General features: G+C 45.1%; 43 protein-coding genes, 1 pseudogene and 1 riboswitch (1 of these 45 cut by a window edge). Of the genes and pseudogenes, 25 read left to right on the top strand and 19 right to left on the bottom strand.

The annotated features are described in order from the left end of the window. Window positions 1-248: 248 nt before the first annotated feature. The 3 genes from H5073_RS05755 to H5073_RS05745 all read right to left on the bottom strand — a co-directional run bounded on the left by H5073_RS05755 (window position 249) and on the right by H5073_RS05745 (window position 3,050). Window positions 249-713 carry a hypothetical protein gene (locus tag H5073_RS05755; protein WP_182677843.1) on the bottom strand — a complete coding sequence of 155 codons (465 nt, stop codon included), beginning with the start codon at window positions 711-713 and terminating at the stop codon, window positions 249-251. Between the two features lie 150 nt (window positions 714-863). Beyond that, a complete protein-coding gene (locus tag H5073_RS05750; RefSeq protein ID WP_182677841.1) occupies window positions 864-1,529 on the bottom strand; it encodes a response regulator in 666 nt (221 codons plus the stop codon). Between the two features lie 33 nt (window positions 1,530-1,562). Further along, a complete protein-coding gene (locus tag H5073_RS05745) occupies window positions 1,563-3,050 on the bottom strand; it encodes an ATP-binding protein (RefSeq protein ID WP_182677838.1) in 1,488 nt (495 codons plus the stop codon). 282 nt (window positions 3,051-3,332) lie between these two features. Here H5073_RS05745 and H5073_RS05740 point away from each other — a divergent pair, with 282 nt between their 5' ends. Both H5073_RS05740 and H5073_RS05735 read left to right on the top strand, forming a co-directional pair. Beyond that, window positions 3,333-4,319, top strand: a complete 987-nt coding sequence (locus H5073_RS05740; protein WP_182677853.1) for a YHYH protein — start codon at window positions 3,333-3,335, stop codon at window positions 4,317-4,319. A gap of 2 nt (window positions 4,320-4,321) precedes the next feature. Beyond that, window positions 4,322-4,852 (top strand): hypothetical protein, encoded by a 531-nt coding sequence (locus H5073_RS05735; protein ID WP_182677836.1) that lies wholly within the window; start codon window positions 4,322-4,324, stop codon window positions 4,850-4,852. 82 nt (window positions 4,853-4,934) lie between these two features. Here H5073_RS05735 and H5073_RS05730 read toward each other — a convergent pair whose 3' ends face one another. The 3 genes from H5073_RS05730 to H5073_RS05720 all read right to left on the bottom strand — a co-directional run bounded on the left by H5073_RS05730 (window position 4,935) and on the right by H5073_RS05720 (window position 7,184). Continuing rightward, window positions 4,935-5,255 carry a hypothetical protein gene (locus H5073_RS05730; protein WP_182677834.1) on the bottom strand — a complete coding sequence of 107 codons (321 nt, stop codon included), beginning with the start codon at window positions 5,253-5,255 and terminating at the stop codon, window positions 4,935-4,937. A gap of 24 nt (window positions 5,256-5,279) precedes the next feature. Then, window positions 5,280-5,684, bottom strand: a complete 405-nt coding sequence (locus H5073_RS05725) for a DUF1801 domain-containing protein (protein WP_182677832.1) — start codon at window positions 5,682-5,684, stop codon at window positions 5,280-5,282. A 753-nt stretch (window positions 5,685-6,437) separates the two neighbouring features. Next, on the bottom strand, window positions 6,438-7,184 hold the full coding sequence (locus H5073_RS05720) for a class I SAM-dependent methyltransferase (RefSeq protein ID WP_182677830.1): 747 nt from the start codon (window positions 7,182-7,184) through the stop codon (window positions 6,438-6,440). Between the two features lie 184 nt (window positions 7,185-7,368). Between H5073_RS05720 and H5073_RS05715 the strand changes: the two genes are divergently transcribed. Then, window positions 7,369-8,211 (top strand): 23S rRNA (adenine(2030)-N(6))-methyltransferase RlmJ, encoded by an 843-nt coding sequence (locus H5073_RS05715; protein ID WP_182677828.1) that lies wholly within the window; start codon window positions 7,369-7,371, stop codon window positions 8,209-8,211. A gap of 88 nt (window positions 8,212-8,299) precedes the next feature. On the opposite strand, the gene H5073_RS05710 is transcribed toward H5073_RS05715, so the two are convergent. The 6 genes from H5073_RS05710 to H5073_RS05685 all read right to left on the bottom strand — a co-directional run bounded on the left by H5073_RS05710 (window position 8,300) and on the right by H5073_RS05685 (window position 16,923). Continuing rightward, entirely contained in the window at window positions 8,300-9,685 is a 1,386-nt protein-coding gene (locus tag H5073_RS05710; RefSeq protein WP_259394829.1) for a M28 family metallopeptidase, read from the bottom strand. Between the two features lie 16 nt (window positions 9,686-9,701). After that, entirely contained in the window at window positions 9,702-10,358 is a 657-nt protein-coding gene (locus H5073_RS05705; RefSeq protein ID WP_404948377.1) for a lytic transglycosylase domain-containing protein, read from the bottom strand. 366 nt (window positions 10,359-10,724) lie between these two features. Beyond that, on the bottom strand, window positions 10,725-11,255 hold the full coding sequence (locus H5073_RS05700) for a LemA family protein (RefSeq protein WP_182677824.1): 531 nt from the start codon (window positions 11,253-11,255) through the stop codon (window positions 10,725-10,727). Between the two features lie 437 nt (window positions 11,256-11,692). Continuing rightward, entirely contained in the window at window positions 11,693-14,824 is a 3,132-nt protein-coding gene (locus H5073_RS05695; protein WP_182677821.1) for an efflux RND transporter permease subunit, read from the bottom strand. 103 nt (window positions 14,825-14,927) lie between these two features. Beyond that, window positions 14,928-16,088 carry an efflux RND transporter periplasmic adaptor subunit gene (locus tag H5073_RS05690; RefSeq protein WP_182677819.1) on the bottom strand — a complete coding sequence of 387 codons (1,161 nt, stop codon included), beginning with the start codon at window positions 16,086-16,088 and terminating at the stop codon, window positions 14,928-14,930. A gap of 304 nt (window positions 16,089-16,392) precedes the next feature. After that, entirely contained in the window at window positions 16,393-16,923 is a 531-nt protein-coding gene (locus H5073_RS05685) for a thioesterase family protein (RefSeq protein WP_182677817.1), read from the bottom strand. A gap of 179 nt (window positions 16,924-17,102) precedes the next feature. After that, window positions 17,103-17,243, top strand: a riboswitch (FMN riboswitch). Window positions 17,244-17,353: 110 nt separating this feature from the next. On the opposite strand from H5073_RS05685, the gene ribB reads away from it, so the two are divergent. Beyond that, on the top strand, window positions 17,354-18,010 hold the full coding sequence (gene ribB, locus H5073_RS05680) for a 3,4-dihydroxy-2-butanone-4-phosphate synthase (RefSeq protein ID WP_182677815.1): 657 nt from the start codon (window positions 17,354-17,356) through the stop codon (window positions 18,008-18,010). A 70-nt stretch (window positions 18,011-18,080) separates the two neighbouring features. On the opposite strand, the gene H5073_RS05675 is transcribed toward ribB, so the two are convergent. Together H5073_RS05675 and prlC are read right to left on the bottom strand one after the other, a co-directional pair. Beyond that, window positions 18,081-18,743: a PilZ domain-containing protein gene (locus H5073_RS05675; protein WP_182677813.1), complete on the bottom strand. Its 663-nt coding sequence runs from the start codon at window positions 18,741-18,743 to the stop codon at window positions 18,081-18,083. A gap of 267 nt (window positions 18,744-19,010) precedes the next feature. Continuing rightward, a complete protein-coding gene (gene prlC, locus H5073_RS05670; protein ID WP_182677811.1) occupies window positions 19,011-21,050 on the bottom strand; it encodes an oligopeptidase A in 2,040 nt (679 codons plus the stop codon). A gap of 408 nt (window positions 21,051-21,458) precedes the next feature. On the opposite strand from prlC, the gene H5073_RS05665 reads away from it, so the two are divergent. The 15 genes and pseudogenes from H5073_RS05665 to H5073_RS05595 all read left to right on the top strand — a co-directional run bounded on the left by H5073_RS05665 (window position 21,459) and on the right by H5073_RS05595 (window position 38,401). Beyond that, window positions 21,459-22,199, top strand: a complete 741-nt coding sequence (locus H5073_RS05665) for a hypothetical protein (RefSeq protein WP_182677809.1) — start codon at window positions 21,459-21,461, stop codon at window positions 22,197-22,199. Between the two features lie 140 nt (window positions 22,200-22,339). Continuing rightward, complete coding sequence (locus H5073_RS05660) at window positions 22,340-22,984, top strand: hypothetical protein (RefSeq protein WP_182677808.1); 645 nt, start codon at window positions 22,340-22,342, stop codon at window positions 22,982-22,984. Window positions 22,985-23,180: 196 nt separating this feature from the next. Beyond that, a complete protein-coding gene (gene gorA, locus H5073_RS05655; protein ID WP_182677806.1) occupies window positions 23,181-24,536 on the top strand; it encodes a glutathione-disulfide reductase in 1,356 nt (451 codons plus the stop codon). Between the two features lie 389 nt (window positions 24,537-24,925). Next, window positions 24,926-25,618, top strand: coding sequence for a HupE/UreJ family protein (locus H5073_RS05650; protein ID WP_182677804.1), 693 nt, complete (start codon window positions 24,926-24,928; stop codon window positions 25,616-25,618). A 37-nt stretch (window positions 25,619-25,655) separates the two neighbouring features. Next, window positions 25,656-26,271: pseudogene (locus tag H5073_RS05645) on the top strand (hypothetical protein). A 144-nt stretch (window positions 26,272-26,415) separates the two neighbouring features. Beyond that, complete coding sequence (locus tag H5073_RS05640; RefSeq protein ID WP_182677802.1) at window positions 26,416-26,631, top strand: TIGR02450 family Trp-rich protein; 216 nt, start codon at window positions 26,416-26,418, stop codon at window positions 26,629-26,631. 1,062 nt (window positions 26,632-27,693) lie between these two features. Next, window positions 27,694-28,353: a hypothetical protein gene (locus H5073_RS05635; protein ID WP_182677800.1), complete on the top strand. Its 660-nt coding sequence runs from the start codon at window positions 27,694-27,696 to the stop codon at window positions 28,351-28,353. Window positions 28,354-28,572: 219 nt separating this feature from the next. Further along, window positions 28,573-31,641, top strand: coding sequence for an AAA domain-containing protein (locus H5073_RS05630; RefSeq protein WP_182677798.1), 3,069 nt, complete (start codon window positions 28,573-28,575; stop codon window positions 31,639-31,641). A gap of 430 nt (window positions 31,642-32,071) precedes the next feature. After that, window positions 32,072-32,497, top strand: coding sequence for a hypothetical protein (locus tag H5073_RS18340; protein ID WP_259394828.1), 426 nt, complete (start codon window positions 32,072-32,074; stop codon window positions 32,495-32,497). Window positions 32,498-33,020: 523 nt separating this feature from the next. Further along, complete coding sequence (locus tag H5073_RS05620; protein WP_182677796.1) at window positions 33,021-33,962, top strand: metalloregulator ArsR/SmtB family transcription factor; 942 nt, start codon at window positions 33,021-33,023, stop codon at window positions 33,960-33,962. 25 nt (window positions 33,963-33,987) lie between these two features. Then, on the top strand, window positions 33,988-35,004 hold the full coding sequence (arsB, locus tag H5073_RS05615; RefSeq protein WP_182677794.1) for an ACR3 family arsenite efflux transporter: 1,017 nt from the start codon (window positions 33,988-33,990) through the stop codon (window positions 35,002-35,004). A 35-nt stretch (window positions 35,005-35,039) separates the two neighbouring features. Continuing rightward, window positions 35,040-35,531, top strand: a complete 492-nt coding sequence (locus H5073_RS05610; RefSeq protein ID WP_182677792.1) for a tyrosine-protein phosphatase — start codon at window positions 35,040-35,042, stop codon at window positions 35,529-35,531. Between the two features lie 26 nt (window positions 35,532-35,557). Further along, a complete protein-coding gene (locus tag H5073_RS05605; RefSeq protein WP_182677790.1) occupies window positions 35,558-36,568 on the top strand; it encodes an ArsJ-associated glyceraldehyde-3-phosphate dehydrogenase in 1,011 nt (336 codons plus the stop codon). Between the two features lie 5 nt (window positions 36,569-36,573). Further along, window positions 36,574-37,776 carry an organoarsenical effux MFS transporter ArsJ gene (gene arsJ / locus H5073_RS05600; RefSeq protein ID WP_182677788.1) on the top strand — a complete coding sequence of 401 codons (1,203 nt, stop codon included), beginning with the start codon at window positions 36,574-36,576 and terminating at the stop codon, window positions 37,774-37,776. A 151-nt stretch (window positions 37,777-37,927) separates the two neighbouring features. Further along, entirely contained in the window at window positions 37,928-38,401 is a 474-nt protein-coding gene (locus tag H5073_RS05595; RefSeq protein ID WP_182677786.1) for a peroxiredoxin, read from the top strand. Between the two features lie 136 nt (window positions 38,402-38,537). On the opposite strand, the gene H5073_RS05590 is transcribed toward H5073_RS05595, so the two are convergent. From H5073_RS05590 to ompR, 3 genes are read right to left on the bottom strand one after another with little or no spacing between them, the layout of a single operon-like run. Next, the gene (locus tag H5073_RS05590; RefSeq protein WP_182677784.1) at window positions 38,538-39,419 is read right to left on the bottom strand and encodes a hypothetical protein; all 882 of its coding nucleotides are present in this window, start codon (window positions 39,417-39,419) and stop codon (window positions 38,538-38,540) included. A 51-nt stretch (window positions 39,420-39,470) separates the two neighbouring features. Continuing rightward, window positions 39,471-40,787 carry a two-component system sensor histidine kinase EnvZ gene (gene envZ / locus H5073_RS05585; RefSeq protein ID WP_182677783.1) on the bottom strand — a complete coding sequence of 439 codons (1,317 nt, stop codon included), beginning with the start codon at window positions 40,785-40,787 and terminating at the stop codon, window positions 39,471-39,473. Between the two features lie 29 nt (window positions 40,788-40,816). Beyond that, on the bottom strand, window positions 40,817-41,539 hold the full coding sequence (gene ompR / locus H5073_RS05580) for a two-component system response regulator OmpR (RefSeq protein WP_182677781.1): 723 nt from the start codon (window positions 41,537-41,539) through the stop codon (window positions 40,817-40,819). Between the two features lie 359 nt (window positions 41,540-41,898). Here ompR and H5073_RS05575 point away from each other — a divergent pair, with 359 nt between their 5' ends. Both H5073_RS05575 and H5073_RS05570 read left to right on the top strand, forming a co-directional pair. Further along, entirely contained in the window at window positions 41,899-42,369 is a 471-nt protein-coding gene (locus H5073_RS05575) for a nuclear transport factor 2 family protein (RefSeq protein ID WP_182677779.1), read from the top strand. A 318-nt stretch (window positions 42,370-42,687) separates the two neighbouring features. After that, a complete protein-coding gene (locus H5073_RS05570; protein WP_182677777.1) occupies window positions 42,688-43,923 on the top strand; it encodes an alginate export family protein in 1,236 nt (411 codons plus the stop codon). Window positions 43,924-44,118: 195 nt separating this feature from the next. Here H5073_RS05570 and greB read toward each other — a convergent pair whose 3' ends face one another. Continuing rightward, the gene (gene greB, locus H5073_RS05565) at window positions 44,119-44,601 is read right to left on the bottom strand and encodes a transcription elongation factor GreB (RefSeq protein WP_182677774.1); all 483 of its coding nucleotides are present in this window, start codon (window positions 44,599-44,601) and stop codon (window positions 44,119-44,121) included. Window positions 44,602-44,752: 151 nt separating this feature from the next. On the opposite strand from greB, the gene H5073_RS05560 reads away from it, so the two are divergent. The 4 genes from H5073_RS05560 to H5073_RS05545 all read left to right on the top strand — a co-directional run bounded on the left by H5073_RS05560 (window position 44,753) and on the right by H5073_RS05545 (window position 49,768). After that, window positions 44,753-45,502 carry a CPBP family intramembrane glutamic endopeptidase gene (locus H5073_RS05560; RefSeq protein ID WP_182677772.1) on the top strand — a complete coding sequence of 250 codons (750 nt, stop codon included), beginning with the start codon at window positions 44,753-44,755 and terminating at the stop codon, window positions 45,500-45,502. A gap of 339 nt (window positions 45,503-45,841) precedes the next feature. Continuing rightward, a complete protein-coding gene (locus H5073_RS05555) occupies window positions 45,842-46,039 on the top strand; it encodes a hypothetical protein (RefSeq protein ID WP_182677770.1) in 198 nt (65 codons plus the stop codon). Between the two features lie 431 nt (window positions 46,040-46,470). After that, window positions 46,471-48,861, top strand: a complete 2,391-nt coding sequence (locus H5073_RS05550; RefSeq protein WP_182677768.1) for a Tex family protein — start codon at window positions 46,471-46,473, stop codon at window positions 48,859-48,861. A gap of 112 nt (window positions 48,862-48,973) precedes the next feature. Then, a complete protein-coding gene (locus H5073_RS05545; protein ID WP_182677766.1) occupies window positions 48,974-49,768 on the top strand; it encodes an AAA family ATPase in 795 nt (264 codons plus the stop codon). Between the two features lie 21 nt (window positions 49,769-49,789). Here the strand turns inward: H5073_RS05545 and H5073_RS05540 are convergent, their stop codons facing one another. Next, a protein-coding gene (locus H5073_RS05540) for an extracellular solute-binding protein (RefSeq protein ID WP_182677764.1) crosses the window boundary here: on the bottom strand, window positions 49,790-50,675 show its 3' portion. 236 nt of this gene lie beyond the right edge of the window; only the last 886 of its 1,122 coding nucleotides appear in the window; its start codon lies off the right edge, out of view — the gene reads right to left on this strand; the stop codon is at window positions 49,790-49,792.

The raw sequence follows: 50,675 nt of genomic DNA, 5'->3' as shown, positions 1-50,675 counted from the left end.
GTTATGGCGGAAATGACCACTCGAGCATGGAAAATTAAGAGCACATGCGCGGCATGCAGCCATACCATGCGCTAGGCCAAAATTGTTCCCAACAATTTAAGGCACTTCCCACATCCATGTGGGTCAACGCGGAGAGCTTGCTCGAAGCTGGCCATGACAGGCGCTAAATGCGTAAAAAAGCCCGTAGCTAATGCTATGGGCTTTTTTCGTGGTGATTGAAATGCTCACTCGAACATGGAGTATGTCAGTTAAGCGCTGACATCAATCAATGATGACTGGCCTTCCATACCAAATTTTTCAAATGTTTGGTTAATTATCGATTGTTTATCTTCATCGCTAAGGGTTTTGTTGTCGTTGGCTGCAAGTTTCTCCTCCATTAGGGTGGCGAGAAAGTCGAGTATTGGACTTAAATCTTGGCTCTCTTGCTGAGGTGGTGGCGGTGGTGGTTTTCGCCCTGTTTTTTCTACGCCGGCCAAGTCACCGATATTTTTTGCATCAAACCCGAGCTCTGATATGGCAGAGCCTAGGGCTTTTCCTGGCTGGATCCCCGCTTGTGAGAAGGCCTCTGTAATGCTAATTGCATCCGATTCTGTTAGGTTTTCAGGATCAAACTGCGACAGAGTCTCTGTGATTAACGTTTGCTGTTCCTGTGTCAGGCTTTTTTCTGATCTTGGTGGCGGCATTGCTGTGGCTGAACTTATTGAACTAATCATGGCTTCACTCCATTGGATTGATGCCTTAAGTGAAATCCGTGAAATTGCATTACACGGCACTAATGGCACGACAAGGAGATACTAATAAGAGAGTGTGCAAAGAATGTGCAAAAAAATGCAATGTTTACATAAAACTCTAGCTAACAGCACTTATAGCAACAGGCGATACCCAGTGCCATATACCGATTGGATCCAGTCTTTACCTTCACTGATATCGGCAAGCTTCTTACGCAGTTTTTTAATGTGACTGTCTATGGTTCTGTAATTCACAATACGATGATCTGAATACATGTTTTGCATCAGTTGTTCTCGGGTGAAAATACGTTCAGGTTTGGCAGCCAAAGGTTTAAGCAGCTGAAACTCAACTGCGGTCAGGCCCACTTCTTGTTGATGAAAACTGACTATAAACCTATGTTCATCCAGTTGCAGAGTATCGTCTTTATTTTCAATGATCTGTCCTCTTCGCAATACGGCTTTGACTCTGGCCACGACTTCGCGTGGGCTAAATGGTTTGCAAATGTAATCATCAGCCCCGAGTTCGAGTCCAAGTAAGCGGTCTATTTCTTCCACCTTAGCCGTGACCATTAATATTGGTATGTTGGAAAACTGACGGATCTCTTTGCATAAATCGATACCATTTTTACCGGGCAGCATGATGTCGAGCAAAATAGCTTGGGGTTGGTGAGCTTTAATCCAGGAGATCACCTCATCGCCATGATGAATGAGGTGCGGCTGGTAATCTGTCTGTTTAAAATAGTCGGCCAATAAATTAGCCAGTTTGATTTCATCTTCTACTATCAAAATTGATTGCGACATAGGCTGCTCTTTTTAATGTACCGGTGTTCGGGTTTAAATGATCTTAAGGCGGATGTGAATGGCCAGTCCGCCTAAAGAAGCCTTTTCAGCCCAAATTTCGCCTTGATGTGCAGCGACAATATGACGACAAATAGATAGCCCTAATCCCGATCCGCCTGTCTGACGATTGCGTGAATCATCGACGCGATACAGATGCTCAAATAAGTGCGCTAAGTGCTTGTCGTCTACGCCAATACCATTATCTTCAAAGCTGATTAACACTGTGTCGTGAGGGCTTACTTCTCGTTTTATAGTAAGTGTAAGCTCAGTGGCTGAAGAGTACTTAATTGCATTATTAATAATATTTTCAAATAGTTGATGCAGGCGAGTGATATCAGCATAGATAAGTATAGGATGCTGGCTTACTTCTGATTCAATGGCAGGCTGTACATTTAGTGTTATGCCAGCACTGGCTAAATAACTGCGATATTTATCCAGCTCACTAGCTAAAACTTGAGTTAGCTCTTCCTCTTGCTTGCGGTAATGCATGGCACCAATATCGGCACTGGTGAGTAAGTGTAGATCTTCGATAAGCCGTTGCAAATGTTTTACTTCGTCATGGGCTGAGGCCACATTAACCATAGTCAAAGGGCGCACCTCATCGATCATAGCTTCTAGTTCACCGCGCAAAATGGCCACTGGCGTACGCAGTTCATGAGAAATATTGGCTAACCAGCGTTTTCTGGTCGTTTCATTTGCTGCTAAGGTGATCGCCAGCTCATTGTAATCTCGACTTAATTGGCCAAATTCATCTTGGCGTTTCAAATCGACACTGTGTTGATAATCCCCTTGGGTTAATTTGTGCATTCCACGGGTGATGACCTTGATAGGCTCGACTAAGTGGCGAGCCAAGGGGCGGGTGATAAGCAGCACTAAGGCAATGGCTAACAATCCGATAAGCCAGAGATACTGCTGTTGTTGCTCAATAAATTCGACTTCATACCCTTGGGTTAAGCTATCCCGTTTTGATACAGCAAAATAACCTACAGTGATGCCATTAACATCGATAGCGCTCTTGCTGTAATTCAAATGATCAAGGTATTTACCGACAACTAATTCGCCATTTGCATCGAGGAGCGCATAGCGTGCTTGATGTTCTGGTGGCGGTAATCTTGCTGCTGGAGGCTTATCTCTTGGACCTTGCTGTAAAGCATGTGGCCCGTCTTTTGGTGGCCGCTCTCGAAGAGGTCTGCGCGGGGGCGGAAAATTGTGACGTCTAGGGGCAAACTCATCACCCTGCAATTGGGTTTCAATGAGTTGGCGAAATCTAGGATGGTGACCTGTCATCGCTTGCCAGCCGTGATCTTCTTTATATATCTGAGCAAGCTTTGTGACCACAGGTTTTAACGCTTCGACTTCTTTGGTGTTTACATAGTCAACCATGCCTTTACCTATGCTCCATTGCATAAGTAGCACTAACATAATCACTAGGATTAGGCTGAAACTAAATAGAATTAAAAACAGTTTATTATGAATTTTCATTTTTAAATCAATGGCTCCAAAGGCGAGATTGTCCAAATTAGTTGTGGGCTGAATTAATCTAATTCAGCATAGCAATACATTGTGTAAACAGTGTGCACAGTGCAACAGAAAGTGCTGCCTGACATTGATTTGGCGGGGCTGCAGTCCAAAAGGTAGCCAATAGGCATATTTCTTAATTGCTGCACAATTGTTGCACATTCTATGGGTAAGCTATATTTAGCAACGGGTCATAAGACCTTTTTTGTTATTCAGATGGCCCATACTGCACAGGAATAAAACATGATGAAACGCATACATGCATCTAATTATTCAACCCGCCAGCTTCTTCTTTGTCTATTAGTGACAGGTGCATTAGCAGGATGTGGTGGCGGAGGTGATAGCGCTGAGACCTCAGTTGAGGCGCCGGTAGGAACCGGGGCTGGTACGGGGGAAACGACAACTGCAGGCACCACAGCAGGGGTATTGTGTGACTACTTTAATGATACCTACAATAACTCAGCTTCGGTAGATGCATACAGTACCGCCCAGTGGAGTTGTACCGATACGAGCCGCGAACTCAGTGCAAATGGATTACCTGATCATGAGGTGGGCACATTTCCCAATGCCCATAACCCTAATGCTATTTCAGGTCAGTCTGTATCGGCAAGTTTAGCCCTTGCTCCTACGCAAACGTCGACGGTTAGATCTTTAGGTGGGCCAAGGGGCGCCACTGGCTATGTGCTCAATGGTGTCAAAATTGATGCCGATACTGCCGGCAGCTGTGATGATTCAGGTGCAGTTTGCAGCTTGAGTGATAACAGTGGTGGTTGGAGCATAGAGGCCCTAGGGCAGACCAGTTTTAACTTCGGCACTGATGATAATAACGCCCATGTTCAACCTGGCGGCAGTTATCATTATCACGGCATGCCAGAGGGTTTTATCACGAAACGGGGCGGTAGCAGTACCACCATGACGCTGATTGGCTGGGCGGCAGATGGCTTTCCTATTTATGCTCGTTACGGTTATAGCCAAGCCGATGATGCAAGCTCAGCATTAAAATCCATGACAGGTAGCTATCAGCTTGTTAGCGCTATCAGTGCCTCAAGACCTTCAACGGATACCTATCCTTTAGGCACCTTTAAGCAAGATTGGGTCTATGTGGCGAGTTCTGGTGATTTAGATGAGTGTAACGGCAGAATAGGCGTCACTCCTGAGTTTCCACAAGGGATATATCATTATTATGCGACAGACAGCTACCCATTTTTCCAGCGCTGCGTTAAAGGGGAATAAGCATGTCGTCACGCTATAAAACCTTGTCAACGGCACTATTGGTCAGCTTCTTGAGCCTATTTGTACCATCCACAGCCACTGCGCACCTAATGGTAGCTCAGCATGGCACCCTTAACATCGTCAATAATGATGTATTTATGGTGCTATCCCTTCCCTTGAGTGCCTTCGAGGGGCTAGACACCAATTTAGATGGCGAAGTATCAATGATTGAGTTTAATCATCAGCGAGCTGGCATCATTCAAACGATTAGGCAGCAGATCAGCTTAATGGATCAGGATGGCAAGCGAGAACTACAGGGGCTAATTATGTCGCCGCAGCTCTATGACGGCCATCATGGTAGTGAAGGACTGCCTCAACTGACTGTAATGGGGAAATTCACTTTACAGGGGATAAAAGGCACGCTGGATTTTCATCTTGGCTTATACGGCAGTAGCCCAGAGGAGCAACAGATGCAGATAACTGTCACTTCAGGCACTAAAAAGCAGCAGGTAGAATTAACGGCTCTTTCACCTAAGATGTCGATATTGCTTTAATTTTTGAGTCACTGGCGGTTAATGTGGCATTAGCCGCCAGCTTGTACGATTCAGGGATAGAGTGTCATCATTCTACGTGAGTTTAGATAACCCAAGCGGCAATCATTCCTAGGGTAAAGATGGTAAAGCCGACCGTGACTAAAATTTTTTCTACTTTTAATAAACGCGCTAAATAGGGATCATTTTGCTTTGACAAAAAGCCAAACTTTAACGAATCGTTCAGATACACCCTGCGAACTTGTTTCAAATCCCTCATGCTCATCTTCATTCTATTACTCGATGCCTTGTGCCATTCCAATGGATAAGTATCTTGAATATACAGCACTAAACTAAGCGTGTTTCTATTTAAAAAGTAATAGATTGGCAAAGATAACAGCAGTGAAATTATTATCGGGTCGTTCATGTTTTATATCCTTGTTATGTTTTTCTAGACAACCAAAAGTGGCAAGTGCTTTATGTTTCGATAGGTCAGGGCTAAGGTGATGCAGTGCTTTAACTGCAGTTCAGGAAAAGGCCCGTTAATAGTGAGTATGATGGCGCGATTGCCTTCGAAGACTAAGGTGTCAGAGTATAATTCACGAAAGGTATCCACCAACTTAGTTTGGCAATGGAAAAAGAGGCAATAGTGTTCTGGGCTTGCAGCCTTGCAGTCCATGCGAATAGGACTGCCAGTCTTAACGCTATAGCTAGGTTCACCCCATTTAAGGTTCTCAGTAATGTCACCCAACTCAAGTTCCTGAACTACTTGTAATATGAGTTCCCTAAGCCGCATCAGCGAAGGTCGAACATCCTTTGAATAGCCAGCAAATTTATCTTGAACATCCTTTTCCATGGTCAAGCCTCCTATTTAACATTTCACCATGACTGGCACTGACATAGTTCGCTTCGGCATCCTACATTCGAAACAAGAGTTAGAAGTTTGTCTCGCGTATCTCGTTGTGAAGTGGCATACCTCCAGCCTTACAATTAACATAACATAACCACATAATTTAATTGTGAATTTTTTGATTGCGCGCTGGGTGAGACCGTCATCAGTGATTAAAACTAGATAATGGATATCAAATCAAGCAACCGTCAAGCAAATTAACTCCAGTGAGGATTATAAAGCGAGTACGGGATCGCTAAGTGTCCCGCATACAGGCTTACCATGGCCCATTTCTTTCATAAAAAGTCTCACCGACACGCTGTAAACCCGTCCATGGGATGTACGGTCGACTCGTAAATTGCCGTGGTTCACCTTTTTAGTTTTCGGTGCCATAAGAGGGGGTTGGGCTAAATGGCTCGAGTGCATGTGCTGCAGGGATGCTGCGCTTGAGCCCGTAGGGATCTTCTTACCGGTAAGAATACGGCGTCACTCGGGACATTAGCTCAATGGCCGAGATCATATATCGTATTTTGAATACTATCCTGCACGCTGTTGCACTTCATTAAATCTGTCTTGTCGAGCTATTCTAAATGGTGGCTCAGATGCCAATGGCTGAGTTAACCTGACTGCCTAACGTATTGCCAAAGCTAACTTTTTATTCTTTATTGTAATAATCTGCTAGCTTAAAGGAATAAAATCAATCCACCTTGTATATACAAGCTATTTCATCGCTGCTTTTACATATACGTCGAATCTGTTTTTCTTGGTCTCTATGACCATGGACGGCTTGATGCCATCTAAGTCTTCGGCGTAGTCGGGGCGTTTGACGACCACACGTTTGGCGGCCAAGGCCATGGCGGGGGTGAGCAGGCCATCGGCATCGAGATCGGCGCCGACTAATGATTGAAACACCCGCATTTCTTTTTTCACTAATGCCGACTTGTCCCTGTGGGGATACATGGGATCTAAGTAGACCACATCCACAGCGTCGGTGATTTTTGCCAGCGCTTCTAAGCTTGAGCCTGGAAACAAACTCATGCGCTCACTCATCCAAGCACCAATCTCGCTGTCATCGTAGGCGCGGCGTAGGCCATCTTCTAATAGCGCTGCAACCACAGGGTGACGCTCAACCATGATGACTTTGCAACCTAGGCTTGCGAGCACGAAGGCATCTCGTCCAAGACCTGCGGTGCCATCAACAACGGTGGGAGTTACCCCTTGCTTTAGGCCGACTGCTTTGGCAATGGATTGACCGCGTCCACCCCCAAATTTACGCCTGTGTGCGACGGCGCCACTGATAAAATCCACCACTATGCCATCGAGCTTAGGCTCGTCTCGCTTATGCAAACTCAGCTGGTTTTGCTCGAAGCGTAATTCGAACTCAGCCTCTTTATCGAACTCGAGTTGCCAGCGCTGACTGATGTCGACGAGCGTAGGGTATTGCTGATTAAAAAATATGCGCGTCACGATCTTCTGCTATGCCAATAATGATTGCGGCTATTATGCCAAAAGCCCTTTGCTGTGAACACCTATACCTGATGGACGTTAAAATTCATACCCAAGCAAGCTCAAGATGCTGAAACTCGTATCTTGAGGCTGCTTGGGTTTATAATATGGCCATTATCCTTTTATTCTCTGGAATCTCCCCCCGATGCTAAGTTACCGCCACGGTTATCATGCTGGCAATTATGCCGATGTGCTCAAGCACGCCATCTTGTTACAAGTGCTTAAAGCCATGCACAAAAAAGATAAAGCCTTTGCGTATGTGGATACCCATGCTGGCGCGGGCGCGTATTCATTGGAAGATGAGTTTGCCCAAAAAACCGGTGAATATCTCGATGGTGTGGCTAAATTATGGGATAAAACAGACCTGCCGTTAGCATTGCAAGATTATGTTAATGCGGTAAAAACCTTTAATGCCGAGCACGATGAGTTAACGCTATATCCGGGTTCTCCGGCTTTTGTTGATAGCGAGCTTAGGCCGCAAGATCGCATGGTGCTGCATGAGCTGCACGGCACAGATCATGAGCTATTGAGTGATTACTTTGCCAAAGACAGACAAGTGAAAGTGATTAAGGGTGATGGTTTAGCGGGCTTAATTGCTGCCGTGCCGCCACTTGAGCGCCGCGGTGTGGTGTTAATTGACCCCAGTTTTGAAATTAAAACAGATTATCAAGACGTGGCCGATGCCATCATTAAGGCCCATAAGCGCTTCGCGACCGGCGTATTTATGCTCTGGTACCCCGTGGTCGATAGGGCGCAGACAGAAGCTATGCTGAGTAAGCTTAAAAATAGCGGTATCACTAAGCAGTTACGCCTTGAGCAAGGCATTAAGGCTGATTCCAATGAATTTGGTATGACAGCAGCGGGTCTTTGGATCATCAATCCACCTTGGCAACTGGATGAGCTGGCTAAAGATAGCCTAGATTACTTAGCTAAAACACTTGGCGGCAGCGATGGCCATGTGACGGTGAAATGGGAAGTGGGCGAATAACTGATAGGGGGAGCTAACCTGCGTTAGTCGCCCCCACATTTGCGCTATCTAGCGCTGAGCCCTTTAATCCCCTATTCTAAAAAGGGGATTAAAACGCGCCGGTTGCCCCTGGGAATACCACTGGGCTGGTGTTACCGTCAGCGCTGACACTGGCAACGCCAAACAGGTAATTGTCGATAACCATATTCTTTAAGGTGAATTGATCTAACTTGCCCACATAACGACTATGTGTCCACTCAGATGCCGTAGTTTTACGCCAATAAACCCTATAGCCCACCAAAGCCTTATCGTCATTATTGACTGTCCACTTGAGCACAGTATCGGCGCTGACTTCACCGCTTATGCTCACGTTTTTTGGCGGCGCAGGTGCCCAAGCCATAGCGGCTAAGCTAATGGCATTAAGGGCTGTAAGCTTAGCGTTAAAAGCAAAGTCGACCCCTTCAATCACATCCCCGTAAGCAATGCCATTCTCGGTGCGGATATCTTGATGCTGTCTGTGGTAATGCTCGTTGGTTTCCATCACGCGCACCGCGGCAAGCCCCGCTTTATTAAAAGGCAGGTGATGACCACCGCGGCCAAATCTGTCTAAGCGGTTGATCAATTGCACATCGAGGTTGGTCATGTACTGGTCTGCCAAGGTTTTGATTTTTCTGGCTAAGTTTCTTGAAGCCGAATCATTCTCGCCACCACTAAAATAACGTGATTTTGCTTCATCAGGGGTTTCGGCGATGCGCACCCCTTCGGAAAATACTCGCACGCTGTGGTTATCGATAACCCCGTTAATGCCGACGATATTGCCTATCATGTCGTTATTGAGCACGGCTTGGATCTGTAAACCTTGGACTTTGGCATGATTAATTAAAATATCGCCGCCATAGAGACCTTGCTCCTCACCTGACAGTGCGCCATAGATAATCGTGCCCGCGAATTGATATTGGGATAGCACTCTTGCCGCCTCTAACGTACCCGCAACCCCTGAGGCGTTGTCGTTAGCGCCAGGAGACACTGAGCTTGCATCCATCACATCACTCACTCGCGAATCTATATCACCACTCATCAGCACCACGCGATTGGGATCCGTTAGGCCCCGCTGTATAGCAATCACATTCACCACTTCTGTTGGGTTAGGGATACGCTTGCCTGATACAGTTTCAGCAAGTGTGACCACTTCTAAACAGCCATTACATTTGGCCGAAATACGCTGGAATTCAGTTTCAATCCAGCGCCTAGCAGCCCCTATCCCTTGGGCGTTGGAGTCAGTTTTTGACAAGGTATGACGGGTGCCAAATCCCACTAAGGTCTTGATATCTTGTTCGATTCGCTCGGCATTTGGGGTACTTGCTATCGTGTACAACCGCATGTCCTCTTGGGAAGGGGCCGGTTCGGCGGCCACTGAAACAGGGGGAAAGGCGATAGCTAAAAGTGCCATGGTCTGGCTTGCTAGCATTAGGTTTGTTATTTTTATTGTTTTCATAAGGCTCTCTTCATCGCTAACTGGCTGAGGCATTGCGGTAGCGCTGCAATAAAATTTTGACCCGTTTTACATAGGCTTGAGTTTCGGGGTAAGGCGGTATACCGCGATACTGAGCCACTGTCGTGGGCCCGGCATTATAGGCAGCGCAGGCAAGTTCGATATCACCGTTAAATTGTTTGAGCATTTGCGCCAAATAGCGGCTGCCCCCTAAAATATTTTGCTGGGCATTGAAGGGATTGAGCACCCCCATATCAGCCGCAGTCGTCGGCATCAGTTGCATTAACCCCATGGCGCCAGCTTTTGATCGCGCATAGGCATCGAAGGCTGATTCTGCGTGGATAACAGCTCGAATAAGGGCAGGCTCTAAGCGATAAGTCTTAGCCGCACGCGCTACAGAGTGGCTGTAATCTAAGGAAAATAACGGGATTGTATGCCAATCTAAGTTGGAGTCTAACCGACAGGCGAAGCACTCAAACAGTAGAATTTGATACTCACCACCTCTAGGGGGCTCATCACTAAAAGCAGCGCTACCATTCAGTTTCTGGTAGTGATAAACCTTATCCTTGGCTAAGGTAAGTTGATCAGAGGTGCCTTGAGCCGAATAACGAGCAATAATTTTAGGCTTAGCAGCACTGGTATTAATAGTTTGTTTCAGCTGAGGTTTCAGGGTGATATGGTACTTAGGTTTGAGGATATGGCTGGTGGCTTCGCTTGAACTGAGCTCAGCATGGATACTGCGAGTCGTTCGTTTTTTGAGAGGAGAAAACTCATTACTTTTAGCTACCAAGTTGGCTGGTTTTGCTGCAAATAATGCCCAGCTAAGATGACTTGTAGGCAATGACATTAACCAACTGGGCTGAGGTATCTCCGTTTGGCTTGAGTGGAGCTTAGCCTGTAAATCAGCCTGTAAACCTGCTTGTAAATCATTGCAGATACTAAGAAAAAACAATAAAGCTAATAGGTACAAACCAAATAATTTGGGTGGCTGTACCATAAACATATCCTCCTAGCAGAATTTTACAATAAGCAGTTGACCTATTTAGTCTTCACTATGGCTTGCCAGCTCTTGTTGAAAACAAGGCATGACTTTAATGTGTGTCAAATTGGCAATAATCGAACCAGGAAATGAAGTAACACCAAGATTAAGCTCATCAACCGCATGATTATAAAAACGTTGTGCCGTAAGGCAGTTTTCTTTTAGCTCAGTATAGCTTTCTAGCCAACTATCGTTAGGGTCTAGGTGATTAAATGATGCAACCAACTCGGTAAGCAAGATGTCTACGCTTAACCAACTTTCTAAGAATGAGGCAATATTTGACGCATCAGGTTGCCATTGGTAACTGGCTTGCAGGGCATCAAGCTTTGCTAATAGGGCTTGTTGTTCTTGTTGGTGCTCACGCTGGCTCTTAAGGCTGTCGGCATATTCATGAACTAATGCAGTTCTTTGAGCCAATTTATCATTAATCGTCCCTAGAGCCTCTAATGCTAATTGACGCTTCCTCACTAACCCTGCATACCAGAGGTAACTTAAAATGATGATAAGACTGGAACCGAGCACTAACCCTAGCATGTGAACTTCCTTTTTTATTATTTCGCTCATCATACTCACAAATGCGGTTAAATTTCATCTTATATCCGCTAAATTGTCGCGATTCTGCAATAAAGCCATCACAAAGGTGATTGTTGATGTGACCAAACATTACTTTTACAGGGTTTAAGTCTGATTTCAGGCTAACTTACGATAATGTTAATTATTTTTACTGGGCAGTATTAGCGCTAGGCTTGAGTGTTGTATAAATAAAGCTTTACTGCCTAATAAAGCTGGCGGTGCTTTTTTATACCATTTATGAATTAACTTCGCCATGAATGCCAAAAATGCGTCACAAAATAGGCTAAAATTTACCTTTAATGATCAATTTGGGCTTAAAGGTAAAAAACCCAGCATTAGCTGGGTTTTTATTCACAATTAGCCAGAGGCTAAGTACTGTTATCCTAGGTTATCCTAGGTTATCCTAGGTTATCTTCGGCTTGAGTTTTCTTTTTACTGTTGAAGATACGCTCCACCAATACAAAGAATAACGGCACAAAGAAAATACCTAAGAAAGTCGATGTCACCATGCCGCCCAGTACACCAGTACCGATAGCATTTTGGCTGCCAGAACCAACACCTGTGCTGATAGCTAAGGGTAAAACCCCCAAGCCAAAGGCCAGCGAAGTCATTAGAATAGGGCGTAAACGCACCTTGACGGCATGCAAGGTAGACTCAACTAATCCTGCTCCTTGTTCATAATATTCTTTGGCAAATTCGACAATTAAGATGGCATTCTTAGTCGCTAGTCCTACGGTGGTTAATAGGCCCACTTGGAAGAACACATCGTTAGACAAACCGCGCATATTCATGGCAATCAAGGCGCCGATGATCCCAAGTGGCACCACCAAAATCACAGCTAAGGGCACGGTCCAACTTTCATAGAGTGCCGCTAGCACCAAGAACACCACTAAGATAGACAATGCATACAAGGCAGGGGCTTGATTGCCTGACAGCCGCTCCTCATAGGACATTCCATTCCATTCAATGCCAAAACCTGGTGGTAATTTAGCGACCATGTTTTCAATAGCTGTCATGGCATCACCTGTGCTGACGCCAGCTGCGGTTGCACCTTGAATATTGACAGCCGACAGACCATTAAAGCGCTGTAGTTGCGGTGAACCAAACTCCCATTTTCCAGTAGCGAATGCTGAAAATGGCACCATATCGCCTTGGGTGTTACGCACATACCAAGTATCAAGATCGGCAGTCTGCATGCGGTATTTAGCATCGCCTTGAACATAGACCTTTTTCACCCGACCACGATCAATAAAGTCATTAACGTAGTCACCGCCCCAAGCCGTACCCAATACGCTATTTACATTGTTAATATCAATGCCTAGTGCTCGCAACTTAGCGTGGTCGATATCGATTTGATACATGGGGGCATCTTCTTGACCATTAGGGCGTACTCCGGTGAGTTTAGGATCTTGTGCTGCCATACCCAGCAATTGATTACGGGCCTCGATAAGCTTTTCATGGCCTTGGCCGCTTTTATCTTGCAGATAAAAATCAAAGCCATTGGAGGTACCGAGTTCAATAACTGCAGGTGGCGCGAAGGCAAACGCAAAGGCCTCCTTCATTTGCCATAAATAGCCCATAGAACGCCCCGCGAGTGAAGTGACATCTAATCCTGGCGCTTGACGTTCTGACCAATCCTTCAAACTAATAAAAGCGATCCCCATGTTTTGACCGCTACCGGCAAAACTAAAACCTGCCACGGTAAAGACTGAGTTCACCGCATCTTTCTCATCGTTTAGGTAATAGTCCGACACCTTATGCAGTACATCCACAGTGCTTTCTTGAGTTGAATTGGTGGGCAGTATGGTTTGGGCGAATAAAATCCCTTGGTCTTCATCGGGTAAGAAGGCCGTTGGCATACGTAGGAAAATCCAACCGACAGCGATAACTATACCTATGTAAATCATCATCACGCGGGCGCTGCGCTTGAGAATACTGGCAACGCTGCTCTGATAACTTGAAGTCATTTTATCAAAATTACGGTTAAACCAACCGAAAAAGCCTGTGTCTATATGAGTGTGACCTTTCTTGATAGGCTTTAACATGGTGGCACACAATGCCGGTGTTAATACCACTGCGACCAATACAGATAAAGCCATTGCCGACACAATGGTGATAGAAAACTGTTGATAAATAACCCCAGTTGAGCCAGACATAAAGGCCATTGGCACAAATACTGCCGACAAGGTCAAACCAATGCCTACTAAGGCGCCAGTAATTTGATCCATGGATTTTCGAGTCGCTTCTAAGGGACTTAAACCTTCCTCAGACATAATACGTTCGACGTTTTCTACCACCACAATGGCATCATCCACTAATAGACCTATGGCAAGCACCATGGCAAACATGGTTAAGGTATTAATGGAGAAACCTGCAAATGACAAGATAGCAAAGGTACCTAATAGCACGACAGGCACGGCAATGGTGGGAATCAATGTTGCTCTAAAGTTTTGTAAAAACAGATACATAATTACAAAAACCAACACTACAGCTTCCAGTAATGTACTTACTACACCAGAAATTGATTTTGATACAAACGGCGTAGTGTCATAGGGATAAACCACCGACATACCCTGAGGGAAATAAGGTGTCAGTTCGTCAATTTTAGTACGAATAGCAGCAGCGGTGTTTAAAGCATTAGCGCCTGTGGCTAAGGTAATACCAATACCCGCAGCAGGCTTGCCATTATAGAAAGAAACCACAGAATAGCTTTCAGCACCAAGCTCAACACGGGCAACATCTTCAAGGTAAACATTAGCGCCAGAAGTGCCGGACTTAACAATAATGCGCTTAAACTCTTCAGGGGTGGTCAGGCGGCTTTGAGCCGATACTGTGGCATTGAGCTGCTGGCCTGGTAAAGAAGGTGCGCCGCCTAATTGCCCTGCAGATACTTGTGCATTTTGCTCACGAATAGCGTTAATTACATCCACACTGGTGAGTTTGTATTGGGTTAATTTCAGTGGGTCAAGCCAGATGCGCATAGCGTACTGAGCACCAAACAATTCAATATTACCCACACCAGCCACTCGGCTCATGGGATCTTGAATATTAGCAGCCACGTAATCGGCAATATCGGTTTTATCTAAGGAGCCATCTTCAGACACAAAGCCCAACACCATTAGAAAGCCTGAGCTGGATTTACTGACATTAACCCCCTGGGCTTGAACTTCTTGTGGCAATAGCGGCATGGCCGATTGCAACTTATTCTGCACTTGCACTTGAGCGATATCAGCATCAGCTTCAGCGTTGAAGGTTAAGGTAATTTGCACATTACCAAAACTGTCACTGGTAGACGAGATATAACGCAGGTGATCAAGGCCTGTCATACGCTGCTCAATGACCTGGGTGACTGTGTCTTCCATGGTTTTGGCCGATGCGCCAGGGTAATTGGCTGCAATTACAACCGTTGGGGGCGCAATGCTCGGGTATTGGGATATGGGCAGATCTTTGATGGCTAAAATACCCGCCAACATGATGATCATTGCTATCACCCAAGCAAAAATGGGGCGATCGATAAAGAAACGAGCCATAATTTATGCCTACTTATTAAAAAATTATATTAATGATTTTTTTAACTTACTTATTTCCATCCATCACTTTATCACTAGGCTCTAACACTATGAGCCAGTGAAATTAGTGAGTGTCATTAGTCTCTTTGGCATCTGATAGCACCTGCGGCGAGACGCCAGCGCCTGGGCGGATTTTTTGTAAGCCTTCCACAATCAATTTATCGCCTGCCTGTAAACCTGAAGTGATACGCCATTGATTAGCAATGACTTCAGCTGTGGTAACTTCACGCATTTCGACTTTATTATTGGCATCCACCAACATGGCTACAGCTTTACCTTTACTGTTACGAGTAATGGCTCTTTGAGGCACTAAAATCGCTTCAGGATCGACACCGGTATTGAGTAGCGCACGCACATACATGCCTGGCAGTAATAAACCTTCTGGATTAGGAAATTCAGCGCGTAATGTAACTGAGCCAGTCGCCTCATCTACGCTTACTTCGGCGAAGCGTAATGTGCCTTTATGTTCATAAGTAGTGCCATCTTCTAGGACTAAAGTCACATCGGCATTAGCGCTTTGTTGCAGCACGCCTTGCTTGAACTTAGCTTTTAGGCGCAATAATTGAGCACTAGATTGAGCTATGTCAACATTGATGGGGTCGAGCTGTTGAATGGTTGCTAAGGTGTCACTTTGATTGGCGGTAACCAAGGCCCCTGCGGTAATGCTAGATTTACTGATGCGCCCTGAAATCGGCGCCTTCACTTGGGTGTATTGCAGACTAATATTGGCGGTATTAATAGCGGCTTGAGCGACAGTGACACGAGCCTGCGCTTCTTTAAAGGCGGCTTGGGCTTCATCAAAGTCTTGCTGGCTAATGGCCTTAGTTTTAACAAGTGCCTTAAAGCGGTTGGCTTTGGCTTTTGCCGACACTAAAGCAGCTTGTGCGCTGGCTAAATCCGCCTCAGCACTGATTAAAGCTGCGCGATAGGCGGCAGGATCTATTTGATACAAAGACTGACCCTTTACCACATCTGTGCCTTCAATAAAGCTGCGCTCAGTGATAATGCCCGACACTTGCGGCCTAACTTCGGCTTCTTTAAACGCGCGGCTGCGGCCAGGCAGCTCCACTTGGAGCTCTTGGACTTGAGTGCTGACATTCAATACGCCCACTGGTGTTGGTGGCGGTGCACCTTGGGGAGCCGCATCAGCGTCTCCACCTTGGCTACAGGCTGAGATCCAAATTGTAGCGCTGACAATGGCGGCTATCTTCAAGGTATTTCGCATACAAACTCCAGCTGAATTTAAAAATCGCATACCCATAACTTGCCGACTTTAACAACAGCAAGCTTAGGGCTTATTGTCTATTTATCCCACAGTGAAGCATATTCAACAACTGAAAATAAAAACAAAATTTGTAAATAAATAATAAGCTTAGTAGAGATGATGACGGAATGTTGGCAAGCTTAGTGTAATTAAAGCTAAAGATGACAGTTGTTAGCGAAATGAGAACTAAAGATGGCAGGATTGAGTGATGAATAACTGCGGTTTGATGCCCGCAGTTATTCATTTGGCAATGGTTAGCGAAAATTTAAATATTGCGCTCTTTTTTAAGCTGTAAAAAATCTTTCCACATCACCACTTCAGCTGGCATTTGTGGCGCTTCGCCTTTAAAGCCGGCTTCAGCGACTAGCGTGGGTAAAGGAATTTGCTTACCTTTACAAACAAATACGCCACGAACATGAACTATGCAATGCAAGCCCCGCTCGCTGACAAAACGTTGCTCGATATAGAAGTACTTTTCATCCCAACCGACAATTTTGGTTTCAATTTCAAACTGTTGAAATGGTTTTATATCGCGGATATAAGTGAATTCCGCCGCATTGACTATGGGCATCCATTTAAGCTTAATGAATTTCTTCAATAAACCCATTTCTGCCAGCATATAGGTACGGGCTAAATCCATAAAAGCGGGGTAGCGGGAATTGGTTAAGTGGAAATTGATGTCACAATCACTGGGTAAGGCGCGGTACTTAATACGACTTATGTCTAAAAAACCGACAGACTTGCAATGGCGAGTGCGCCAGAAAAGTAATAAAAATAGACGGAAATACAAATTCATTAGTGAACACTTCTTTAATTAGACGAAACAAATATAGCCCAGAGGCTAGCAGAGGTCTTACCAGTGAGCAAGCTTGCTGAAGCTTAATTTTACAGACAAGCTCCCTGGTTAAGGCGTTGCATATTATGCTGAACTCATTAAAATAACTGTGCTTTTCTAAGCAATATTTAATTATATGTATTAATTCTCAGGGCGGGGTGAGATTCCCCACCGGCGGTATACTTGAAAAAGTGAGCCCGCGAGCGCTCGATTCGTCGAGGTCAGCAGATCCGGTGAGATGCCGGAGCCGACGGTTATAGTCCGGATGAGAGAGAATGGAAAAACACCAGTAAGCCTAGCTTGCTGGTGCGATTCAATTTGGAAGCGTGTCAAAACTCACTTTGGCATGGTCCCTCATAAGCCCTGATTCTGGTCAATTTTAGGAGTAACCATGAATCAGTTATCTTTACTTTCACCTTTTGGTGAACCACTTACCCGAGTTGAAAATGCCATCGAAGCCCTTAAACAGGGTCAAGGTATTTTGTTGCTTGATGATGCAGATCGTGAAAACGAAGGCGATTTAATCTATTCCGCTCAGCACTTAACCTCAGCGCAGATGGCACTCATGATCCGTGAATGTAGCGGTATAGTCTGCCTGTGTCTAACCGATGAGCAAGCCAACAGACTGCAGCTCCCTCCTATGGTGCAACACAATAATAGTGCCAATCAAACGGCGTTTACTGTATCTATAGAGGCTAAAGTCGGAGTCACTACTGGTGTTAGTGCTCAGGACAGGGTCACGACAGTGAAAACCGCCATCAAGGTTGACGCCAAGCCTGAAGATCTCGCTAGACCTGGGCATGTATTTCCCCTAAGGGCACGTGCTGGTGGAGTGATGGCACGCCGTGGCCACACAGAAGGTACGGTAGACTTAATGCAGATGGCCGGATTAATGCCCGCTGGAGTACTGTGCGAGCTCACCAACGAAGATGGTACCATGGCAAAAACACCAGAAATAGTCGCCTTTGGGCTCAAGCACAATATGCCTGTTCTCACGGTAGAAGACATGGTGATATATCGCAATCACTATGATTTGAAGCTAGCTTAATCAAGACAATATAAAGAGGCGCTAGCAAGTGCCTCTTTAATATTTAACAAATGATTCACGTAAGTGCTAGTTATAGCTCAATAAACAACTGTTCAAGTAAAACTTTGATTTGCTCATCGTCTTCGTTGAATTGTATGCCCACATTGATCTTGCCATCATCAAAACGGCTATTACAGACTCTAGCGGGAATCGTAATATCACCATCTGTTGCCGTACGAATAGTGACAAAAATCTCTTTTTGGTTCACTTTGAGTTTACTGTTATTGCTTTTAAAGACAAAGCCGCAACCCTTAGATGAAATGTCAGAAATAATGCCTTTTAATTGCGGCGTGACTTTATCACTTTGCTCTTCTTTTGGAAAAATCGTGGCCGGTAAATGGGTGATAAATCGCTGATGAGTGCGTAATTGGCGGTTCTCGATTTGTTGCGGATAGCTTAAGAAAATCAATTTTTCAGGGAATTTGGTTATATTACGTATACTGGCTTTAAAGGCATAGCATTCGCCCTGCTGGCCTTCTAACAAGTAGCGCACCACTACAACATTTCCTTCCACCAGCACATCGCTATAGTTACTCATTTGCATAGGCGCGGGATGCTTTAGAATAATATAATTGCCCACGTCATAGCCCACCAATGCCGCTTTTATGCGTACTTTGACGGGATGGTCGATTTGTAAATCTATGATTTTCCCGGGTGTTAAATCAAAGAAACGGGATTTTCTAGCAATATTCAACGTGATGCTTCCACTATTTATTATTTTTGTGTTTTGTCTGCATCAAATCTGAGTCGTTTTTTTTACTGAACGCTCATTTTCGCACAAGGGAGTAATGTAAGTGGATGGAGAATTGAAGGCAACAATTTTTTGACGCTTGATAGCGGGTTTTCTTCGATCTTAAGTGCCAAACTGTAAATAATCAGGATATAAAAAGGGCATAAACCTCAGCCTATGCCCTATGTACACTACTAATGCCTTGATCCTTATGGTGGTTAACCGTAGGTCTTAAGCTTTAATGCCGGAATGCCTTAATAAGGCGTCAATATTTGGCTCTCGGCCCATAAAACGCTTGAACAAGGTCATAGGTTCTTCACTGCCGCCCATCTCCAGAATATTCGCCATAAAGCTTTTTCCGGTATCAGAATTAAAGATGCCTTCGGCTTCAAAGCGTGAGAATGCATCGGCCGATAACACTTCAGCCCATTTGTAGCTGTAATAACCCGCTGCATAGCCGCCTGCAAAGATGTGGGCAAAGCCGTGCTGGAAACGATTAAAGCTTGGCGGCGTTAGTACTGCCACTTGACTGCGCACTTCATCTAGCATGCCTTGGATATTGGCGCCTTTTTTAGGGTTGTATTCCAAATGCATTCTAAAGTCGAACAATGAAAACTCAAGCTGACGTAGCATCATCATTCCTGACTGGAAGCTTTTCGCTGCCAGCATTTTGTCTAAAAGCGCTTTAGGCAAGGGTTCACCAGTTTCAAAGTGGCCGGATATTTCACCTAGCGCCTCTTCTTGCCAACACCAGTTTTCCATAAATTGGCTCGGCAGCTCCACCGCATCCCAAGGTACACCATTGATGCCAGAGACATCGGCGACATCAATTTGGGTCAGCATATGGTGTATGCCGTGACCAAATTCATGGAACAAGGTGGTGACTTCATCATGAGTGAACAAGGCAGGCTTGCCATTCACTGGGCGATTAAAGTTACAAGTTAGGTAGGCCACGGGTTTTTGTAAGCCGTTTGGTGTTTGACGGCGCACGCGGCAGTCATCCATCCAAGCGCCGCCGCGTTTGCCAGTGCGGGCATATAAATCCAGGTAGAAGCTACCTCTTAAGGTGTTAGTTTCATCAAAAATATTGAAAAAACGCACTTCTTTATGCCAAGTATCTATGTCTTTTTGCTCTTCGATACGCAGACCAAACAGGCGCGATACTGTATAGAAGAGTCCTGAAAGCACCTTATCTTCAGGGAAATAAGGTCTTAATATTTCTTGAGATACTTCATATTTATGTTGCTGCAATTTTTCAGCGTAGAAGCTCAAGTCCCATGACTCCATATCACTGACGCCGTATTCGCTTAAGGCGAAGGCTCGCAGTTCGGCAAGCTCTGTCTTGGCTTGCTCTTTCGAGCGTTGACCTAGCTCGCTTAAAAACGTTAATACTTGCTCTGGGGTTTCGGCCATTTTAGTGGCTAAGGACTTGTGGGCGTAAGATTCAAACCCTAGCAGTTGAGCTAATTCATGGCGCAGGGCGATAATTTCATCCATGGCGGCACTGTTGTCGAACTCACCGGCATTGGGGCCTTGATCAGAGGCACGGGTGACAAAGGCACGGTAACATTCTTCTCTTAAGGCGCGATTTTCGCTGTAGGTCATTACCGGTAAATAAGAGGGAAAATCTAAGCTGAATAACCAACCACTTTTGCCATCTTCTTCCGCCATGGCTTTAGCCGCCGCTTTGGCGGAATCAGGTAAACCTGCAAGTTCAGACTCGTCAGTGATGAGTTTCTCCCAAGCTTGGGTGGCATCCAATAATTGATTAGAAAACAAACTTGTGAGTTCAGATAGGCGCTTAACGATTTCGCCATAACGCACTTTTTGCCCATCATCTAGACCAATACCCGACAGTTCAAAATCTCGCAGGCTTTGCTCTACTGCCATTTTTTTCGCTTGTGGTAATGTGGCAAATTCAGTGGACTCATGAATAGATTTATAGGCTTGATACAAGCCCTGATGTTGGCCGACAAAGGTGCCGTAGTCAGACAGTAATGGCAGGCAAGCATCGTGAGCTTCGCGCAGTGCATCTGAGCTAGTCACTGAGTTCATGTGAGATACAGGTGACCAAATTTGACTAAATTCATCGTCACATTCTTCTAAAGGCGCAATCAAATTGTCCCAAGTGTAGTGGCTATTTTGTGCTAATAAGGTCTCTATGGTATTGCGGCACTTGGCGATAGCTTGCTCTACCGCGCTCTGAATATGTTCAGGCTTAATTTGGGAAAAAGGCGGTAGGGCGGCGCCACTCAATAGTGGATTACTCATAGTGTGTCCTTAAATGCGTATTGGCGATATTCACTGGGCAGGCATGCCCGATAACAACCGTTAATTTAACAGAGTAAGCCTAGGCTTAGTATCAGTAGATATATGGCGTTGGCGCAAAATTTCAAGGCTTATCAATAAGAGGCTATAAAAATAGCTCAGCTGAGCTAGCAACAACAGTCGTAGACCAAGGCGCTGTCACGCCTTAAAGCCATATTGCCGCAAGGCTCTTTCCCCTATCCCATCCCAAAGAGAAAAAGTGTGATTTATTTATCGATTCAGATTTACACTATCTTTACATTAAGATATTTGACAAGCTAATCGCAAATAAGATCGCTTCTCATTCGGTTTCGCCTCAACCTCACTTACTATTCGGTGATGGTACAATTTACAAAATAATCTAAAGGTAATATGAATCTAAGCTTATCTCAGTATTTATTACTGTCTGCTTTAATAGGTCTGACTGTTGGCGCTCAGGCTGAAGAAATGGCAACCCAATGGTATGTGTCAACCGGACAAGACAGCCACTACGTCACAGAAGGACGGAATAATTTGTCCCAAGGTGGCATTTATTGGACTAATACCCAGTTAACTAAAGATGAATTGACCGGTTTTGTGACTCTAGTGCGCGGCAGCAATAGCCATTATGTGGAGTGGAACTTAGGGGTTGAATACCTGATTAAGCTTAGTGATACCTTGGAGTCTTATGTGGGCTATCAGCGCTTAGAAACCTATGGCAGTGGTGACAGCTCTCTTCGCAATTCTGATAATGAATTCTTTTCGAAAGTAAGCTACACCCAGTGGCGCTGGCTAACGCCATCGTTAAGCTATACCTATTCGACCTTGGCCGCAGGTTATTTTGTTGAACTAAGTCTGCACAGCCATTGGCAGTTAGATGATAAAATCAGCCTAAGCCCTTATTTGAGCCAAGGATTTGATTTTCAATACGCCACCGAGGCTCATAACGGTGCTAACCATTTCCAATTAGGTATAGAAGCTAATTATCAATTGGCAAAACCGCTGCGCCTTAGTGCTCATTTAGCTCGCACTTGGTCCATGGCTGATATTGATAATGAAGCTCAAAGTACCGGCCTAGAAGGCAGCTTAGATCAAACCTATGGCGGTTTACATCTTCATTGGCAGTTGCGATAGCGGCGCTAAATGCATTCGTTACGTTAGCTAGCTCAATAACATTAGTTGTGCCCATTTAGCGGCAAAATAGCGCTGTTTTTACTAACCTTAACTGACAACTCATCAGGTCTTATACCCAAGACTCAAGGCAAGGAACGCCTATGTTGTCTATTTATCAATGTGTTGCTGCAAAACTGACTTCACAGAATCGCACTCAGGCCGTGATAACAATGCCGATTTGGCAATACCTATATGCCAGCTTACTTCTGTTACTTCTGTGCCCAGAAACTATAGCCAGTGACGAAAGTTGGCAGCAATTGGTTGAACAAGTAGAGCTGCAAGACCCGCAAACCCACGAAGCGCCCAAACTCAAACTAGGCAAGCCCTTGGTGTTAGATAACCAAGGCAACAGCATGGAGCATAAAGCTGCTGATGAGATTGAAGTCGGTTTAGAGTTTCGCGCCCAAGATACGCCCGATTTATCCGAGCGACTATCAGAGGGATCAAAGTTATCTGAGGGCAGGAGTCATAAAAAGTCGACTCAAACGCGCAGCAAAAATAAGACAAAAACCTTAAGCCGCAAACAGCAATTGGCCAGCCGAAAACGTGTGGCCAATGATGTCGGTTGTCGTTGGCTTAATAGCCGCATGGATCATCTAGAGGGGCAGCTAACACAAGCGGGTACCCAAGACTTAGGTCATCAAGCCGCAGAGCTTAAGATCAGACAAAAAGAATGGCAATGCCTTAAATGTGGCGTCGAGGGACCATCGATTGCAGATCGCAGCCGTTGCCAACATAAGCGCTGAGTGCTTACGCCTTAGCACTCATTCTTTAGCTCTTACTCTTTATAACTTAGAGCTGAGAGAACCGAGAAACGAGAACCAGCCGCAAGCATTTGGCATTCATAGGTTTACGATAAACACTTAAGCTTCATTTATGCAGGCTAGTATGCAAGGTCATTCCCCCCTACAATGGCTGCAATAATAAAACGTGGAGAACAGCATGACCCAAGAATTTGACTATATCTGCCTAGGTGCAGGTAGCGGCGGTATCGCTTCGGCTAACCGAGCAGCGATGCGCGGCGCCAAGGTATTACTCATCGAAGCCAAACAAGTGGGCGGCACTTGCGTTAACTTGGGCTGCGTGCCGAAAAAAGTCATGTGGTATGGTGCCCATATTGCCGAGGCAATGAACTTATACGCCAAAGATTATGGTTTCGATGTCACAGTGAATAAATTCGATTGGAGCACCTTAGTTGCCAGTCGCGAAGCCTATATAGGCCGAATTCATGATGCCTATGGTCGCGGCTTTGCTAACAACAAGGTGACCTTGCTCGAAGGCTATGGCCGTTTTGTTAATGGCAATACCATAGAAGTGGACGGCAAGCATTACAGTGCTAAGCATATCCTTATCGCTACCGGCGGTGCGCCAAGCTTCCCTGATATTCCTGGCGCCGAGCATGGCATAGATTCAGACGGTTTCTTTGGCCTTAATGAGCAGCCCAAGCGAGTTGCCGTGGTCGGAGCGGGCTACATAGCGGTGGAAATCGCCGGTGTCATGCATGCCCTTGGCAGTGAAACCCATTTATTGGTACGTAAACACGCGCCGCTGCGCAACTTTGACCCGATTTTGACTGACGCCTTAGTAGAAGCCATGGCGCTGGATGGCCCGACGCTGCATACTCACAGCGTCCCCAAAGAAGTGCTGAAAAATGCCGATAATAGCCTGACCTTAGTGCTAGAAAACGGCAATAGTGTCACGGTCGATTGCTTAATCTGGGCCATAGGCCGCGAGCCATCCACAAACAATATTGGCCTAGAGCACACCCAAGTTGAACGTGATGAAAAAGGCTATATCATCACGGATGCACAGCAAAACACCAGCGCTGAAGGCATCTATTGTGTTGGCGATATTATGGCGGGTGGCGTCGAGCTGACTCCCGTTGCTGTCAAGGCTGGGCGCCTGTTATCTGAGCGTCTATTTGGCGCCATGCCAGATGCCAAGATGGACTATAACTTGATCCCAACCGTAGTCTTTAGCCACCCGCCCATAGGCACCATGGGCTTAACCGAGCCAGAAGCCGTGACTCAGTACGGCGCGGATAAAGTCAAAGTTTACAGCTCGACTTTTACCTCTATGTACACAGCGGTAACCGCCCACCGTCAGGCGTGCAAGATGAAGTTAGTCTGCGCCGGTGACAATGAAGTCGTGGTCGGCATTCACGGTATCGGCTTTGGAATGGATGAAATCCTCCAAGGCTTTGGTGTAGCCATGAAGATGGGCGCAACTAAGGCAGATTTCGACTCTGTGGTCGCTATACACCCCACAGGCGCCGAGGAGTTTGTCACTATGCGTTGATTAGCCTCAAGCTAATCAAGCCGTAAATTTACGCGCTGGCTTACGTTAAGTTAAAAAGGCTAAAGGTTCCGCTTTTAGCCTTTTTTGTGGCTGATCGCTTTGTGGATGAACGTCGTAATGTTATCGAAGGGTAAATTTCAAGTGGTCATCTATTCGATGATATCGCTATCGGCTCTAAACAATGCTTGGACATGCAAACGGCTAACATCATTAACAGCCAATCGCAGGCTGAGTGTCCACAAACCTGTACTAATTCATCCTCAAAAAATCAATATAGCTAACTCCAGCCGATTAGCCGTTAATCTTGATGTCCGCTTTGTGCTACCTTAGCCTTTCGTTATTCCAGCACTTTTCGTGCTACAAAAAATAATAATAACCGGAGCTTAACGATGCACAGTAAGTGGTTTGGCTATGCCCTGATCTTGGCGCTGGTGGGTGTCATTGCCCCCTTTGAGGTATTCGCTCATGGGGTGGATGACAATACCCGCGCTTTTTTAGAGCACAATACTGGGGTGCAATTTTTCCCTTTTGTGTATATCGGCGCTAAGCACATGATCACAGGTTACGATCACTTGCTATTTTTAGTGGGGGTGATCTTTTTCTTATATCGCAGCCGAGATGTGTTCTTGTATGTCACCATGTTCACCTTAGGTCACAGCACCACTTTACTGTTAGGGGTGCTGAGCGATATTCAAGTTAATGCTTATCTTATTGATGCCATTATTGGTTTATCTGTGGTGTATAAAGGATTCGACAATTTAGGTGGCTTTAAACGCTGTTTTAATTGGCAACCCAATACCCAATGGGCGGTGTTGATTTTTGGTCTATTCCACGGCTTTGGCCTAGCGACCAAATTGCAGGAATTTGACTTACCTGAGGCAGGCTTACTCACTAACTTGTTAGCCTTTAACTTGGGCGTTGAACTCGGTCAGTTTGCCGCTCTTGGGTTCATTTTGATTGCCATCACAGCTTGGCGCAAATGGCCGTCGTTCCAACATTTTTCAACGCTAACGAATACCTTGCTAATGAGCGCTGGGTTAATCTTGATGGGTTATCAACTAACCGGCTACGCAGTTAGCTAAAAAACCGGCTACGCAATTAACTAAAAAGAAGAAGATTATGCAACATACAGTAAGCAGTAAGACATTGATTAAAGCCTCGTTTTCGGCAGTTATCTTAGCGGCAATTGCCTTGGTGAGCTTAATTTTACCCGCAGAATACAATATAGACCCCACAGGAGTGGGCAAGGCCTTAGGCCTGACAGCGCTGGCTCAGCCAGATTCTGGCATTCAGATGCAAGCTGTAATAGATGCATCTAAGTCTGAAACGTCACAGACGCCAGCCAATGCGCCACAAAGTGATGCCGCCAAACCGTCCGAGCACAGCATAAGCGTGACTGTGCCAGCGGGACGCGGGGTGGGTGGAGTATAAGTTTTATATGGCGCAATTTGCCAAGATGGAATACCAATGGAGCACTCACACTGAAACCGCCACTGACACCGCCACTAATAATAGCAGCCCGAGTCCGCTATATTTTGACTTACACGGCGAGCCACAGGGCGACACCACAGGGTATTTTGAGAGCTACGTCATTGCCACAAGTGATGAAATGAAGGGCAGTTTTACCGCCCCCTTTGCAGGCTCCCACGGTTGGTATTGGAAAAACACCAGCGCACAAGCCGTTACCGTGCAGCTTAAGGTCAGCGGTGACTTTACTGTGATAGGGCTTAAATAGCCTGACATTTTGGCTCGTAAGCACAGGCATTTGTCTATTCATAGGCAGTTTGTTCGCTATTGGCACCTATCAGCAATGGTCAAGATGGGTCAGTGACAACAGTGATGGTCAGAAATGAACCGTGATGTATTTGAAGGAGTGTCGATGAATAACATTAACCCCAAGAAATTACTCAACAGCAAATGGACAGCTGTTGCACCCGTTAATAAAGAAAAGCACTTTATGGTCACTGAAATTGAATTCGATGAAGAGGGCATAGTCGTTTTTTGCTCAATCGAAGCTGTGATATCAAAACGCTCTACCCCAATAGACTGGCATGATTTGCAAGATGGTACGCGTTGGGTTCATGGCTGGAAGTAATGGCATTTAGCTGACTAACTCAATAGAACAACTCGAGCTATTTAGCTCAATACCCTCTTATTAGCATTGGTGTCGCTGTTTAGGTTGTATACCGATAAAAGCGAAACTTAACATCATAGGATTGATCTCGGCCATTGCATTAACGTCCCGAGTGACGCCGTATTCTTATCAGCAAGAAGGTCCTTGTGGGCTCGGGCATTATTTAAGATGTCCAAACTTCGTTTGGAATAAAGTCGCAGGGTTCCACTCTGCACTGGCCAAGAGGGGAAAACAACAGCATTCTCCCCTCTTGGAACACCCCTTTGCCGCCCGCGAAGTTGTTATTCCTCTTGCTTATGGATAAATAGCTAACACTTTCGATGGGGCGTCCCAGCCCCCCGAAAGTTAGCCAGACATCCATGTCTGGACTTACGCTATTTATTCCAACGCACTTCGGCAACTTCGAGGGGGATTTGGTGCAACCTGTGCCTGTACTGTTAGGGTTGGCATAGGCATGGGACTCAATTTTAAGAGCTAACAGATTGCACGAATGCTAAAAAGGTGAACCATGAGTGTTTGCGAGACGACCGTCCATCCCATGGACGGGATGTTCGAGCCCTCATGGATGAGTTTACGGTGTGTCGACGAGTGAATGCCATGGCAAGCCTGTATGCAGGAATTTCAGCAACTGGTTTTTTCAGGCAAGTTCAGTGTAAATTTTCTAGCTCATTTCTGTCCAAAAACGAGTTAGGTTAATCTTGGCCCTGCTTCTCGTTATGTAAATTTGTTGAAGAGTAAAAACGCTCGGTTTTATCCAGTGAACAATCTATGCTGTTGAAAAATAATGTTAAAAATTTATCTCGAGAGTACATGACGAGAAGCGAGCGATTCTTGACACTCTAAATTCTCGCTTCTTTTCATTAAAGAGCATCCAGAATCAAAGAGATTGATAAGCCTCTTGATAGCTGGTAAGTTACTAAAATTAATAACAATTTAAGCGTAAGCGAGTCTAAGATTGAGGCAATGTCTTAGGATGTTTTCCGAAATTCGCGTGAATACGCTGTTAGCTTTCAAGGAGTTTTTGTGTCATTTCTGAAAAAAAATCTAATTTGGTTCTTATTTGTTATAAGCCTATTCCTTCTGCTTATTTCCTCAAATGAAGCCTTGCCAAAGATATTTCACGATAACTTTATAGGTGGTTTGTTTTCTCAATTTTCTGTTGGTAACACGATAATTTTCAATCTTAGTATTGGCTATATTGTGAGTTTAATATTTTATGTTCTAGTGGTAGTAATTCCTGAAAAACGTAAAAATAAAGAATTAAAAGAAAAACTTGGACAACCAATATCATTTGTCTTAGAAGCGTTTTGTTATGACAAAAGCATATTGAATGGTATCTTCCATTGGAGTAAGCATGTAATTAATTGTCGTCCAATATCTGAACATCTAGGTGATCTCAATCAATTTAAAAATGATGCAAACTATAAAAAACTTCAGGATGCGAGATCTATAATAGTATTGCAAGCAGCGGACGAAATTTTACCTACATTCGAACAGCTAGTTCCTGTTGCATTTCAAGTTTCTCATCATCATGCAATGGTATGGCTAAGTTTAACAAACTCAATTCGTCAACTTGCTCGTTTGTATAATACGGAGCATGAATCTCGTGATTGGGGTGTTTTAGATTTAAACCTAAAAGAATTTGTTGAGTATACTGGGCTGTTTTATAGTAAAAAAAGCTAATAAGAAATTAAACAAGGACAAAAAACAGTTGGTTTTTGCTCCTTCGTCGCTTATTTTAACCAACTATTTTTTGCCTGTTAATTAGGCGTTATGTGTATAGTTATGGCCACTGGCTGAATTTAAAGTACGCCTGTTTTCCTGAGCGTATTCGTGATCTGAAATTTGTAACGCCCCTTAGATTATTTTGGGCAAATAAAAACAACATAGTAAGAGCTGGTAATGACTCTGTATTTTAAACAAATTAGTCGCTATTTTCGCCAATCATTGATCGACACCGACAGGCTCTGCCCTGAAGATAAGGATATTCTTCCGGCGCTGGGGGCTGAAAAAAATCGGCCCCCCCAGGCCGATTATGTAGCTCTATCTACTAACCTTTGGCAGCAGGGGCAAGTCGACCCAAACTTAGCTGAGCAAATCATTGAAGCGCGTCAACCTAAAAACAAGCCACCTCTACAACAGCTGGAAATCGTGATCTTCCCCCGTGTCGATCACCTCAATTATCAGGGCGGAGAAAGTGACAAGCGAAAACGCCGTGTATTGATGCCCTTAGTTGTGTTTGTCAATTTACTGCGTGATGGTAAGTTGCAGCCAACCAATAAAGCGCCCTGGATCCCGCGTATCTGGATTGGTCCAACCCAAAGTGCCACGCAGCCTTTCACCGAAATGGACTTACTGGATGCATTTTTTACGCAGCATCCATTTGAAGGCATAGAAAACTGGTCGCAGCTTACTGCTTATTGCACCAGGCTGTTATGCAAAGCAACCGGTGAAACCTACCGTGAAGCCAGTGACGAGCTACCTGCTACACAGCTGAGTGATCTGGCTATATCGCCCGAATATACATTAAGCGACCAGTGCTTATTGCAGTTGAATACGCCTGTTGTAGGTGCGAAAGCCAAGATGCTAAAGGTACTGGACTTTATGGTAGAGAAAGGGCGCTTCCCTAAACTCTATCAGGTATACAGTAATCGTAAGAGTTCCAAGCTCAGTGCATACGTTGACAAACAGGACAATGCAGAGCTAGCAAATCAGCATGTGGGCCAGATGTCGGGCGAGTTTCCGCTCTCGGTGAAACAGCGCAATGCACTGCATCACTTTATTGAGCAAAAGTCAGGTGAGATTCTGGCAGTAAACGGGCCGCCAGGTACAGGAAAAACAACCTTGTTGCGCTCGGTTGTCGCTAATCTCTGGACACAAGCGGCACTGAGTCAAAGTGAGGCACCATTAATAGTCGCCACCTCAAACAATAATCAGGCGGTAACAAATATTTTGGAAAGCTTTGCTCGAATTGACGAAACAGGGCTGGATGAATGCCTGAAGGGGCGCTGGCTACCAGAGGTAGATAGTTATGGCTTGTATTTCTGTTCAGGGGCAAAAGCTAACCAATATAATCCCTATCGCTACGCTGGTCCTAAAGGCGAGGGCTGCATGGAAGGCTGGCAAACTCAGGCATTTATCATTGAGGCGCAGCAACATTTCCTCACCAAAGTCAAAAACTGGAAGCAAAGTGAGTGTAAGAGTGTTGATGATGCACTGGCTACCTTGCACAAAGAAATGTGTGTGGCTCAGCATAAGATCAGACAGGGCTTTGACTATTTAAAAGCTTGGCAGTTGGTTTTGCGTAATATTGAACAGCAGTATGGTTCAGTGGAATCTTTGAAGACAAGCATAACAGAGTCTAAAGTAGCCTTTAACGAACATTCTTTGGCCTATAAACAAGAGAAAGCTCTACTGGATGCGGTTTATAAACTTTGGGAATCGCGCAAATGGTGGGTCTCTTTATTGATGTGGTTGCCCGTGATTCGTAAGCAAGAATCACGTAAGACAGCGCGATTGCTGAACCAATGGGACAAGGTGCTCGGAGTTTTCAGCGATGATGAGGTTGAAGCGGCGCTGAACCAACAAATGGATGGAATTCGCACCGAAATCAGCCAACTGGAACAACAGGTCTCTAAGGCGGAAGGCTGTTTATCGCATTTTCAGTTGCAGCAGGACAATCTCAATACTTGGCTTGCACCGGCAGAGACGCTGACGCTGTTTAGCAAAACAATGCCCGAGCAAGTAGCGGAGCTGAATGACCGTTACTACCGTTTCCGCCTGTTTAAGTTGGCGACGCACTACTTTGAAGGACGTTGGCTAAAGGAGACCAGAGCTTTTGTTGAAAGCAATGATCAAGACAAAAAATCACCATTTAAACTACTACGCAAGCTCCGACGCTATGCCAAGTTAACGCCTTGCTTTGTCTCTACCTTCTATATGGTACCAAATACATTCATGGCGGGAGAGTTTAAAGATGGGAGTTGGGCTGATCTACCACAGCTAGAAGAGATTGATTTGCTTATAGTGGATGAAGCAGGCCAAGCCCTTCCAGATATTTCCGCGGCCAGCTTTGCTTTAGCTAAGCGAGCCTTGATAGTGGGAGATATTGACCAAATCGAACCTGTATGGAGCATCCCTGCTAGTGTCGATCGCTCTAACTTGGCTCTGTTCGATCTATTGGAGGATGAGCAAGATTATGAGCAATGGCTAGGTAGTGGCATGCTGGCAAGCAGTGGGAATGTGATGCGACTGGCGCAAAGGCAATGTCACTATCATCAGTTTGAAAAGTTACAGTGTGGTCTGTATCTCACTGAACACCGTCGCTGTTTTAACGATATTGTGAGTTATTGTAACGACTTGGTGTATCAGGGAATACTTGAGCCTCTTCGTGGTAACGCTAAGCACGAGGTCCCTTGGGGTACAATGACCTTACAGCCTGTTTATTCGCCCTCCCAATCGTTTGGTGGTAGCCGAGGCAACTTTGGAGAGGCAGAAGCGATTGCTCTGTGGTTGGTGGCGCAATATAACGCGCTGCTGGCCTACGCAAGGCAGCAAGATAAAAAATATCAAACCATGGACGATGCCAACGTGCTTCGTCTAGCAGTAGGCATTGTCACGCCTTTTAGCAAACAGGCTGGCTTAATTCGCGGTGAGCTCCGAAAGGTAGGTATTGAAGGACTAACCGTAGGCACCGTGCATAGCTTGCAAGGAGATGAGCGCTTGGTCGTACTGTTTTCAAGTGTATACGGCGAAAACAATAAAGACAGCGGTAAATTCTATGACGCTGGTCCGAATATGTTGAATGTTGCCGTTTCCCGGGCGAAAGATGCATTTATAGTATTTGGAGATCCGAATGTGTTCGGAGCGAATGTCGCAGGCTCGCCATCTGGCTTGTTGAAGCAACGCCTTGTATTAAAAAATGATATTCTAAGAGCAGAAAAAGCGAACTACTCGCTTTCAGTGGGGTAAACACATCAGCTCGCAAATTTGCTAGCGGCTTCCTTCAGACCAATCATCAATGATAAGCCCTTGCCATTCGCTAGTAGTTAACGTTTAATAACAGTACGTTATTAAGCGGTGATCTTCCTACAGAGGACTTTCACCTCATTAGTTCATGCCCATGCTGGGCGTACACAAGTTACTCAAACGGACGCTAAACAGTTGGCTAGCACTCGTTCCTCGTACATTTTAGCCAACAATTTCGCGCCGCTTAGTAAGGCGAACTAAAGGAATAGAATCAACGGTGTCCTCCAGCGTAAAATTTTGACTTTATCTTTTAAGTTAACAGGTTACATAGAAGCTAAAAGGTGATCCAGGGCGCTTTACCAAGAGATAGGCGAGACGACCGTCCATCCCATCAGACGGGATGTTCGACTTTGGTTTAAATCAAGAGCCAAGGATGGACTCTGGTTTAAGTCAAAAGCTGCGTGTCGTGAGACTTTTTATGAAAGAAATGGGTCGTGGCAAGCCTGTATGCGGGGCGTTCGGCGACAGGCCTTTGATGTTAGGTCAGTGTATTTTGCATCAAGAGAACCGCCAATATTCAATCAAATTTCCTAGGTATATCAAGATGCATAAAGTCATGAAAAAATTTGTGTTGCTCCCTGCTGTTGTTGCATTGGTGATGGCGCTAATGGCTTGTGATTCTGGAAGCGTTCAAGCTATCACTGAGACTGAAGCTAACATTGAAACTGAAGCTGAAATTTCAATCTGCGATGAGTTTGGCAATCGCTATTCGTCTGAAGATGAACCCAAAGCCAAGGGGCTGGAACTGCATCAGTACGGCGCAACGTATTGCCCCGAATATAAACCAGAGCTGAACTGAAATTAAACGTGAGTTGAGGAACAACGCTGCCTCCCAGCGTAAAATGTTGGCTTTATGCTTTTAAGTTAATAAGTTACACAGAAGCTAAAAAGGTGAACCAGGGCAATTTGCGAGACGACCGTCTGAGACATGGATGTCGAGGCGAGCTATATGGACATACTTGCTGCGTGTCGTAAAGTGAATGCCGTGGCAAGCCAGTATACCAAAATTAACTGTGTCACAGCGTAAGATATTTTATTTATGCTTTTAAATTAACAAGTTATATAGCATCTAAAAAGATGGAACATGGTGATTTACACCGCGATTGTTATTCCTACAGCACAGGTACACTACCTAAAACCCTCCGCTTCGTTAAATGCTCCCATTTAGATTGTCACAGACAAAACCTCTGCTCAATTATCCGTTTGTTAAGGCCTTTTCGCTAAAAAAATTGGCTAGTTAAAATCTGTTCGTGAAAATACTTGTATATATGATATTTCATATATACACTTCTGAGTGATCTAGTTAATCAGAGAAAGCCAGTATGTCAGCGAGCGCGTCTAATCCTCTAAGCTCAGTCGGCTCAAGCCAAATCGAAGGTGATTCGCCCCCTAAACGGCGGGTGTTGTTTATTTGCAGCGGCAATACTGCGCGCTCGCAAATGGCGGAGGCGCTGCTACGGCATAAAGCCGATAGCTTTTTTGAGGTCTGTAGTGCTGGCACACATGTGGCTAATGTCGTTGAAGTCACTGATGGCGAAGAAGCCGATGCCGCTGATGCGCTAGGCGTCGTGGATGAACGCGCCTTAAGTGCGCTTATCCAGTTGGGCATTAATACCCAAGGTTTAGCGTCTAAGTCGATTGCAGAGTTTGCTAGTCAAAGCTTTGATTTTGTTATCACCTTGTGTGATAAGGCCAACCAAGAATGCCGCAGTTATGCCGGCGCTAAGCAGCAATATGCTTGGGATATCGCGCCTCCCAAATCTCGTGGCGGTGAAACCCCCTTTCTAGCAACCTTAGATGACATCAGCCATAGACTCGATTTGTTTTTGCGCCTGGAAGCGCCGCAAGCTTGGGTTCAGTCAGATGTACAAGCTCCATTTCAGAGTGCAACAGACACAGTCGCCGCCAGCATTAATATCGACCCTATTAGCTTTTATAAATGCCTAAGCGATGATATTCGCTTAAAAACCTTAATGCTCAGCCATTATCTGGGGGAGTTATGCGTCTGTGAACTGATGGTGGCATTAGATGAGCCTAGCCAGCCTAAAGTGTCGCGCAATTTAGCTGTGCTGAAAAAGGCAAACGTTATCAGTGATCGAAAACACGGCCAATGGGTGTTTTATCGCATTAATCCGCTGTTACCTCAATGGGCCAAGGCAGTATTAGCGCAGACGACTGAATATAATATTGAGCGCCTTGAGGCTGAACTTGAGCGCGTGAGTAACATGAAAAACCGTCCCGACAAGGCCAGTTTTTGTCGCTAAATATTAGTAATTAGGAAGAAATAACATGGGCATTTTTGAACGCTATTTATCGATTTGGGTTGGATTAAGCATCATTTTTGGGGTGGTGTTAGGTTTATGGCAGCCTGATGTTTTTCAATTGATTGCAGATTTTGAGATAGCGCAGGTAAATATTGTGGTAGCGGTTTTTATCTGGGTGATGATTTATCCCATGATGGTGCAAATTGATTTTTCATCTATTAAAGATGTGGGTAAAAATCCTAAAGGGCTGATCTTGACCCTAGTGATAAATTGGCTGATTAAACCTTTTACTATGGCGGGCTTAGGTTGGCTATTTTTTAATATTCTGTTTGCGGACTTAGTCGATCCTGCATCAGCACAAGAATACATTGCCGGTATGATTTTACTCGGCGTTGCGCCTTGCACCGCCATGGTGTTTGTTTGGTCACAATTAACTAAAGGTGACCCCAATTACACCTTGGTACAAGTGTCGGTGAATGACGTCATTATGGTGTTCGCTTTTGCGCCTATCTGCGCTTTTTTACTTGGCGTTAGCGATATTCAAGTGCCGTGGGAAACCTTGCTGATCTCCGTGGTGCTGTATGTGCTACTGCCATTAATCGCGGGGATTATTACCCGAAAAAGGCTCGATAATGCTCAAGGTGAACAGTCGTTAACGGTTTTTTTATCCGCGTTGAAACCTTGGTCTGTCATTGGGTTATTAGCCACTGTGGTTTTGCTGTTTGGCTTTCAAGCCAACACCATAATGGCTGAGCCTGAAACCATTGGCTTGATTGCTATTCCATTGATGATCCAGACATACGGTATTTTTATTATTGCCTATTTAGCAGCCAAATGGATGAAATTACCACATAACATTGCAGGTCCTGCGTGTTTGATAGGCACCTCTAACTTTTTTGAATTGGCGGTCGCCGTGGCGATTTCACTTTTTGGTTTACATTCTGGCGCCGCACTAGCAACGGTGGTGGGGGTGTTGGTTGAAGTGCCTGTGATGCTATCTCTGGTTTACTTTATTAATCGAACACAGCATTGGTTTAGATAAAAACATTACTCTATTTGTTTATCTTTGAGGTCATTATGCAAACACATCCTTTTGATATTTTATCGCTTGAAAATGGTGCGCAACTTATTTTTACCCCGTGTCCTGGTATCAAAGAAGCTATGTTAAGTGATGCTATTTCTACCCTTAAACAAGCTGGGACTAGCATGCTTATCAGTTTGATGTTTGATGAAGAAATGAAAAAAAATAACGCGCTCTCATTACCAACTGAATGTGAAAAACAAGGCGTTAAGTGGCTTCAATTCCCTATTTTAGATGATGCACCTCCAGGCCAAGCCTTTGAATCTCAGTGGAATGCATACAAGGCTAATATTTTAGATACGCTCAATAACAAGGGCACCATAGCCGTTCACTGCAAAGGCGGCTCAGGCAGAACAGGCTTAGTGATCGGGCTTATTTTATTAGCGTTTGGTTGGTCTGGGGACAAGGTGATTGAAGCGGTGCAGAAAATACGCCCTAAAGCGCTAAAACACCCAGTTCAATTAGATTACTTTAATTCACATTTATAAATTTAAACCACATTGAGGACACTCACATGATAATTAAAATCGGTATTAACGGCTTTGGCCGTATGGGGCGTTTATCAATGCGGACAGCCTTTGATTGGGACGACATTGAAATAGTGCAGATTAACGACCCCGCTGGTGATGCGGCAACCTTGGCCCACTTAATGACTTTTGATTCCGTCCATGGCCGCTGGCACCATGAAGCCACTCATGAAGGAAGCGCCATGGTGATTAATGGTAAAAGCATTCCTTGCAGTCAAAACATCGCCACTCAAGATACCGACTGGTCGGGTTGTGATCTGGTCATTGAAGCGTCAGGCAAGATAAAAACCAAGGCCTTGCTGCAAGCCTACCTAGACCAAGGGGTAAAACGTGTGGTTGTGACAGCGCCGGTGAAAGAAGACGGGGTATTGAATATCGTTATGGGGGTTAATGATGGCTTATACGACAAGGCGATTCACCCAATAGTGACGGCGGCCTCTTGCACCACCAACTGCTTAGCGCCGGTGGTTAAGGTTATCCATGAAAAAATAGGCATTAAGCATGGCTCTATGACCACAATCCATAACATTACTAATACTCAAACTATTATAGATGCGCCTCATAAAGATTTACGCCGAGCCCGCTCGTGTGGCACAAGTTTAATTCCGACAACTACAGGCTCAGCGACTGCGATTACCCATATCTTCCCTGAGCTTAAAGGCAAACTTAATGGCCATGCCATACGGGTTCCTTTAACCAATGCATCAATTACCGATTGTGTGTTTGAAGTTGAACGTAACACCAGCGTGGAGGAGGTGAATCAACTGCTCAAACAAGCTGCTCAAGGTGAATTGAACAACATCATGGGGTATGAAGAACGTCCGCTGGTGTCCATTGATTACAAAACCGATCCACGCTCGAGCATTATTGATGCGCTTTCTACCATGGTAGTGAACCACACCCAAGTGAAGCTCTACGTGTGGTATGACAATGAATGGGGCTATGCCAATCGCATCGCCGAGCTTGCCCGTATGGTAGGCCGCGCCGATAAGGAATAGCCATTATGGGTTTAAAGGATTTGTCAGCAGACGTGCGGCAGTATTTGCTTATCACAGCCAATTACTGGGGCTTTACCTTAACCGATGGCGCGCTGCGGATGCTGGTGGTGCTGTATTTCCATCAGCTGGGCTACAGTCCGTTAAACATCGCCATGCTATTTTTGTTTTATGAAATCTTTGGCGTAGTGACCAATTTAGTTGGCGGCTGGTTAGGGGCAAGGCTTGGGCTAAATCGCACCATGAACATTGGCTTAGGGCTGCAGGTATTGGCGCTGGGCATGTTAACTGTGCCTAATGAGCTGTTAACTGTGGTTTATGTGATGGCGGCTCAGGCATTGTCTGGCATAGCTAAAGATCTTAATAAGATGAGCGCTAAGAGCGCCATCAAGTTCTTGGTGGCCGATAATGAGCAAAGCCAGCTGTACAAGTGGATTGCGCTATTAACTGGCTCTAAAAATGCCCTTAAAGGAGTGGGATTTTTCTTAGGTGGTCTATTGCTGAGCCTGTTCGAGTTTCAAGGCGCGATATGGATCATGCTAGTCATGCTGGCACTGATGTGGCTGCTGAGTGTATGTAAATTAACTCAAGATTTAGGCAAGGCGAAAAACAAGCCTAAGTTTAGCGAGTTATTTTCAAAAAGCCGCGCAATAAACTATTTATCAGCGGCAAGAATGTGCCTTTTTGGCGCCAGAGACGTGTGGTTTGTGGTGGCGTTACCGGTTTTTTTAACCTCTCAGTTTAATTGGTCATCGGCTTGGGTCGGCGGTTTTATGGCAAGCTGGGTTATAGGTTATGGCTTAGTGCAAACCTTAGCACCTAAAATCACGGCTAAGGCTCAAGGGCATTTGCCTACAGGGCGCACGGCATTGGTGTGGGCCAGTTATTTAAGTGTTATTCCGGCATTGATTGCCTTGGCATTAGGGGCCGATTTTCATGTTGAGTACGCGCTAATCATAGGGCTGCTTATTTTTGGGGCCGTATTTGCGGTAAATTCATCGTTGCACAGTTACTTGATAGTGAGTTTTGCCGATAAACAAGGCGTCTCACTGGATGTGGGCTTTTATTATATGGCCAATGCCATGGGGCGACTTATTGGCACTGTGCTGTCAGGCTGGGTATACCAAGCGTATGGATTAGCGGCCTGTTTATGGATTTCCAGCATCTTTATTGTGCTGGCGGCGTGGTTGTCACGTAATATCGAGGTATAGCGTTTTCAGACTTAGGCTTAGAGTTAGTCGGCTTAGTCGGGGGATGAATGTACGCCACTGGGTTTTATCAGTGTTTATTATTTGCGATCCTCTGTATGTTAGTGATCTCAAGTTTTTATGTTATTTTTTAATCCATTAAAAGGGCAATATTATGATTTCAGTCGGTCAACAACTCCCCGCAGCGACACTCGGTCAACTGACTAAAGATGGCATGGTCAATCACCAGGTCAATGAACTTTTTGCTGGCAAGAAAGTGGTCCTTTTTGCGGTGCCTGGCGCGTTCACGCCAACCTGCTCTGAAGCACATTTACCCGGCTACGTGGTACTTGCCGATGAATTTAAGGCTAAAGGCGTGGACATGATAGCGTGCGTCTCGGTAAATGATGCCTTTGTGATGAAGGCCTGGGGCGAAGCACAAAATGCCTCTGAGCTAATGATGCTTGCCGATGGCGATGCCAGTTTCACCAAGGCTTTAGGGCTTGAAATGGACACAGCGGCTTTTGGCGGCGTGCGCTCGCAGCGTTATGCCATGGTGATTGAGAATGGCAAAGTGACGGTATTAAACGTGGAAGCGCCGAAGTCATTTGAAGTGAGCAAGGCTGAGGCGGTATTAGCTGCACTGTAATCACAGCGTGTAATAGCTGTTGATGTAACAGGCCATGATGGATGCATCATGGCCTTTTTTTATGCAGGGCTCCGGCGTTTGTTGTTCACTTTGGCATGACTTTTTGTCAATAGTCTTTGTCAGTCGTGTGGGCAGCTTAGAAATAATGCAGGTATTCAATGCCAGCACGGTAGAGGGTGTCTTTGAAGCCGATTAAATCCAGCTCGTATTCTCTGGCGATAATTTGCCCTGAGAAACGCAATAAGTTGTTTTGATTGGCTAAAGGGACAATCACTCTGACATTGAATTTATTCACTTCATAGAACTGATTATCATCATAAAACCAGTGGCCAGCGTAGCGGCTTATTGAGCCTTGTAGCTGTACGCCTGTGTGGCTAAAGGTGTAGCTGTTGTTTAACTCCATATATAAACCAAAGCCAGAGCGGCCTAGTACGTCGGTATCATGCCCCAGTTGCTCCCGTGGCCAATCATCATCTTTTTCTTCTTCACTAAAACCTGCGGCAAGGATAAGCCCCACATCAAAATGATTAATATCAGAAAAACGCCTTTCTAACGCAAGGCCTGCTAATGCCAATTGCTCAAACTCTTCTAATTGTTGGCTATTGTAGTGGCCTTCATAGCGGCCCTGAAAGCTCAGCAGGTAGTCATGGTGTGCGCCTAAATGGGCGAAGGGAACTTGATAGATGAATTTTGCATCGCCTGAGCTTCTAAACCTGTCGATATCATAAACTTCAGAGTCTTTCTCATAATAATAGGTAAAGCGTGTTTGGATGACGCCTTGACCTATTTTGAAGCTGCTTGGATCACGCATTTCATCCCAAATAAATGAGACGCCTGCGCCGCGAGACAGTGAGCTATGAGGGGAGTCTAAGTAGCTTTCCATTCCCATTAATAGTGATAAACCCAAAGGCGAGTTTTGGGGCGCCTCGTGAGCGTTAGCTGATGCGGCCGCGCTATAGCTAGGTAGGGCGATAAGGCTGGTGACAAGTAGGCCGATTTTCCAGTGGTTGTTATCCATAAGGGATCCTTGTGCTGCAAGACTGCTTGCGTCTAGCTGTGTGACGCAAGCTTAGACCTTAGGTAAGTACACTTTGGCACACAGACCGCCTTGTGCGCGGTTATTGAGTTTAACCTTGCCATGATGGCGGTCGACAATACGCTTGATAATGGCAAGCCCAAGACCAGAGCCGGTGCTACCTCTAGCGCTATCGCCTTGAGTAAAAGGTTGAAATAGTTCATCGATTTTATCTTCAGGGATACCAGCGCCATTATCTTCTACGCTAAAGCACACGTATTTTTGCTCATTATAGGTGCTGATTTTTATCCAGCCATTACCGTATCTAAAGGCATTTTCGACTAAATTGCTCAATACTCGCTTGATAGCGACACTTTGCATGGGGATGTCGGGGCAATCGTTAAGCGCTAATTCAATTTCCCCTTCGCGGTGTATCTCTTGTTGAGCAATTTCTTGGATTAAGCGCAGAATATTATCCGGCTCTCTAGGGGTTTCTCTGTCGTGGCGAATATAGGCAATAAACTGATTAATAATTGCATCCATGTCTTCAATATCTGTGACTATGCCATCTTTAAGGTATTGATCTTCTTCAACCATCATTTCAGAAGCGAGCCGAATGCGAGTCAATGGCGTGCGTAAATCATGGGAGATCCCTGCCATCAATAGCGCCCTGTCTTGCTCTAACTGTTTCATGCTTTGCGCCATGTGATTAAAGGCGTGGGTCACTTCAACAATTTCAGTGGAGCCTTTTAAGGGGAGTAATTCGGGAAAATCACCTTTTGATACGGTTAACGCCGCTTTTTGCAGCCGTCTAAGGGGGCGGTTTTGCTGCCTTGCGAACCACCAGCCGCCAGCGACACTCAAGGCGCCAATCACGATAAGGTATAAGGTTAGTGGTGATAAATCTGATTCATTAAAGCCGGCTAGGGGCACTTTTATCCACAAAGAAGGTGCCTGAGGTGGGCGGATCCACACCTGCATTTCACTGCCTTGGGACAGCCTAACATCGGCTTCGCCGCCTAAATACATCGACATCTGATCCGACAGAAACCCATAGTAGGTAGCCTGTTCGACACCGGCGCGCATAGCCTGTTTTTGACTGTAAAAGCGCATGCCATCATCACGGACTTTGGCATTTAAGGCATCGACTATGGTTAAGTGCTCGCGCCCCACTTCAACCCCATCAACAAACAAGAGATTGATTTGTCTGGCAATAAGCTGGTTTATTTGCTCGTAACTGGGTTTGATAAAGTACACAGTCACAGACAGGTAAGACACCAGCTGGTTAATCAGCAGCAGGCTGCCTATCAAGACCACGGTTTGACTAAACGCGCTTTGGGGGAGGAAGCGGCGCCACCATTTTCTCTGCATTATGCTCTCTTGCTCTGAGGTTGCTTAAGCTATTTGGCTTCACCGTCGGGAACAAACACATAACCAAGGCCCCAAACGGTTTGTATGTATCTTGGGCTGGTGGCATCTTTTTCGATGAGGCGGCGTAAACGTGATACTTGCACGTCAATTGAGCGCTCAAGGGCGGAATAATCTCGGCCTCGGGCTAAGTTCATCAGTTTATCGCGAGATAATGGCTCCCTAGGGTGGCTGACTAATACTTTAAGTACCGCAAATTCGCCACTGGTGAGGGCGATACTCTCATCGCCGCGAAACATTTCACGGGTCGCTAAGTTAAGTGAAAACTCACCAAAGCTGACGCTTTCTTCTGCTTGTGCTGGTGCACCGGGGACTTTTGGCGCTTGGCGGCGCATCACGGCTTTTATCCGCGCTAGCAGTTCTCTTGGGTTAAACGGCTTAGGTAGATAATCGTCTGCGCCAAGCTCTAGGCCGATAATACGGTCGACTTCATCGCCTTTTGCTGTGAGCATCACAATGGGGATGGGGTTATTTTGTTGGCGTAGACGACGGCAAATGGATAGGCCATCTTCGCCAGGCAGCATTAAATCCAGCACTAAAAGATGAAAGTTTTCACGCTCAAGCAGGCGGTCCATTTGCTCGGCATTGGCAGCGCTACGCACTTGGTAACCTTGCTCTACTAAATAGCGCTCCAGCAATGAACGAAGTCGCATATCATCATCGACGACAAGTATTTTCGATGTTTCCTGGCCCATGAAATATCCTTTTAGGTGATTTTTAAATGCGTATGCTGGTTTAATATAACCAGTTTAATGGTGAGCTAATAGCTTCATCAATATCAGCTCAAGGGATTAGTAGCGTCTTTTAGGATAAAAGAGTTCACAAAATATTGAAATACAAAGTGTTTCATATCTTCGGTAATCATTGAATAAATTGTAACTAAATTGCTTTCAATGACTTGCAGTTGCATTTTGGCCCTAAGGCTAATTCGGATCAGCTGCTTACTGCTTGCGTTTTTTGCAGGTGCCTCTTAGCTTATAAAATAACCAAATATAGCCGCGCAACCCCACATTGAGTTATGCAAATTTGAGTGATGTTGAATAAGGAGATGAGTATGAGCATAAGGATAGCCCAACAGGCTGTGATAGCAGCAAGCCTGTTATTGAGCACTAACGCCTACAGTTGTGATTTTGATTGCACTCTTAATAAGCATTTGACGGCCATTAAAGCCAGAGATTTTACCGCTTTTGAATCTACTATCAGTCAGCAATCACGGTTGACCTTTATTTTACCCAATGGCGCATTTTTTGGTGATGCTAGTGAGTATCGCGCCATGCTTAAAGAGTGGTTTGCCACTTCAGGTTGGCATTTTAATTATAAAATTATCAGTGTTGAGAAAAGCGCTGAAATGGCAAATGCGTTGCTGCTTGTCAGTTATGATGAAGATGACCGCGATGGTAAGCCTTATCACATAGACCATTACTTGAGTTTGTTATTTAAAAAGCAAGGAGATGGCTGGTATTTAGTGCATGATCAAAACACTAAAATTGAACCTAAAGCCGTGGATGTTGCAAAAACGCCATAATAATTAATTGCTATGGCTGGTGTTTTTGATCAATACGACTGTTATAGCAGTGAGCTAAGTGATCTTGCGCCCGTTGCGGCAAGCTTTGGGGGCTGGATCTCAGATAGATTCAATATCGCTAATGCAGGGGTTATAACCTTAATAAATTGTGCTCTATGCCACAAAATCCTCCGCCTTAGGGTGTTAGTTTAACAAGCGAATTATTTATACCTTAAGCATGATGCTTTACCGCCATGGTTTGAGGTCAAAACTAACACTCAAACCAATAAAAATAATGATATGCCATACCAATGAGTCATATCAGCAGAGGATGATGAGATGAGAAAGAGCCTACTCGCAGTTCGTGTTGCCGCAGTACTTGCCCCTATGGCCCTACTTAGCATGGGCGTAGCCCACGGCGCTGAAGCCGACTCTTTAGCCAGTGCAATGACCAATGGTAAGGCAAGCATTAACCTTAATTTACGCTACGAAGGCGTCGAGCAAGATAATGCACTTAAAGATGCCGATGCGTTAACCCTGCGCACTCGGCTTAATTACACCACGGCAGAATTCAATGGCTTCTCATCTGTGATCGAGTTTGAAGACTCTCGGGTTGTTGCCGGTATGGACGATTACAACGATTCTCTTGGTCACCAAGCAGGTTATTCAGTGATTGCCGATCCTGAAACCACAGAATTAGATCAAGGCTATGTGCAGTATAAAAACCAAGGTTTTACCGCCAAAGCAGGTCGTCAGGCACTGATGTTTGATGGTCAGCGCTTTGTGGGTGATGTGGGCTGGCGTCAAGACAGACAAACCTTCGACGGTATGATGTTAGGGTATCAATTTACCGATGCCTTCAAAGTCGATTATATGTACGTGACGCAGCGCAATCGGATTTTCGCCGAAGATAAAGACTTAGATGCCAAAGATCACTTGCTCAACGCCTCACTAAAAACAGATTTAGGTGTACTAAGTGCCTATAGCTACCTGTTAGAAGTGGATGATAATAGCAATAACGCGCTAGATACTTACGGGGTGCGTTTTGATGGAGCTAAGCAGTTAAAAGATGCCAAGTTATTGTATGCGCTAGAGTATGCGACTCAAGATTCTGAAAGTGGCGTGAGTGATTTTAGTAGCAACTACTACGCCTTAGAAGTGGGCGCGGCGTTTTCTGGCATCACCACTAAGCTTGGCTATGAAGTGCTAGGCTCAGACGATGGCCTTTATGGTTTTGCCACGCCGCTAGCGACGCTGCACAAGTTTAATGGCTGGGCCGATATGTTTTTAAGCACGCCTAAAGAAGGTTTAGTGGACATGTACGCCTTAGTGTCAGTGCCTGTGGCGGGCGGGGCTTTTACCTTGATGTACCACAGATTCGAAACAGAGAGTGAAGCCGATGCAGCAAGCGCAACAGTGGATGATTTAGGCTCAGAAATCGATGTGGTTTACACCCTGCCCGTGGCTAAAAATTACACTGTAGGGGTTAAATACGCCGCCTATAGCGCAGGCGATGCGGCAGCAGGCAAAGTAGACACAGATAAAGTCTGGTTATGGGGCACAGCGGCCTTCTAATTAGCAAGTCATAATCTTTAAAACATGAAACCTGAGCTCAGCTCAGGCTTTTTTATTAGGTGAAAAGTCACAAATTAGAATAACCAGTATGATGGTGCGCCTATTAAGTTCTGTATTGTCTTTCAAAGATTTGGAAGTCAAACTTTCAAGCTAATGTTATCAAGCTAATGTTATCAAGCTAATACTTGCAAGCAGCTAAAGCGGGCCTTGATAGGAGATTTTATTAATATACCAAAACTGCTCTCCTGTAGGGGTCAGTACGCTGGCATCATCATCGACTTCTTTTTTCAATAACGCCCGCGCCATGGGGGAGTCGATAGAAATATAATCTTTGGCATCACCATAAATCTCATCGGGGCCAACAATGCGAAAGTGCTTTGTTACGCCCTCATCATTCTCTATTTCAACCCAAGCGCCAAAGAAGACTTTGCCTTCTTGCTCGGCTGAATAGGGCACCACTTTTAACGCCTCAATGCGTTTACGCAGGAAGCGCACTCGGCCATCGATTTGCCTGAGTAGGCGCTTATTCTCTTTGTAATCTGCGTTTTCTGAGCGATCCCCAAGGCTTGCAGCCCAAGCCACTTTCTTAGTGATTTCAGGGCGATATTCACGCCAAAGATAATTTAATTCATGGGTTAACTTGGCCAAACCTTCAGCCGTGATCAAATTGGTTTTCACTGCTATCGCTCTTAATAAATCTATACAAGGGAAACTACCGAATTTAGCATAAGTTGTCGATGCTAATTCGTTAATCATAGGGTTGAAGAGGCATGGAAAAACACATAAGATTTGCAGGCTTTAAGGAATGATATAATTTAAAGGAATAAAAATGAGTATTGAACAGCTTGCAATAGCTGCAGGGAGTTTAGCTGTGCATGAAGCGCAGCAGCCCCAGCCCATGATTAATACTGGTTGGATAAGAGTCGTAATATTGGCTTTCGTGGCCTCCCTAGTCTCAGGATTGAGTGTCGTTCCTTTGTTAATCTCAGGTGATTTGTCTACCGAAGCGTTAATGGGCACTGTCAATGAGATGTTCAATAGCTTAGGCGTCAACTTGGTCGTCCTGCTGATGTTTTTTCAGCTATTAATCACAATCACTGTCATTGCTATTTTTAGGCGATTTGTTGACAGAAAATCTTTCATATCATTAGGGCTTGAGTTCACTCACTTTAAACTGGATTTTGTAAAAGGTTTATTCTGGGGCGCAGGATTGCTTTTTAGTGGCTTTTTCGCCTTGTATATTTTGGGTTTTACCAGTGTTGCTCGATTTGATTTTAATGCTATCAATGGACTGGCTTATATTGTTTTATTTGCACTGGTAGCATTGAACGAAGAAATTTTAATCCGTGGTTATGTGCTGACAAACTTAATGGATTCAATGAACAAGTATTGGGCCTTAGTGGCATCGGCAGTGATCTTCATGTTAATGCACTTACCTAATGATAATTTGTCCTTGATCCCCTTAGTTAATCTGTTCTTAGCCGGCATTATGCTCGGCATCTACACCATACATAAAGGTAATTTGTGGTTTCCTATCGGCATGCATTTTAGCTGGAATTTTTTCAAGGGCCCATTTTAGGCTTTGAAGTCAGCGGATTGAAAGTCGACAGTGTTATTAGTCAAAAATTAAGTGGCAACACCTTGATGACGGGAGGCGATTTTGGCTTGGAAGGCTCATTATTGCTGACAATAATGATGCTGGTATCTATATCTATCTTGCAGCTTAGATATAAAACTCGATAAACGCATCTTAATTATGGGCTCAGCTGGAACAATAGGCGGAGCATTTGTTGCTGGCGGATATATGCTAGGAAGCTATAGATATCAAATGGCATCTGAGTAAATGTCCAATAGCAGCACTTGATTTAGAGTGACGCAGTTATTATCTGAATTCGGGGCTAATTAAAGGAAGTTAATTGTGAGTGAACAAAAAATACAAGTAACCGGATTGATTATTACGATAATAATAACAAGTTTGTTAATGTCCTTGTTTGTTTTTATCATAAAACGATTTGGTGAAATTGATATTAGTTTTGTCATTGTATTAACTTCCATGATCGCTCATGCATCTGCAATTAGTGGAAGAAAATTTTTAAAAAAATATCTCCTAGATTGAGTGTCTGATGCAGAGCTTAAAACAAAGGCGCGGTAGATTTAGCGGGAAACCGCGCCCTTGGAAAGTCGCTTAAGGTTTGGGGATAGCTCGTTGGCACTGATTTTAGAGGCTTTTATCGTCTGTGCATCGGTATGCTTGTTATTGCTATTTTTTAGTCGGTTGGTATTTTTCGGTTTGCTCTGTCAAATTTGTTTTATCTAACGCAGGCATGTTCCAAGGCGCTAAGTTGATTTTTATTATGCATGCAATTTGGAACTTGATGATTATCACTATCTCATATTATACCGCTTAGTGATAAAGCGAAGCAGGCCCTGGGTAAATCCCCTGGCTAGCCATAGCTGCCAAGGCTTGGTCCTTTCTTGGGCTTCATCCTTGGCTGTGGTATCTTTGGCATAATTTCCGATTTTCTTTTGTCCTATAAGACCTATTTTATGCATTCTACATCTCAGACTACTGCACAAAACATCGCCCAGAACATCGCTCAAACCTTAGCTCAAGAGCTGAATGTGCGTGAACAGCAAGTCGCAGCGACTATTGCCTTGCTAGACGAAGGCTCGACCGTGCCGTTTATCGCCCGTTATCGTAAAGAGGCGACCGGCGGCTTAGATGATACTCAGCTTCGTAACTTGCACAGCCGTTTGAGTTACTTGCGTGAGCTTAATGATCGCCGCCAAGTGGTGCTGTCGAGTATTAAAGCTCAAGATAAGCTCACCCCAGCCTTAGAGCATGAGATAAATCAAGCGGACAGCAAGACTCGCCTCGAAGATTTGTATTTACCTTTTAAACCCAAGCGCCGTACTAAAGGCATGATTGCCATTGAGGCTGGGCTCGAGCCTTTGGCGGATTTCCTGCTGGCTAACCGTAATGCCGATATTGATGCAAAAGCCGCTGAATTTATCAATTCTGATGCAGGCTTTGGTGATGAAAAAGCCGTGCTTGAAGGCGCGCGTTATATTTTAATGGAACGCTTCGCCGAAGATGCTGAGCTTGTGCGTAAAGTGCGTAGTCACCTTGCCCAGCATGCAGTGCTAGAAAGTAAGGTGATGAAAGGCAAAGAGAAAGAAGGGGCTAAGTTTCGCGATTACTTTGAGCATACCGAAGCTCTTTATAAGGTGCCTTCTCACCGTGCGCTGGCCATGTTACGTGGCCGTAATGAGAGCATTTTAAGTTTGTCGATGAATGCCGATCCTGATACTCAGGCAATCGATGGCAGTTATTGTGAGGTGATTATCGCCGATCATTTCAATTTGAAATTGAGCGATACCAGTGTCGATGCTTGGCTTAAAACGGTAGTGACCGCCACATGGCGCATCAAGATTGCCCTGCAAATGGAAAATGAAATGATTTCCCAGATGCGTGAGCGCGCAGAAGAGGAGGCCATTAAAGTCTTTGCCCGCAACTTGGGTGATTTATTGATGGCGCCACCTGCAGGGGCGAAAGCCACCATGGGGCTAGATCCTGGTTTGAGAACCGGCGTCAAAGTCGCCATTGTCGATAACACCGGCAAATTTGTGGCTCACACCGTAATTTACCCTCACGCACCGCAAAATGTGTGGGACAAATCCATTCGTACTTTGGCTAATCTTGTGAATATGCATAAGGTTGAGCTGATTGCCATAGGTAACGGCACCGCATCTCGGGAAACCGACAAGCTGGCAGGCGAAGTCATCGCAAGCCTGAAAGACACCCACCCCAATTTAACTAAAATTATGGTCAGCGAAGCGGGCGCCTCTGTGTATTCGGCCTCTGAGCTTGCCGCAGAAGAGTTTCCTAACTTAGATGTGTCTATTCGCGGCGCTGTGTCTATTGCCCGCCGCCTGCAAGACCCGCTTGCTGAGCTGGTTAAAATCGAACCTAAATCTATTGGTGTGGGTCAATATCAGCATGATGTGAGCCAGAGTCAGCTGTCATCATCCTTGGATGCGGTGATTGAAGACTGCGTCAACGGTGTCGGTGTGGATCTCAACATGGCTTCGGCGCCATTGCTGGCCCAGGTTGCGGGGTTAAATAAAACCTTGGCGAAAAACCTAGTGGATTACCGTGATGAACACGGCCAATTTACTAACCGTAAGCAGTTGCTCAAAGTGGCGCGTCTTGGGCCTAAAGCCTTCGAGCAGGCGGCCGGTTTCTTGCGTATTCGCGGTGGTGATAATCCGCTTGATGCTTCATCTGTGCATCCTGAAGCCTATAAATTAGTGGAAACCATAGCCCAAAAGACCCAGCAAGCTATAGACAGCTTGATGGGCAACACTAGCTTGTTAAGCAGCATTAATGCCGCAGACTTTGTCAGTGATGAGTTTGGTTTGCCGACCATTAATGACATCTTAGCCGAGCTTGATAAGCCCGGGCGTGATCCTCGCGGCGAATTTAAGACCGCAAGTTTTAAAGACGGGGTTGAAGATCTTAAAGACTTAAAGCCTGAGATGATTTTAGAAGGCGTGGTGACTAATGTGACTAACTTTGGCGCCTTTGTTGATGTTGGCGTGCATCAAGACGGCCTAGTGCATATTTCATCGTTAACTGACAAGTTTGTCAGCGACCCGCACACTATTGTCAAAGCCGGTGATGTGGTGAAAGTTAAAGTCATGGAAGTAGATGTTGAGCGTCGCCGCATTGCCTTAAGTATGCGCTTAGATGAAGCCATTAATACCAGCGCAAGTAATGCCAAGCCTAGGCAAGATAATCGCGGACATTCTGCGAATAAACCGAGCGCTAACAACGGGAAACCAAGCGCCAAAAAAGCCCCAGCTGCAAAAGCGGCCCCTGCAAACGCCGCCATGGGTAACGCCTTTGCCGATGCCTTTGCAAAACTGAAAAAATAATCAGTCAGTAATACTGGGTTATTTTGAGCTGAAGTTAACAATAAGCTCCCTTTATTAAGGTAAAGGGAGCTTATTTTTGTAATTATTAGTGGCGTTATGGAGCGAGCAGTAGATGAATTTTGATGAAAAACCTTATCTGCGTAGTATTGTTTTAAAGCAGCAGCGTTTGGCTGAAGCTTGGCTGGACATGGGCGAGCAGCATCAAGATGAGCCTCCTCGTAGGGTTCAAGACTGTTATCCTTTTACTATCCCTGCACTAACAGGCTTTGAGAGCCTAGACTTTGATGCTGACGTAACCTTCTTTGTGGGTGAAAATGGCTCAGGAAAGTCTACTCTATTAGAAGCCATCGCTGTGGCTATGGGGTTAAATGCCGAAGGCGGCAATAAGAACACCCACTTTGCCACTAAAGCCAGTCATTCAAGCCTTGGCGATTACCTTAAAACGATAAAAAGCTTCAAAAAACCTAAAGACAGTTATTTTCTGCGGGCGGAAAGCTTTTACAATTTGGCCTCTTACATGGAAGAGGAGGGTAGAGAGGCGTATTTAGGCAGTTATGGTGGCATTTCTTTGCATCAGCAGTCCCATGGTGAGTCATTTATGGCGACCTTACTGAATAAATTTAGGGGCCAAGGTTTGTATTTGCTGGACGAGCCAGAGGCTGCGTTGTCGCCTAGTCGGCAATTAGCGGCGTTATCTGCTATTCATCAACTGGTGCAAGATAAGTCGCAGTTTATTATCGCCACTCATTCACCCATTCTATTAGCTTATCCTAGAGCCAAAATTTACCAGTTTTCCGCCACAGGGATCACCCCAATAAACTATCAAGATACTGAGCATTATCAGATTACTAAGGCCTTTTTAAATCAGCCCGAAAAATTATTAGCCAGTTTAGGTGTCGCTGAGTAGCAACAAGGATGCACAAGGTACTTAGGGTGACTCTGACGCCTGATTAGCTTGCGCCATGGCTTTATCAGAAAGTGTTTGCATTATATTGTTGGCTGTTTTGCTGTAGGGCGGCCAAAACATGGCCTCAGAGAAAAAGTATGGGTTGTCGTCGAGCTGTGGGTTACTGTCCACTAACTTACTTGCTGCGACCATACCCAATTGTTCCACTATTCGAGTTTGAGCTTGTTTGCTGATGAAATGATTTGCCGCGATTTCAGCAGCTTCAAGTTTTTTCCCAGTTAAATGTTTACTGAAATTAATGGTATCTAACCAAGTGGTACTGCCTTCTTCAAAATGAATAAATTCCCATTTTCCACCCTGAGCATTGAGCTTAGCTATTTCAATTCCATAACTTGCAGTGAGCAGAATATCATCGCCATAGTCTGGAGCTGAATCCCAAAATCGTGCCACTTGTCGATATAGGCGAGTGGTTTTTTCTTGGATAGGTCCACGGCTGATTTGGATAGCTTGACGGCGGTTGGCGTAAAATTGCGGGCTATCTTCATTTAAATATAGCAGGTCATTAATGTGGTACGGCGGCATCTGCATTGAAAGAAAAACCAATGCAATATTGGGTTGTACTTGCCCTTGAGTCAGTGAGATTTTGCCTTTCCATTTGGGCAGCCACAGATCGTTAAGTCGGACTGGTAGTTCGGCATGAGTTAATTTAGCCATATTGGCCCAGATCCCATAAGCGCCACCACCGAATGGGATGTAAAGAGGATTCCCTCCTTCCATTCCCATAGGGATATTGGTGAGTTCAGGCCGTAAATTTGCGTAAGAGCTTAATCGTGGTGAATTGACATTGATGCTTTGCAATAAAGGGGCGATTTTTTTTTCCCGCATCTTGATGTAATTCAGAGTAAGG

The sequence above is a fragment of the Shewanella sp. SR44-3 genome, from assembly GCF_014163735.1.
In the GTDB taxonomy this organism is placed as follows: domain Bacteria; phylum Pseudomonadota; class Gammaproteobacteria; order Enterobacterales; family Shewanellaceae; genus Shewanella.
The sequence above is the reverse complement of the archived record's forward strand: the minus strand, read 5'-3'. Positions and strand labels throughout refer to the sequence as shown.

What these genes read in the sequence shown, in the direction of transcription:
- H5073_RS05755 (WP_182677843.1), bottom strand. Translation starts at nt 713, where the DNA reads ATGATTAGTTCAATAAGTTCAGCCACAGCAATGCCGCCACCAAGATCA.
- H5073_RS05750 (WP_182677841.1), bottom strand. Translation starts at nt 1,529, where the DNA reads ATGTCGCAATCAATTTTGATAGTAGAAGATGAAATCAAACTGGCTAAT.
- H5073_RS05745 (WP_182677838.1), bottom strand. Translation starts at nt 3,050, where the DNA reads ATGAAAATTCATAATAAACTGTTTTTAATTCTATTTAGTTTCAGCCTA.
- H5073_RS05740 (WP_182677853.1), top strand. Translation starts at nt 3,333, where the DNA reads ATGAAACGCATACATGCATCTAATTATTCAACCCGCCAGCTTCTTCTT.
- H5073_RS05735 (WP_182677836.1), top strand. Translation starts at nt 4,322, where the DNA reads ATGTCGTCACGCTATAAAACCTTGTCAACGGCACTATTGGTCAGCTTC.
- H5073_RS05730 (WP_182677834.1), bottom strand. Translation starts at nt 5,255, where the DNA reads ATGAACGACCCGATAATAATTTCACTGCTGTTATCTTTGCCAATCTAT.
- H5073_RS05725 (WP_182677832.1), bottom strand. Translation starts at nt 5,684, where the DNA reads ATGGAAAAGGATGTTCAAGATAAATTTGCTGGCTATTCAAAGGATGTT.
- H5073_RS05715 (WP_182677828.1), top strand. Translation starts at nt 7,369, where the DNA reads ATGCTAAGTTACCGCCACGGTTATCATGCTGGCAATTATGCCGATGTG.
- H5073_RS05710 (WP_259394829.1), bottom strand. Translation starts at nt 9,685, where the DNA reads ATGAAAACAATAAAAATAACAAACCTAATGCTAGCAAGCCAGACCATG.
- H5073_RS05700 (WP_182677824.1), bottom strand. Translation starts at nt 11,255, where the DNA reads ATGCTAGGGTTAGTGCTCGGTTCCAGTCTTATCATCATTTTAAGTTAC.
- H5073_RS05695 (WP_182677821.1), bottom strand. Translation starts at nt 14,824, where the DNA reads ATGGCTCGTTTCTTTATCGATCGCCCCATTTTTGCTTGGGTGATAGCA.
- H5073_RS05690 (WP_182677819.1), bottom strand. Translation starts at nt 16,088, where the DNA reads ATGCGAAATACCTTGAAGATAGCCGCCATTGTCAGCGCTACAATTTGG.
- H5073_RS05685 (WP_182677817.1), bottom strand. Translation starts at nt 16,923, where the DNA reads ATGAATTTGTATTTCCGTCTATTTTTATTACTTTTCTGGCGCACTCGC.
- ribB (WP_182677815.1), top strand. Translation starts at nt 17,354, where the DNA reads ATGAATCAGTTATCTTTACTTTCACCTTTTGGTGAACCACTTACCCGA.
- prlC (WP_182677811.1), bottom strand. Translation starts at nt 21,050, where the DNA reads ATGAGTAATCCACTATTGAGTGGCGCCGCCCTACCGCCTTTTTCCCAA.
- H5073_RS05665 (WP_182677809.1), top strand. Translation starts at nt 21,459, where the DNA reads ATGAATCTAAGCTTATCTCAGTATTTATTACTGTCTGCTTTAATAGGT.
- H5073_RS05660 (WP_182677808.1), top strand. Translation starts at nt 22,340, where the DNA reads ATGTTGTCTATTTATCAATGTGTTGCTGCAAAACTGACTTCACAGAAT.
- gorA (WP_182677806.1), top strand. Translation starts at nt 23,181, where the DNA reads ATGACCCAAGAATTTGACTATATCTGCCTAGGTGCAGGTAGCGGCGGT.
- H5073_RS05650 (WP_182677804.1), top strand. Translation starts at nt 24,926, where the DNA reads ATGCACAGTAAGTGGTTTGGCTATGCCCTGATCTTGGCGCTGGTGGGT.
- H5073_RS05640 (WP_182677802.1), top strand. Translation starts at nt 26,416, where the DNA reads ATGAATAACATTAACCCCAAGAAATTACTCAACAGCAAATGGACAGCT.
- H5073_RS05630 (WP_182677798.1), top strand. Translation starts at nt 28,573, where the DNA reads ATGACTCTGTATTTTAAACAAATTAGTCGCTATTTTCGCCAATCATTG.
- H5073_RS18340 (WP_259394828.1), top strand. Translation starts at nt 32,072, where the DNA reads ATGGACTCTGGTTTAAGTCAAAAGCTGCGTGTCGTGAGACTTTTTATG.
- H5073_RS05620 (WP_182677796.1), top strand. Translation starts at nt 33,021, where the DNA reads ATGTCAGCGAGCGCGTCTAATCCTCTAAGCTCAGTCGGCTCAAGCCAA.
- arsB (WP_182677794.1), top strand. Translation starts at nt 33,988, where the DNA reads ATGGGCATTTTTGAACGCTATTTATCGATTTGGGTTGGATTAAGCATC.
- H5073_RS05610 (WP_182677792.1), top strand. Translation starts at nt 35,040, where the DNA reads ATGCAAACACATCCTTTTGATATTTTATCGCTTGAAAATGGTGCGCAA.
- H5073_RS05605 (WP_182677790.1), top strand. Translation starts at nt 35,558, where the DNA reads ATGATAATTAAAATCGGTATTAACGGCTTTGGCCGTATGGGGCGTTTA.
- arsJ (WP_182677788.1), top strand. Translation starts at nt 36,574, where the DNA reads ATGGGTTTAAAGGATTTGTCAGCAGACGTGCGGCAGTATTTGCTTATC.
- H5073_RS05595 (WP_182677786.1), top strand. Translation starts at nt 37,928, where the DNA reads ATGATTTCAGTCGGTCAACAACTCCCCGCAGCGACACTCGGTCAACTG.
- H5073_RS05590 (WP_182677784.1), bottom strand. Translation starts at nt 39,419, where the DNA reads ATGGATAACAACCACTGGAAAATCGGCCTACTTGTCACCAGCCTTATC.
- envZ (WP_182677783.1), bottom strand. Translation starts at nt 40,787, where the DNA reads ATGCAGAGAAAATGGTGGCGCCGCTTCCTCCCCCAAAGCGCGTTTAGT.
- ompR (WP_182677781.1), bottom strand. Translation starts at nt 41,539, where the DNA reads ATGGGCCAGGAAACATCGAAAATACTTGTCGTCGATGATGATATGCGA.
- H5073_RS05575 (WP_182677779.1), top strand. Translation starts at nt 41,899, where the DNA reads ATGAGCATAAGGATAGCCCAACAGGCTGTGATAGCAGCAAGCCTGTTA.
- H5073_RS05570 (WP_182677777.1), top strand. Translation starts at nt 42,688, where the DNA reads ATGAGAAAGAGCCTACTCGCAGTTCGTGTTGCCGCAGTACTTGCCCCT.
- H5073_RS05560 (WP_182677772.1), top strand. Translation starts at nt 44,753, where the DNA reads ATGAGTATTGAACAGCTTGCAATAGCTGCAGGGAGTTTAGCTGTGCAT.
- H5073_RS05550 (WP_182677768.1), top strand. Translation starts at nt 46,471, where the DNA reads ATGCATTCTACATCTCAGACTACTGCACAAAACATCGCCCAGAACATC.
- H5073_RS05545 (WP_182677766.1), top strand. Translation starts at nt 48,974, where the DNA reads ATGAATTTTGATGAAAAACCTTATCTGCGTAGTATTGTTTTAAAGCAG.